Origin of the sequence: Mesorhizobium sp. M7A.F.Ca.MR.245.00.0.0 (genome assembly GCF_003997415.1) — a bacterium.
Taxonomy (GTDB): Bacteria; Pseudomonadota; Alphaproteobacteria; order Rhizobiales; family Rhizobiaceae; genus Mesorhizobium.
Genome location: NZ_RZTE01000029.1, coordinates 37,185 through 79,279, shown reverse-complemented (window position 1 = coordinate 79,279; position 42,095 = coordinate 37,185). Strand labels below are relative to the sequence as shown.

The 42,095-nt window shown below is 62.7% G+C and carries 40 protein-coding genes and 1 pseudogene; 15 read left to right on the top strand and 26 right to left on the bottom strand.

Annotation, left to right across the window (positions count from 1 at the left end):
* The 5 genes from EOB80_RS24675 to EOB80_RS24655 all read right to left on the bottom strand — a co-directional run.
* Positions 1 to 230: FAD-binding oxidoreductase (locus tag EOB80_RS24675; RefSeq protein ID WP_164762706.1), on the bottom strand; the 230-nt coding region annotated here is incomplete at its 3' end.
* Positions 227 to 1,408 carry a pyridoxal phosphate-dependent aminotransferase gene (locus EOB80_RS24670; protein WP_127330349.1) on the bottom strand — a complete coding sequence of 394 codons (1,182 nt, stop codon included), beginning with the start codon at positions 1,406 to 1,408 and terminating at the stop codon, positions 227 to 229. The genes EOB80_RS24670 and EOB80_RS24675, both read right to left, overlap by 4 nt.
* The gene (locus tag EOB80_RS24665; RefSeq protein WP_127330347.1) at positions 1,401 to 2,306 is read right to left on the bottom strand and encodes a homocysteine S-methyltransferase family protein; all 906 of its coding nucleotides are present in this window, start codon (positions 2,304 to 2,306) and stop codon (positions 1,401 to 1,403) included. The genes EOB80_RS24670 and EOB80_RS24665 overlap by 8 nt, the downstream gene beginning before the upstream one ends.
* Positions 2,303 to 4,756, bottom strand: coding sequence for an FAD-dependent oxidoreductase (locus tag EOB80_RS24660; RefSeq protein ID WP_127330345.1), 2,454 nt, complete (start codon positions 4,754 to 4,756; stop codon positions 2,303 to 2,305). Before EOB80_RS24660 ends, EOB80_RS24665 begins: the two co-directional genes overlap by 4 nt.
* Before the next feature lie 20 nt (positions 4,757 to 4,776).
* On the bottom strand, positions 4,777 to 5,340 hold the full coding sequence (locus EOB80_RS24655) for an XRE family transcriptional regulator (RefSeq protein WP_127269323.1): 564 nt from the start codon (positions 5,338 to 5,340) through the stop codon (positions 4,777 to 4,779).
* Between the two features lie 204 nt (positions 5,341 to 5,544).
* Here EOB80_RS24655 and EOB80_RS24650 point away from each other — a divergent pair, with 204 nt between their 5' ends.
* Complete coding sequence (locus EOB80_RS24650; protein WP_164762705.1) at positions 5,545 to 6,249, top strand: nitroreductase; 705 nt, start codon at positions 5,545 to 5,547, stop codon at positions 6,247 to 6,249.
* 11 nt (positions 6,250 to 6,260) lie between these two features.
* Here the strand turns inward: EOB80_RS24650 and EOB80_RS24645 are convergent, their stop codons facing one another.
* The 5 genes from EOB80_RS24645 to EOB80_RS24625 all read right to left on the bottom strand — a co-directional run bounded on the left by EOB80_RS24645 (position 6,261) and on the right by EOB80_RS24625 (position 13,055).
* Positions 6,261 to 7,703, bottom strand: a complete 1,443-nt coding sequence (locus EOB80_RS24645; protein ID WP_127330341.1) for an MFS transporter — start codon at positions 7,701 to 7,703, stop codon at positions 6,261 to 6,263.
* Between the two features lie 175 nt (positions 7,704 to 7,878).
* The gene (locus EOB80_RS24640) at positions 7,879 to 8,481 is read right to left on the bottom strand and encodes a sarcosine oxidase subunit gamma (RefSeq protein WP_127330339.1); all 603 of its coding nucleotides are present in this window, start codon (positions 8,479 to 8,481) and stop codon (positions 7,879 to 7,881) included.
* Positions 8,474 to 11,467, bottom strand: a complete 2,994-nt coding sequence (locus EOB80_RS24635; protein WP_127330337.1) for a sarcosine oxidase subunit alpha — start codon at positions 11,465 to 11,467, stop codon at positions 8,474 to 8,476. Before EOB80_RS24635 ends, EOB80_RS24640 begins: the two co-directional genes overlap by 8 nt.
* Positions 11,464 to 11,778 carry a sarcosine oxidase subunit delta gene (locus EOB80_RS24630; protein WP_127330335.1) on the bottom strand — a complete coding sequence of 105 codons (315 nt, stop codon included), beginning with the start codon at positions 11,776 to 11,778 and terminating at the stop codon, positions 11,464 to 11,466. The genes EOB80_RS24635 and EOB80_RS24630 overlap by 4 nt, the downstream gene beginning before the upstream one ends.
* A 17-nt stretch (positions 11,779 to 11,795) precedes the next feature.
* On the bottom strand, positions 11,796 to 13,055 hold the full coding sequence (locus tag EOB80_RS24625) for a sarcosine oxidase subunit beta (protein ID WP_127330333.1): 1,260 nt from the start codon (positions 13,053 to 13,055) through the stop codon (positions 11,796 to 11,798).
* 239 nt (positions 13,056 to 13,294) lie between these two features.
* On the opposite strand from EOB80_RS24625, the gene EOB80_RS24620 reads away from it, so the two are divergent.
* From EOB80_RS24620 to EOB80_RS24565, 12 genes are all read left to right on the top strand, one after another.
* The gene (locus tag EOB80_RS24620) at positions 13,295 to 15,781 is read left to right on the top strand and encodes a mechanosensitive ion channel family protein (RefSeq protein ID WP_127330331.1); all 2,487 of its coding nucleotides are present in this window, start codon (positions 13,295 to 13,297) and stop codon (positions 15,779 to 15,781) included.
* Between the two features lie 156 nt (positions 15,782 to 15,937).
* Positions 15,938 to 16,201, top strand: coding sequence for a hypothetical protein (locus EOB80_RS24615; protein ID WP_164748978.1), 264 nt, complete (start codon positions 15,938 to 15,940; stop codon positions 16,199 to 16,201).
* Positions 16,202 to 16,408: 207 nt separating this feature from the next.
* Entirely contained in the window at positions 16,409 to 17,842 is a 1,434-nt protein-coding gene (locus tag EOB80_RS24610; protein ID WP_127330329.1) for a UbiA family prenyltransferase, read from the top strand.
* Between the two features lie 2 nt (positions 17,843 to 17,844).
* Positions 17,845 to 19,197 carry an FAD-binding oxidoreductase gene (locus EOB80_RS24605; protein WP_127330327.1) on the top strand — a complete coding sequence of 451 codons (1,353 nt, stop codon included), beginning with the start codon at positions 17,845 to 17,847 and terminating at the stop codon, positions 19,195 to 19,197.
* Positions 19,198 to 19,321: 124 nt separating this feature from the next.
* Positions 19,322 to 19,771, top strand: coding sequence for an EamA family transporter (locus tag EOB80_RS24600; RefSeq protein ID WP_127330325.1), 450 nt, complete (start codon positions 19,322 to 19,324; stop codon positions 19,769 to 19,771).
* Positions 19,768 to 20,775 (top strand): NAD(P)-dependent oxidoreductase, encoded by a 1,008-nt coding sequence (locus tag EOB80_RS24595; protein WP_127330323.1) that lies wholly within the window; start codon positions 19,768 to 19,770, stop codon positions 20,773 to 20,775. Before EOB80_RS24600 ends, EOB80_RS24595 begins: the two co-directional genes overlap by 4 nt.
* Positions 20,776 to 20,879: 104 nt before the next feature.
* Entirely contained in the window at positions 20,880 to 22,310 is a 1,431-nt protein-coding gene (locus EOB80_RS24590) for an aspartate aminotransferase family protein (RefSeq protein ID WP_245466432.1), read from the top strand.
* A gap of 24 nt (positions 22,311 to 22,334) precedes the next feature.
* Positions 22,335 to 23,567, top strand: a complete 1,233-nt coding sequence (locus tag EOB80_RS24585; protein WP_127330319.1) for a glycosyltransferase 87 family protein — start codon at positions 22,335 to 22,337, stop codon at positions 23,565 to 23,567.
* On the top strand, positions 23,564 to 24,322 hold the full coding sequence (locus EOB80_RS24580; RefSeq protein ID WP_127330317.1) for an FkbM family methyltransferase: 759 nt from the start codon (positions 23,564 to 23,566) through the stop codon (positions 24,320 to 24,322). The genes EOB80_RS24585 and EOB80_RS24580 overlap by 4 nt, the downstream gene beginning before the upstream one ends.
* Positions 24,323 to 24,481: 159 nt before the next feature.
* The gene (locus EOB80_RS24575) at positions 24,482 to 27,043 is read left to right on the top strand and encodes an FAD-dependent oxidoreductase (protein ID WP_127330315.1); all 2,562 of its coding nucleotides are present in this window, start codon (positions 24,482 to 24,484) and stop codon (positions 27,041 to 27,043) included.
* A 93-nt stretch (positions 27,044 to 27,136) separates the two neighbouring features.
* Positions 27,137 to 27,985: a DUF1194 domain-containing protein gene (locus tag EOB80_RS24570; protein WP_127330313.1), complete on the top strand. Its 849-nt coding sequence runs from the start codon at positions 27,137 to 27,139 to the stop codon at positions 27,983 to 27,985.
* 167 nt (positions 27,986 to 28,152) lie between these two features.
* On the top strand, positions 28,153 to 28,494 hold the full coding sequence (locus EOB80_RS24565) for a peptidase inhibitor family I36 protein (protein WP_023812325.1): 342 nt from the start codon (positions 28,153 to 28,155) through the stop codon (positions 28,492 to 28,494).
* Between the two features lie 37 nt (positions 28,495 to 28,531).
* Here EOB80_RS24565 and EOB80_RS24560 read toward each other — a convergent pair whose 3' ends face one another.
* From EOB80_RS24560 to EOB80_RS24535, 5 genes are all read right to left on the bottom strand, one after another.
* Positions 28,532 to 29,023, bottom strand: coding sequence for a GNAT family N-acetyltransferase (locus EOB80_RS24560; protein WP_127330311.1), 492 nt, complete (start codon positions 29,021 to 29,023; stop codon positions 28,532 to 28,534).
* Positions 29,020 to 29,310 carry a DUF1778 domain-containing protein gene (locus EOB80_RS24555; protein WP_127330309.1) on the bottom strand — a complete coding sequence of 97 codons (291 nt, stop codon included), beginning with the start codon at positions 29,308 to 29,310 and terminating at the stop codon, positions 29,020 to 29,022. The genes EOB80_RS24560 and EOB80_RS24555 overlap by 4 nt, the downstream gene beginning before the upstream one ends.
* Before the next feature lie 72 nt (positions 29,311 to 29,382).
* Entirely contained in the window at positions 29,383 to 30,321 is a 939-nt protein-coding gene (locus tag EOB80_RS24550) for a GlxA family transcriptional regulator (protein ID WP_348625597.1), read from the bottom strand.
* Positions 30,322 to 30,666: 345 nt separating this feature from the next.
* A complete protein-coding gene (locus EOB80_RS35895; protein ID WP_013531161.1) occupies positions 30,667 to 30,801 on the bottom strand; it encodes a hypothetical protein in 135 nt (44 codons plus the stop codon).
* 338 nt (positions 30,802 to 31,139) lie between these two features.
* The gene (locus EOB80_RS24535; RefSeq protein WP_032930657.1) at positions 31,140 to 31,325 is read right to left on the bottom strand and encodes a hypothetical protein; all 186 of its coding nucleotides are present in this window, start codon (positions 31,323 to 31,325) and stop codon (positions 31,140 to 31,142) included.
* A 218-nt stretch (positions 31,326 to 31,543) separates the two neighbouring features.
* Here EOB80_RS24535 and EOB80_RS24530 point away from each other — a divergent pair, with 218 nt between their 5' ends.
* The gene (locus tag EOB80_RS24530) at positions 31,544 to 32,443 is read left to right on the top strand and encodes a LysR substrate-binding domain-containing protein (RefSeq protein WP_013531163.1); all 900 of its coding nucleotides are present in this window, start codon (positions 31,544 to 31,546) and stop codon (positions 32,441 to 32,443) included.
* A gap of 26 nt (positions 32,444 to 32,469) precedes the next feature.
* Here EOB80_RS24530 and EOB80_RS24525 read toward each other — a convergent pair whose 3' ends face one another.
* From EOB80_RS24525 to EOB80_RS24480, 10 genes are all read right to left on the bottom strand, one after another.
* Positions 32,470 to 33,417, bottom strand: coding sequence for an alpha/beta hydrolase (locus tag EOB80_RS24525; RefSeq protein ID WP_127317949.1), 948 nt, complete (start codon positions 33,415 to 33,417; stop codon positions 32,470 to 32,472).
* Between the two features lie 231 nt (positions 33,418 to 33,648).
* A complete protein-coding gene (locus EOB80_RS24520; RefSeq protein WP_127271300.1) occupies positions 33,649 to 33,834 on the bottom strand; it encodes a hypothetical protein in 186 nt (61 codons plus the stop codon).
* 188 nt (positions 33,835 to 34,022) lie between these two features.
* Positions 34,023 to 36,173 (bottom strand): ASKHA domain-containing protein, encoded by a 2,151-nt coding sequence (locus EOB80_RS24515; protein WP_127330307.1) that lies wholly within the window; start codon positions 36,171 to 36,173, stop codon positions 34,023 to 34,025.
* Entirely contained in the window at positions 36,124 to 37,098 is a 975-nt protein-coding gene (locus EOB80_RS24510; protein WP_127330305.1) for a methyltetrahydrofolate cobalamin methyltransferase, read from the bottom strand. The genes EOB80_RS24515 and EOB80_RS24510 overlap by 50 nt, the downstream gene beginning before the upstream one ends.
* Before the next feature lie 81 nt (positions 37,099 to 37,179).
* Positions 37,180 to 38,271: a methylenetetrahydrofolate reductase gene (locus EOB80_RS24505; RefSeq protein WP_127330303.1), complete on the bottom strand. Its 1,092-nt coding sequence runs from the start codon at positions 38,269 to 38,271 to the stop codon at positions 37,180 to 37,182.
* Positions 38,268 to 38,900, bottom strand: a complete 633-nt coding sequence (locus tag EOB80_RS24500) for a methylenetetrahydrofolate reductase C-terminal domain-containing protein (protein WP_127330301.1) — start codon at positions 38,898 to 38,900, stop codon at positions 38,268 to 38,270. The genes EOB80_RS24505 and EOB80_RS24500 overlap by 4 nt, the downstream gene beginning before the upstream one ends.
* Positions 38,893 to 39,195, bottom strand: a complete 303-nt coding sequence (locus EOB80_RS24495; RefSeq protein WP_023812316.1) for a virulence factor — start codon at positions 39,193 to 39,195, stop codon at positions 38,893 to 38,895. Before EOB80_RS24495 ends, EOB80_RS24500 begins: the two co-directional genes overlap by 8 nt.
* A 203-nt stretch (positions 39,196 to 39,398) precedes the next feature.
* The gene (locus EOB80_RS24490) at positions 39,399 to 40,178 is read right to left on the bottom strand and encodes a formyl transferase (protein WP_127271185.1); all 780 of its coding nucleotides are present in this window, start codon (positions 40,176 to 40,178) and stop codon (positions 39,399 to 39,401) included.
* Between the two features lie 93 nt (positions 40,179 to 40,271).
* Complete coding sequence (locus EOB80_RS24485) at positions 40,272 to 40,847, bottom strand: DUF4893 domain-containing protein (protein WP_127317921.1); 576 nt, start codon at positions 40,845 to 40,847, stop codon at positions 40,272 to 40,274.
* Between the two features lie 115 nt (positions 40,848 to 40,962).
* Complete coding sequence (locus tag EOB80_RS24480; RefSeq protein WP_127330299.1) at positions 40,963 to 41,592, bottom strand: DUF1638 domain-containing protein; 630 nt, start codon at positions 41,590 to 41,592, stop codon at positions 40,963 to 40,965.
* Between the two features lie 64 nt (positions 41,593 to 41,656).
* Here EOB80_RS24480 and EOB80_RS24475 point away from each other — a divergent pair, with 64 nt between their 5' ends.
* Positions 41,657 to 41,797: an entericidin A/B family lipoprotein gene (locus tag EOB80_RS24475; protein ID WP_023812312.1), complete on the top strand. Its 141-nt coding sequence runs from the start codon at positions 41,657 to 41,659 to the stop codon at positions 41,795 to 41,797.
* 84 nt (positions 41,798 to 41,881) lie between these two features.
* On the opposite strand, the pseudogene EOB80_RS35500 reads toward EOB80_RS24475, so the two are convergent.
* A pseudogene (locus EOB80_RS35500) lies at positions 41,882 to 42,095 on the bottom strand (cobalamin-binding protein); the annotation flags it as partial.

Here is a 42,095-nt window from a genome sequence, read left to right as displayed (position 1 = left end):
ACGTAGAGGTCGGCGGAATATTTCGCCAGCCGGGTCATGTTCTGCGAGCCGCGCAGCTGGCCGATCAGGCCGGCGGCGTGCCATGTCGTGCCCGACGTCAGCTGTTTGCGTTCGAGAAGCACGATATCGGTCCAGCCGAGCTTGGCCAGGTGATAGGCGACCGAACAGCCGGAAACGCCGCCGCCGATGATGACCGCTCTTGCTTTAGCGGGAACTGCCTTGGCGGTCATGCTGCCTCGCGACGGTAGCTGGAAGCAAAGCGGCGCAGACGAAGTGCAGCTTCCTGCAGCACGGGCTCGGGCTGGCAGAGGCTGATGCGAATATGGCCGGCGGCCGCCTCGCCGAAGCTGGAGCCGGGCATCACGCCAACCTTTTCGTTGTCGAGCAGGGCCCAGGCGAATTTCTCGTCGTCCGGTTCGACGGCCGAGATGTCGAGCATGACATACATGCCGCCCTCCGAACCGCGCACGGTGACGTCGTTCATGCCCCGCACGGCGTCGAGCAAGACGGTGCGGCGTGCCGCGTAACGTTCGGCGATCTCCTTGACGCCGTAACGGTTCTCCAGCGCCTCGGAACAGGCGATCGAGATGAAGGCCGGCAGGCCGTAGGTCGTCACCAGATTGAGATTGATCATGAGCGTGATCATCTCCTCCGGTCCCGTCAGCCAGCCCATGCGCCAGCCGGTCATGCCGTGGCTCTTGGACATCGAATTGATGACCAGCGTGCGCTCGGCCATCCCTGGCAGCGAGCGCGGCGAGACGTGCTCGCCGCCGCCGAGCGTCCAGTAGACTTCGTCCGACAGCAGCCAGAGGTCGTGCTCCCGGCAGACTTCTGCCAGTTGCTCCAGCCGCTCGCGCGAGTAGACCGCACCGGTCGGATTGTTCGGCGTGTTGATCAGGATGGCGCGCGTGTTCGGCTGGATTGCCGCGCGGATCATGTCGGCACGTGGCTGGAAGCCATCCTCGGCCGGTGTCTCGACGACTGTGAAGTCAGCGCCCGCGGCGCTGAACGTGTTGGGATAGGTGGCGTAGTAGGGCGCCACGACGATGGCGTGGTCGCCCTGGTCGAGCACGCCCTGCACAGCCGCGTAGAGTGCGGCCTGTCCGCCCGGCGTGGCGATCACCTGATCCGGCGACGTCTCGACGCCGGTGCAGGCGCTCGAGGCCGCCGCCATCGCCTTGCGCAGGCGCGGCAGGCCGGGAAGCGGGGTGTAGTGGTGATTGCTGCCGCGAACCGCGGTCACACAGGCTTCGATCGTCTGCGAAGGCGTGTCGAAATCATGGTCGCCGACCGACAGCATGATGATGTCTTCGCCGGCCTCCTTGCGCGTCCAGGCGGCGAAATGGACTTCCCAGCCGTCCTTGCCCGAAGGCACGATGCCGGAAATGCGCGATGATGGTCTAGGCATGCAAAACTCCCGAAATTTCGTAGCCGGCCTGTTCGAACCGGTCGCGCAGAGCGGCGATGTGCGGAGGTCCGACTTCGCAGCAGCCGCCAACGATGCTTGCCCCAGCCTCGACCCAGCCGATCGCCTGGTCGGCATATGCATCCGGGCCAAGGTCGTGACGGGCGTGCAGCACATCGACGGTGCCGCCGTGCTTGAGCGCTTCGGTTGACGTGAAGCCATTGGCGTAGGCGCCGACCGGGCCGCCGAGGGCGATCAGTTCAGGCAAAGCCGCGGCGATCGCTTCCGGCCGGCAGCAATTGACCAGCCGCGCGGCGACTGCCAGGCCGTCGAGCGCGCTTGCCGCGGTGGCTATTGCTTCGCCGCTACGCAGCCGCGGCTTGCCGTGGTCGGCCAGTGTCCACGACACCCATACCGGCTTGCCGCTTTCCGATGCCGCGGTGACCGCCGCGCGGGCTTCGTCCGCCGACGCCATGGTTTCACACAGGAACAGGTCGACGCCATCGGCCTGCTCGGCAACGATGCGGCGGTAAATATCGAGCGTGTCCTCGAAGGAAATGGTCAGTGCCGGTGCATAGCTGCCGAAAAGCGGCGATAGGCAGCCGGCGATGGCTGCATCGCCGGCCTCGTCGCGGGCCTGCCTGGCCAATTCGATGCCGCGCTTCTGCAACGGCTTGAAGAGGTCTTCCGCGCCCTCGCGCGCCAGGCGTTCGGGTGTTGCCGAATAGGTGTTGATGGTGATGACACGGGCGCCGGCACGGATGAATTCCGCGTGCAGGTCGCGCACCAGATCCGGTTCGTCGATCAGCACCCGGGCTGACCATAGCGGCGTCGGCTCGGATTTGCTGCGGCGGACCAGTTCCTGGCCCATGCCGCCATCGGTGAGGATGATTTTCTTCACGCGCGCAGCCTCTCGTTCTTCGGATCCCACAGCGGCTCGTCCTTCTGCACGATTGCCTGAAACCGGTCGCCGAAGATCTCGACTTCGACTGATGTGCCTGGCTCGGCCAGATCGGCGCGCAGCATGCCGAGCGCGATCGACTTGTCGACCCGGTAGCCCCAACCGCCGGACGTCGTCTCGCCGACGATCTTGCCGTCATGCCAGAGCGTCGACACCGAAGGGGCGTCGCAGTCGCCCGGGTTCTCTATAACCAGCGTGACGAAGCGCTTCTTCACGCCTTGCTGCTTTTCGTTCTGGAGTGCAGCCTTGCCACGGAAATCGGGCTTGTCCCATTTGACGAAGCGCTCCAACCCGCCCTGCAGGATCGAATAGTCGGTCGACAGGTCGCCCTTCCAGGTGCGGTAGCCTTTTTCAAGCCTGAGTGAATCCAACGCATACATGCCGAACGGCTTCAATCCATGCTGCTGGCCTGCCGCGCAGATGGCATCAAAGATCGCGGCGGTGTCGTCCACCCTTGTGTGGATTTCCCAGCCGAGCTCCCCGGCGAAGGAGACGCGCACAAGCTTCGCCCAGCGGCCGGCGATCTTGGTTTCCTGATGCGTCAGCCATGGCAAAGTGAGGTCGGCTTCGCAGACATCGGCGAGGATTTTCCGCGAGTTGGGGCCGGCCAGGATCTGGGTCGAGAATTCCTCGGTCCGGTCGATCAGCCTGAACGGCGCATCCTTGGGCATGCGCGACTTCAGCCATTCGAAATCATGCCACTGCGCGACCGCCGCGGTGATCAGCGTCATCAGGTTCTCGTCGTGACGCACCACGGACATTTCGGTGACGATGCGGCCTTTGTCGTCGGCGAAATAGACGAGACCGATGCGGCCTGGCTTCGGCACCAGCCCGGTGACCTGCAGGCTCAGCCATTCGGCGGCACCCGGACCGTCGAGGTTGAAGCGCGAGAAGCCCGGCAGGTCCAAAATGCCGGCGGCATCGCGCACGGCCAGGCACTCCTCGCGCACACGATGATGCCACGGTCCGTCGCGGCGGAAGGTCAGCGTGGCTTCCTCGAAAATTTCATCGCCGTCTTGTGCGTACCAGGTGGCCCGCTCCCAGCCATTATAGGCGTCGAAGCGGCCGCCGAGCGCCTTGATGCGATCATGGATCGGCGACAGCTTGCGGTCGCGCCCTTCCGGCCAGGCATGGCGCGGGAACTGGATGGCATACTCGTTGCCGTAGATCTCCATGCCCTTGGCGACGCAATAGTCCGGCGCCGAGGCAAAGGAGGTGAAGCGGCGCGGGTCGCACGACCACATATCCCATTCGGTCTGGCCCTCTGTCACCCATTCGGCCAGCACCTTGCCGGCGCCGCCACCCTGGGCAATGCCGAAGGTGAAGACGCAGGCCTCGAAGGCATTGGGAACGCCGGGCATCGGGCCGATCAGCGGATTGCCGTCCGGCGTGTAGGGGATCGGCCCGTTGATGACCTTGGACAGGCCGGCGGTGCCAAGGATCGGCACGCGGGCGACGGCATCGGCCAGATAATGTTCCAGCCGGTCGAGGTCGTCGGGGAACAATTGAAAGGAAAAATCCTCCGGCATCGGGTCGTTGTGGCTGGCCCAATGCGCGCGGCAATTGCGCTCATAGGGGCCGAGATTCATGCCGTTCTTCTCCTGGCGCAGATAGTAGGAGGTGTCGACGTCGCGCAGCAGCGGCAGTTTCTTGCCCTGTTCCTTCGACCATGCCGCCAGTTCGGGAATCTCCTCGAACAATATGTACTGATGGCTCATCACCATCATCGGCACGTCGCGGCCGAACATCCGGCCGACTTCGGCGGCGCGGTAGCCGGCGGCATTGACGACGATCTCGCAGCGGATCTCACCTTGCGCCGTCTCGACCACCCACTCGTCGTTCTCGCGGCGCACGCCTGTGACCGGGCAGAAGCGGATGATCTTCGCGCCCATGTCGCGCGCGCCCTTGGCCAGCGCCTGGGTGAGCTGCGCCGGATCGATGTCGCCGTCGCTTGGGTCGTAGAGCGCGCCTTTCAAATCATGCGTCTCGATGAAGGGATAGCGGCGCTGGATCTCGTCGACGCCGACGATCTCGATGTCCATACCCTGGTAGCGGCCCATGCCCTTGGCGCGCTGAAATTCCTGCATGCGCTCTTTCGTGTGGGCAAGGCGCAGCGAGCCGGTGACGTGATAGTTCATGGGATAGTCGACCGCGTCGGCCAGCCCGCGATAAAGCTCGGTCGAATAGCGCTGCATGTTCATCAGCGACCAGGACGAGGAGAAAGTCGGCACGTTGCCGGCGGCATGCCAGGTCGAGCCCGAAGTCAGCTCGTTCTTTTCCAAGAGCACGCAGTCGGTCCAGCCCGCCTTGGCGAGATGGTAGAGCGCGGAGGTGCCGACGGCACCGCCTCCGATGATCACCACGCGCGCCGTGCTCGGCAAACCCGCCATGTTTTTCTCCAAACTTGAACTCAATAGACGGGTGGTGAAACCACCCAGATGACAATTGCAGGCTCCGCGCCCGGATTGCGCCAGCGGTAAGGCTTGCCTTCGAAGCGAAAGGAGTCGCCTTCGCCAAGCCGATGCCAGACACCTCCGATCTCGATGTCGAACAGCCCGGAGGCGACGTATCCAGCTTCCTCGGTCGGCCGCTGCGCCTCGGCCTTCAGTTCCGCGCCCGGCGCGAAGACCGAACGCACCATCTCGAAGCTACCGCCGAGATCGGGCGACAGAAGCTCCTCCACCAGGCCGGATTCGCTTGTGCCAAGCGTGCGGCGCCTGCCAGCGCGCACGACCACGCCGCGCTCGCTTTCGACAGGCACGTCATGGCTGAAGAACAGGCTGATCGGCACGCCGAACAGTTCGGCGAAGGCTCGGAGGTCACCGAGCGATGGCGTCGACAGACCGCGCTCGACCTGGCTGACCCAACCGACGGAACGGCCAAGCTTCGAGCCGATCTCGGCGAGTGTCAGCCCGCGCGCCTTGCGCAGGGCCCTGATATCGCCGGCCAGCACGCGTTCGTCAGGTACCTGCAATGTTCTAGCGGTAGTCGAAGGCAAAGCGCTCACTTTATGAAAAAATCTGGCCAAATTTCATGAGAAGTCAAGCTCATGAAAAAATCAAGTAGATTTTCACGGATGCACAAGATTTGCTTGCGCGATTTTGACGGTTCATGCAAAGGCTCCGCCGAGAGCGGCGAGTGGGGACGTCCGATCGAGACAAAGGGTAAGGGACGGCCCATGCTGGAAAATAATCCCCGAATCGCGGGCGATGCCGAGATTGTCGACGAGGCGATCCTGTCGCGCCGTTCGGTGCGCGCATTCCTGCCCGACATGGTCGACGACGACACCATCCGCGCCATTCTGGCGGTTGCGGCGCGTGCCCCATCCGGCACCAACATGCAGCCATGGAAGGTCTATGTCACCAAGGGCGAGAGCAAGCAGCGGATATCAGACGCCATTCTCAATTCCGGCATTCGCGCCGAAAAAGCTGATTGGGACGAGTACCGGTATTATCCCACACAGTTCTTCGAGCCGTATCTGACCCGCCGCCGCGCCAACGGTTTCGGCCTCTATGGCGCGCTCGGCATCGGTCGCCGCGAGGTCGACAAGATGCGCGCCCAGCACGACCGCAACTTCGTCTTCTTCGACGCCCCGGTCGGCATGATCTTCACCATCGACCGCCGCCTCAACCAGGGTTCATGGATCGACTACGGCATGTTCCTGCAGAACATCATGGTCGCAGCTAGGGGCAGGGGTCTGCACACCTGTCCGCAGGCGGCCTTCGCGCCCTATCACCGGCAGATCAGGCCGGTGCTCGACATTCCGGACGAAGAGATCGTCGTCTGCGGCATGGCGCTTGGTTATGAAGATACGTCAAAACCTGAAAACGCCTTCCGCACCGACCGCGTGCCGCTGGAAGAGTGGGTCACGTTCAGCGAATAAGCCAGCCAGCCTCATTCGGTATTCATCTGTGCGCCGTGGCCGCTGACATGGGCACCGTCCTGTGGCGTCAGCTTGAGGTAGGCAAGCAGCGCGCAGAGCGTGATGATGCCCTCGATGACGAACAGGATGCGGAAATCGTCGGCGACGGCTGGACCGCCGCCGGCCAGAAATGACAATACCGCCGCAGCCAGGCCGACGCTGATCGCCACCGCCAGCTGCCATAATATGTAATAGAGCGCGCTGAAGCGGGCGAGCTGCTCGGGCGCGATGTCGGAATAGGCGAGATTGCCGGTCGAGGCCCATTGCGCGGAGCGGAAGACGCCGAAGACGAAGATGTAGGTCAGCACGATCCACACCGGCGTGGTCGCCTGCATCAAGGCGAAGCCGGCGACCATGGCGGCAACGATCGGGGTGTTGTAGACCAGCACGCGGCGAAAGCCGAAACGGTTGAGGACGCGCGGCATGAAGAAGCGCATGGCCACGGAGCCGACCGCGGCCACGAAGGTCAGCGATCCCGCCTGCACCGCGCTCATGCCGAAGCCGAGCTGGAACATCAAGGGCAGCAGGAACACCACCGAGCTGAGGCCGATCGTGTCCAGCCCGCCGCCGGTGAGGAACGAAATGCGGAAGGTACGGATGCGCAACAGCTTGAGATCGAGCAGCGGATTGCGCACGCGCAGGCAGTAGAACGAGGCGATGGTCAGGATGACCAGCGCCAGCGCCAGTTCGGCGGCGATGATGCCGCCCGCGGCATCCTTGGCAGCAAGCGAATCCATGCCGAAGACGAGCAGGACCATGCCGCTGCCGACCAGCAGGAAGCCCGGAAAATCGAACGGCGTGCGCACCGGCTTGGTCATCGTCGGAAACAAAGAGGCGGCAAGAATTGCCGCCGCCAGCGCGAACGGCACGTTGATGAAGAAGATCCAGCGCCAGGAAATGTAGGTGGTCAGCGCGCCCCCGACGAGCGGACCGACCAACGGTCCGGACTGGCCGGCCAGCGAGATGTACATGTTGATCTTCAGCGTTCGGCTGCGCGGAAAGGTCGACAGGATGACGACCTGGCCGAGTGTGCCCATCAAGGCGCCGCCAAAGCCTTGCAGCGCACGCGCACCAACCAGCGTCCAGATGTTGTCGGACAGTCCGCAGAGCGCCGACGAGGCGGCGAACACCAGCAAGGCAAAACAGTAGACATTGCGCAGTCCGAAGCGGTCGGCGGCCCAGCCGCCAAGCGGCATCGAGATGATCAGGCTGGCGACATAGACGGTAATCAAGAGGCCGAGCTGGCTGGGCGGACGGCCGAGGCTTTCGCTGATGCCCGGCAGCGCGGTCACCACGACATTCTGGTCGAGGCTGGTCATGAACACGCCGCAGGCAACCGTCAGCGGCAGCAGGAGCAGGGCTCTGGCCGGCACATCGGCGCGATCCGTGGCGCCGGCGGATAGTTCTGCGGTCATGGAGATGTTCGAACCAAACGAATGTGCCGACTCTTGAAGAAGGGATTTCATATCCCTCGGGCCGGTTGGGCGGCCACGTTTTCGCACCATGGGCGCCGGCGGCCCGATTCTCTAGCGGCAGAAGCGGCTGGCGTTGATGCCAGATGTGGGCAACGCGGCCATCCGGCCGCGCCGCCTACTGCACCTCGTAGCCGACTTCCTCGCTGGCGTGGCAGAGCGCCTTCCAGAACGAGCGTGCAAACGAGCGGAAGACATAGATGTCGAACTGGTCGGCGCTGGTGCGCTGGATCTGGGCGAAGATGTCGTGATGGGTGGTCGAACGGCCGGCGCCGACCGGAAAGGCCGGCAGCGCGAAGTCGATGGCGAAGAATTTCGCCAGCACCCATTCGGCCTTCGGCCCGGCAATGCGGATGGCGGTGCGGCCGTGCGAGAGGTCGGTCACGGTGCCAATGGAGGGGGTCACCACTTTGGCAAAGGCCGCGGCCAGGCCTTCGGCTTCATCGGCAACGGTGAACTTTCCCGGCGCGAAGCCGAACACCGATTTCACGCCGTCGCTCAAGCCGCCGCCGGCGCCATCGGGCAGGGCAAGCCCGGTGACGGTGCGGATGGCTGCTATCAGCTTCTTCTCCTCGCCGGGCCACGCGGCGAGCTGCACGATCGAGCCCGGCCTTGTCTCGGTCAGGATGATCTCGACGCCGTGCTCGAAATTGCCGTGCGAGCCGACATGGAATTCAGGCTCAAGCGGCGACAAGGGTTCGGGTGATTGGCGCTCAACCATGCATGCGGCTCCCGTCCGGATCGAAGAAGTGGTTGGAGACGATCTCGACCGGTCCGAACCGGTTGCGCAAGGGATCGGAGACATGAGCGCGCGTGCCCTGCCGTGCCTTGCCGCCCTTGACCAGCGCCAGCGCGATATGCCTGCCGAGCGCCGGTGAATAGCAGCAGGCGGTGATGTGACCGATCGAGCCGTGCGGATTGGCCTCGTCAACCTCCTCGACGATGTGCGCGCCGCCATTGAACGGCCGGTTGTCGAGGGCGATCAGGCCGACCAGTTCCAGGCGGTCCGACGCGATCAGGCCTTCGCGGTCCATCATCGCCGAGCCGATGAACGGCTTCTTCTTCGACAGCATCCAGTCGAGATGCAGGTCGCGCGCCGTGGTGCGGCCATCGATCTCGGCGCCGGTGACATGGCCTTTTTCGATGCGCATGGTGCCCAGCGCCTCGAGCCCGTAGGTGACCAGCCCGAACGGTTTGCCGGCCTCGACAAGCGCTTCCCAGACATGGGTGCCGTGGCCGGCGCCGGAATAGACTTCGAACGCCATTTCGCCGGAGAAGGACAGCCGGCAAATCATCACCGGCACGCCTGCTATCTCGCCGCGCACGAGGCCCATGAAGGGCAAGGTGGTATTGTCGACTGCGGTGCCGGTGACACAAGAGGCGAGGATCTGCCTGGCCTTCGGCCCGCCGATCGCGGCCCCCGCCCATTCGTCGGTCACCGAGGTGACGTGGACTTTCAGCTCCGGCCAGATCACGTCGAGGAAATATTCCAGATGCTGCATCACCTTGCCGGCATTGGCGGTGGTGGTGGTCATCAGGAAGTCCTGCTCGCCGAGCCGCCAGGTGGTGCCGTCGTCGAAGGCCAGGCCGTCCTCGCGCAGCATCAGACCGTAGCGGGCCTTGCCGACGGCCAGCGTCGAAAACATGTTGGTGTAGACGCGGTCGAGGAATGCGGCGGCGTCGGGGCCTTGCACGGCAATCTTGCCCAGTGTCGAGACATCGACGATCCCTGCGCTTTCGCGCGTCGCCTTGGCTTCGCGCACATAGGCCTGTTCGACCGTCTCTCCGGCATGGCCGTAGATCATCGGGCGATACCAGAGGCCGGCGGAATACATCGTCGCGCCATTGGCCAGATGCCAATCATGCATCGGGGTCAATCGTTCGGGCTTGAGATCGCCAAAACGTTCCGCCGCCAGCGAGCCGATCGACACCGGCGCAAAGGGCGGCCGGAAGCGCGTCGTGCCGACTTCGGGGATGGGCTTGCCCAGGGCTTCGGCCATGATGGCAAGGCCGGGCACGTTGGAGCTCTTGCCCTGGTCGGTCGCCATGCCGAGCGTGGTGTAGCGTTTCAGATGCTCGACCGAGACAAAGCCTTCCCGGTGCGCCAGCCGCACGTCCTCTGCCGTCACGTCGTGCTGGAAGTCGACAAAGCTCTTGCCCTTGGCCCTGATCTCGAACACCGGTGCCGGATCAGGATCGCCGGGCACGGCTTCCACCACCGGCAATACAGAAGGCGCGCTGGGGCCACCGGCTGCGGCAAGGCCCGCGGCGCGGCCTTCGGCGATGGCTTCGACGGTGGAGAAACTGCCGGTGAAGGCGCCGGCGCCGATCCAGCTCTGTGTTGGCTTCGGCGGCAGGAAGGCCTGCCGCACGGCATTCCATTCCGCCTTGGCGCCGGCCTGGCTGGCCAGATGGATGGTCGGCGACCAGCCGCCGGACATCAGCAGGCAATCGGCGTGGATACTGCGGGCATCACCTATGAGTGCGCCATTGGCCATATCGAAGCGTTGCAGTTTGAGGCCGGACAGCGCCTTTCCGCCTTCGGTGGCGACGACGGCATGGCCAGCGAAGATCTCGGCCTCGGCTTCCGCGGCCAGCTTGCGCATCTCCGGCGAAAGTTCCGGCCGGACATCGGCGATGGCGACGACCGCGGCGCCGGCCTTCTTCAAGGCGACGGCGGCGCGGTAAGCGCTGTCATTGTTGGTGAACAGCGCGATCCGCTCGCCCGGCAGCACGCCGAATTCGTTGGCATAGCGCTCGGCTGCATGCGCCAGCATCACGCCTGGCCGGTCATTGCCGGGGAACACGAGCGGCCGCTCGAACGCACCGGTGGCCAGGACCACGGATTTGGCACGGATCGCCCAATAGCGATGGCGCGGCTCGCCCTTGCCTGGCTGATCCTTGTGGTCGCTGACCCGTTCGAGCGCGGCAAGCGTGTTGTTGTCGTAATAACCCCACACCGTGGTGCGCGGTAGAAGCCGGACATTGTCGCGGCCTGCGAGCTGGGCGACCGCGCGCCGCGCCCAGTCGGCGGCAGGCGCGCCATCGATGCTTTCCCCGGACCAGTTGGCCGAACCGCCGAAAAGCGGCTCGAGATCGGCCAGCATGACGCGCGCTCCCTGATCGGCGGCGGTCCTGGCGGCCATCAGGCCGGCCGGCCCCGAGCCGACCACCAGCACGTCGCAAAAGGCGTTCATGCGCTCGTAGCGGGCCGGGTCCTTCGCCGTTCCGGCGCTGCCGAGACCGGCGGCGCGGCGGATGAAGTGTTCGCAGAACATCCAGAAGCGTGTGCCTTTGAGCGGCCCAAACACCGGTCCCATGAAGGTCTTGTAGTAGAAGCCGGCCGACAGGATGTTGCCGCCGAGCTGGTTGACGGCGTTGATGTCCCAGGCAAGCGAGGGAAAGCGGTTCTGGCTGATGGCAACCAGGCCGTCATGGATCTCGACCATGGTCGCCGGAATGTTGGGTTCACGAACCCCGCCCTTCAGCACCGTCACCAGCGCGTTGGGTTCCTCGACGCCGGCTGTGAGCAGGCCGCGCGGGCGGTGGTATTTGAACGAACGTCCGTAAAGCGTGACGCCCTTGGCCAGCAGGGCCGACGCCAGCGTGTCGCCGGCATGGCCGGTGTAGGCCGTGCCGTCGAAGGTGAAGCGGATGGTTTTCAGCCGGTCGATGCGGCCGCCGGTATCGGCGCGGCGCGGGCTCATGCCTTGTCCTCCGCCTTGCGGCGCGCGGCGGAGCCATGATCGCCGCGCCCTTGATGATCACCGCGCACGAAGGCAACGCTGGAAATCTCATGCGTCAGCGTGTTGCGCACGACGCGCAGATGCGCGCGGCAGCCGCCGGAATGCTGCCAAATCTCGTTGTGATCCCCGGCCGGGTTCAGCCTGTCATAGACATAGGCATTCCACGCCTCGAAATTCTGAGAGGCAGGATCGGGACGCTCGCGGTTGCCGTCACCCTGATAGGTGAACTCGATGACGTCGCGCGGACCGCAATAGGGGCAAGTGATCACCATTGAACTCTACCTAATGCCTAATGCAGCCGGGGGTTTGCACCCTGGCCCTTGTCGTCGATCACCAGGCCGCGGTGGAAGCGGTCGAGGGTGAAGGGGGCGTTGAGATCGTGCGGCTGGTCCTTGGCGATGGTCCAGGCGAAGCACCAGCCGGAAGCCGGCGTCGCCTTGAAGCCGCCATAGCACCAGCCGCAGTTGAGATACATGCCGGGCAGGGGGCCGGTGGTGATGATCGGCGAGCCGTCCATCGACATGTCGCAGACGCCGCCCCAGGAGCGCAGCATGCGCACGCGCGCAAGGCCCGGAAACAGCGCCAGCATTTCGCTCATCACCTCGTCGACGACAGGCAGATTGCCGCGCTGGGCGTAGCTGTTGTAGCCGTCGATGTCGCCGCCATAGATGAGGCCGCCCTTGTCCGACTGCGACATGTAGAAATGGCCCATGCCGAAGGTGACGACGGTGTCGATGAAGGGTTTCAGCGATTCCGTCACGAAGGCCTGCAGCACATGGCTCTCGATCGGCATCGTCTCGATGCCGGCCATCTGCATGACCCGCCCGGTGCTGCCGGCGACCGCCACGGCCACCTTCCTGGCGCGGATGTCGCCGCGCGACGTGGTGACGCCTGATATACGGTCGCCATCGCGCAGAAAGCCGGTGACCTCGCAATTCTCGATGATGTCGACGCCGCGCCGGTCGGCGCCGCGCGCGTAGCCCCAGGCCACCGCATCGTGGCGGGCGGTGCCGGCGCGGCGCTGCATCAAGCCGCCGACCACCGGGAAGCGCGCGCTGTTGGAGACATCGAGCGCCGGGATCAGACGTTTGATCTCAGCCTTCGTCATCAGTTCGGCGTCGACGCCGAGATGGCGCATGGCGTTGCCGCGCCTTGCATAGTCGTCGAACTGGGCCGGCGTGTGCGCCAGGTTCAGGCAGCCGCGCTGCGAGAACATGACGTTGTAATTGAGCTCATGCGAGAGGTTCTCCCACAGCTTCATCGAGTGTTCGTAGAAGCGGGTGTTGGCCGGCAGCAGATAATTCGAGCGCACGGCCGTGGTGTTGCGGCCGACATTGCCGGAACCGAGCCAGCCCTTTTCCACAACGGCGACATTGGTGATGCCGTGTTCCTTGGCAAGATAATAGGCCGTCGCCAGCCCGTGACCGCCGCCACCGATGATGACGACGTCATAGGACGCCTTCGGGTCAGGCTTGCGCCATGCCGGCTTCCAATCCTTGTTTCCCTTGAGCGCGTTCGCGAGCAGCGAAAAGGCCGAGTACTCTGCCATTGATGTCATCCGGTTCGGGCGATGCGGCAGACTATAGAGCAGGCCGCATCCGCAAAGCCAGTATTGCGCCATCGCCTTTCGACTGGCCGACGCTTGAGATGGATCGATGGGGGTGAGTGATCGGTGGCGCCAATGATCGGATGGGCTCGCGATACGACGGCTTGCCCCATGATAGGGCCGTCTTTATCAAGGACAGGCTTTTCAAATTGCCTTTGCCGCCGATGAGTCGCCAACAAATCATGCTTTTCCGATTGCTTCGTCTCATTTTGATCCTCACGCTTGTCGTCTCGGCGCCGCTGTCGTTCGATGCGATGGCACAGGGGCTTGGCCAGGCGCCTGCCGGACTCGTCGCCGATCAGCAGAAGATCCTGCAGGACCTGACGACCAAGACCGACAATCTGGAAAAGAAGATCCAACAGGACGCCGAGGAGGATAGCAGCCTCGTCGATATCCGCCTGCAGCTCGAGGAGTTGTCGCGGCAATCGCTGAACAGCGCACTGGCCTTCCGCACGCGTCTTGGCGAGATCAACAGCCGTCTTGAGCAGCTTGGCGCGGCACCTGCGGCGGGTCAGCCGCCGGAGCCCGACATCGTCAGCGGCGAACGCCAGGCGCTGGTGTCGGAAAAGGCCGAGATCAATGCGGTCATCTCGCAGGCCCAGGCCCTGTCGATCCGCATCAGCGGGCTGATCGATAAGATCGGCAATATGCGCAGCGAGTTGTTCCGCAACCTTTTGACCAAACGCTACGTGCTGTCGGATGCGCTGAGCCCGCAGGTTTTCTCCGACGCCCAGGACGAATACACCAATCTGTACAAGGCGGTGTCTTCCTGGCTGAGCTTCGCTTTCAAGTTCAAGTTCCAGGCCATCCTCGCAGCGACCTTCGTGGCGCTCGGGCTGGCGCTGGTGCTGCTGGTCGGCGGCAGGCGGCTGTTCGGGAGGGTGTTCGAAGCCGATCCCTCCAATGAAGACCCGTCCTATCTCAGCCGCTTATCGGTGGCTTTCTGGTCAACCTTGCTGCCAACGCTGGCGGTTGCCGCCTTTCTGGGATCGACGATTTTCTTCTTCAATTATTACAATGTGTTGCGTGGTGATATTGGCCTGTTCCTCAATGCATTGGCGACCGCCATCGGCGTGGTGTTCTGCGTCAACCGGCTGACCAATGCGGCGCTGGAGCCGCGGCTGCCGAACTGGCGCCTTATCCCGGTCGAAACGGGGCCGGCGCGCTGGCTGGTGCGCCTGACCACCGCCATGGCCGTGGTCATCAGCGTCAACACCTTCCTGTCGGTGATCAACGACAAAATGGGCTCGCCGCTGTCATTGACCATTGCCCGCAGTTTCGGCGCAACCATCATCGTCGGCGTCATCCTGATCCTGATGGCGATGCTGAGGCCATTCAAGGCGCGTGATGGAAGTTGGCGGCCGTGGCCGGCATGGCTGCGCTATACGGCGCTTGCACTCGGTCTTTTCACCATCGTCGCGGCGCTGCTTGGTTACATCGGCCTCGCTCTGTTCGTTTCGCTGCAGGTCGTCGTTACCGGCACCGCGCTGATCACCGCCTATATCGGTTTCCTGTCGGCACGGGCGATCGGCGAGGAGGGTGCTTTCGCCAACACGACCGTCGGGCGCTGGCTGTCGGCCAAATCCAGCTACGAGGATACGGCCCTCGACCAGCTAGGCCTTGTCGTCAGTGTTGCCATCAATGTGATGATCGTGCTGGTGTTCCTGCCGCTGATCCTGCTGATGTGGGGTTTCCAGCTGGGCGATATCCAGGCTTGGGCCTACAAGCTCGCAACCGGGATCAACATCGGGTCGGTGACCATTTCGGTGACCGGCATCCTCTCCGGCATCGTCGTCTTCATCATAGGCTATTTCCTGACGCGCTGGTTCCAGGGCTGGCTCGACGGTTCGGTGATGGCGCGTGGCAAGGTCGATACCGGCGTGCGCAACTCGATCAGGCTGGCGGTCGGCTATGCCGGCGTCGCGCTCGCGGCACTGGTCGGCATCTCGGCGGCGGGCATCGACCTGTCCAGCCTGGCGCTGGTCGCCGGCGCTCTTTCCCTCGGTATCGGCTTTGGCCTGCAGAACGTGGTGTCCAATTTCGTTTCCGGCCTGATCCTGTTGGCCGAGCGGCCATTCAAGGTGGGCGACTGGATCGTTGCCGGCGATGTCAGCGGCACAGTCAAGAAGATCAGCGTGCGCGCCACCGAGATCGAGACCTTCCAGCGGCAATCGGTGATCCTGCCCAATTCAAACCTGATCAACAACGCCGTCGGCAACTGGACTCACCGCAACAAGCTCGGCCGCATCGACATCAAGGTCGGCGTCGCTTACGGCAGCGACGTCAAGCAGGTTCATGCCGTCCTGCTGGAGATCGCCCGCAGCCACCCGATGGTGCTGAAGAACCCCGAACCCTTCGTGCTGTTTTCCAATTTCGGCCCTGCCGCCCTGGAATTCGAGATCCGCGTGTTCCTGGCCGATGTGATGAATGGCAACATCGCGCAGAACGACATCCGTTTTGCCGTCCTCGAAAAATTCAGCAGCGAACACATCGAGATGCCCTCGACGCCGCGCGCCGTGGTCGAGGCCCATAAGCCCAAGGCGTGGCCGACAGACGACGACAAGATCGAGGCCGACTTCGCCGAACAGGAGCAGATAAAGGCCGGAGCCGAGGCGGAGAAGAAGCGGCTGGTCAAGTCCCGCAAAACCAAGAAGCCAGATCCGGACTAAGCTGGGACTCCGTCGACCTTGATCCTGCCGGAACCGATTGCGGCATGAATGCGGCATTCAGTTGCGGTTCAGCTTCCATCTCCTATAAGCTCCCATGCACAGGCGAAATTGCCTTGCGAAATGCAACAGAGGCGGTGGGAACACCGATATTGCACCATGTGGAAGTCTCTCGTCGCTGCCGTCGCCCTGGTCGCCGCCATCGGCTCGGTCCATGCCGCAAGCGCGGTCAACAAGGACGCCGAGACCCGCACGCTGGTCGTGACCGAGGGCGGCAGCAAGACCGACCTCGCGCTGGCTGGTGGCGAAACGGTTGAGTTCTGCCCGAATGGCTGTTTCGTCACCTTGCCGAACGGCGACCTCGAAGCTCTGACCGGTTCGGAAACCATCGAAATTTCGGGCGGCGTCGCCCGAATCAAGTAATTCCGATTGGCATATCTTGAGAGGCCGGGCATTTGCTCGGCCTTTTATCGTTTCCGGTAGCAGTTGCTTAACAATGACGCGGGAAATACCGTCACGGCAGCCGTCTGCAACCGGGCGTTTTAACGTTCGCTACGCCACCGCCCGCTATACCAGCCTCAAGACGCCGGAAAGCGGCGCGCAACTCTACGCGGGCAGGGCAGGACGGACATGGATGCGCGGTCGGACAGGAACGCAATACCGCTTGCGGTCGATCTCGACGGCACGCTGATCGCGACCGACCTGTTGTGGGAAGGGCTGTTCATCCTTCTCAAGAAGAACCCGCTCTATATCTTCCTGGTACCGTTCTGGATCGCCGGCGGGCCGGCGCGGCTGAAGCAGGCAATCGCGCAACGCATCGACATCGATCCGGCATCGCTGCCCTATCGCGAGGTGCTGCTTTGCCGCCTCCGGACCGAACACGCCGAGGGCCGCAAGATCGTGCTGGCGACCGGTACGCCGCGCAAGTTCGCCGACGCCATCGCGGCCCATCTCGGCATTTTCGACCAGGTGCTGGCCACCGATGGTCTCGCCAATCTCACCTCGGGCAGGAAGCGCGCCTCGCTGATCGCAGCCTATGGCGATGGCGGTTTCGACTATGCCGGCAACAGCCGTCACGATCTCCAGGTCTTCGATGCAGCGCGCAACGCGATCGTCGTCGCGCCCGACCGCCATGCCGCGCGCTGGCAGGCGGCACATGGCGCCGAGACGATGCCGGCGCCGAAGCCGACTTTGCGGACCATCGTCAAGATGCTGCGTGTCCATCAGTGGCTGAAGAATTCGCTGATCGCAGTGCCGATGGTGCTCTCGCATGAATATTTCAACACCGACATGATCTGGCAATGCCTGCTGGCATTCGTCTCGTTCAGTGCGGTGGCGTCGGCCATCTATATCCTCAACGATTTCTTCGACCTCGCGCTCGATCGCAAACACCTCACCAAGCGCAACAGGCCGTTCGCCAGCGGTGCGCTGTCGATCCCGTTCGGACTTGGCGCGATCGCGGTGCTTCTGGCGATCGGCATCGGCACCGGGCTGTTCCTGTCGCCCGAATTCATGGCTGTGCTCGGCGGCTATATGGTCGTCACGACGGCCTATTCGCTGTCGTTCAAGCGCATGCTGCTGGTCGATGTGCTGACACTCGCCGGCCTCTACACGATCCGCGTCCTGGCCGGTGCGGCGGCGACCGGCGTCGACGTCTCGTTCTGGCTGCTGGCCTTCTCTATCTTCTTCTTCCTGTCGCTGGCGCTGGTGAAGCGCTTCGTCGAACTGCGCACCACCGCCATTCCGCCTGGCGAGCGCATTGCCGGCCGCGGCTATCGCACCGAAGACCAGGAGATCGTCGCCCAGGCCGGCATGGCTTCGGCCTTCTCCTCGGCGCTGGTGCTGGCGCTCTACATGGACAGTGTCGCGGTGCGCGAGCTCTATCCGCATCCATGGCTGATCTGGCCGCTGGCACCGATCGTGCTTTATCTCACCATGCGTGTCTGGATCCTGGCGCGCCGCAACGAGATGCATGACGATCCGGTCGTCTTCATCATCCGCGACTGGCGCAGCCAGATCGTTGTGCTGATCGGTGCGGTGATGCTGGTCATCGGGGGCTGGTAGGCATGGCCACTGAGCGGTTCCCGAGCTTTGGCCTTGCTACGCCGCCGGCGCCGCGCGCCATCGGTGCCGACGAGGCTATCTCGCTGCTGAAGGGCGGTCAGGCCAAGCCAGCGTCACTGCTTGCCTATGGCAATGGCCGCTCCTACGGCGATTCCTGCCAGAACGCGGCCGGCGCGGTCGTCGACATGCGCTCGCTGAACCGGATTCGTGCCTTCAACGCCGAAACCGGTGTTCTCGAGGCGGATGCCGGCGTGCTGTTGTCCGACATCATCGCCCACGCTGCCCCACACGGCTTCTTCCCGGCGGTTGTGCCCGGCACCCAATTCGTCACGCTGGGTGGCGCCATCGCAAACGACGTGCATGGCAAGAACCATCATCGGCGCGGGACATTCGGCTGCCATGTCGAGAGCTTCACGCTGCTCAGGTCCGACGGAAAGACCCACCGCTGCTCGGCATCGGACAATGCGCGGCTGTTTGCGGCAACGATCGGCGGCATGGGGCTGACCGGCCTCATCCTGTCGGCCTCGATCCGGCTGATGCGGGTGCATTCGCTCGACATCGTCGAAAAGGCGACCCCGTTTCGCGATCTCTACGAATTCTTCGGTTTGGCCGAGGCGGCCGATCAAGCCAATGAATATGCGGTCGCCTGGATCGACCAGTTGGCCGATGGCCGCAACAGCGGTCGCGGCCTGCTGTTCACTGGTAATCACGCCGAGCACGGCTCGCATGCCGCCTCGCGCGTCGGCGGCAATTTCTCGGTGCCGGTCCAGCCGCCATTCAATGTGCTCAACTGGCCGTTCCTGACCGCCTTCAACGCTGCCTACAGGTGGAGGAAGAGCCGGGCAACGGTGCCGCGCCAGGCCGGATATCAGGGCTTCTTCTTCCCGCTCGACGGCGTGCGCGACTGGAACCGGCTTTATGGGCCGAAAGGGCTTTTCCAGCACCAGAGCGTGGTGCCGGAAGAGACGGCGCGCGAGGCCGTGCCGGCATTGCTGGCGGCGGCAAGGCAAGCCGGGCAGGGCTCCTTCCTCACCGTGCTGAAGCGCTTTGGCTCCATCCGCTCGCCGGCGCTGCTGTCGTTCCCGCGTTCCGGCTACACGCTGACACTGGATTTCCCCAACAGAGGTGCCGCGACGCTGACATTGCTGCGGGAACTCGACCGTATCACGGTCGAGGCCGGCGGCGCGGTCAATCCATATAAGGACGCCCGCATGGGGGCCGAGATATTCGCCTCGTCCTTTCCCGAATGGCAGCGGCTGGAAGCGCTCCGCGACCACGCCTTCATGTCTGACTTCTGGGCGCGCACCGCGAAGAGATTGGATGCGCGACGAGGCTCGGTCGAGGCGGCCGAATAGATAAAACTCGAATAATTCCTAGTTAATTGATGCTTAATAACGAGATTTACTCAAAATATTGTTGGGACTTCACCAAATGTTTGCGGGTTTGTAGTAGTGAGCGCGAAGGGGTGGCTTGGAACACATGAAATACATCGTCTTCATTCTCTTTACAGTCATGACCAATGCCGCCGCGCAGCTGATGCTGAAGCAAGGCATGATGTCGCTCGGGCCGATCTCGTTCGAGGGCGTCAATCCGCTCGTCAAGCTGTTGCAGATCGTTTTCAGCCCCTGGGTGTTCCTTGGCCTGTGTACCTTCGTCATCTCGATGGCATCGCATCTCTATGTGCTGTCCAAGGTCGAGCTCTCCTTCGCCTATCCGTTCCTCAGCCTCGCCTATGTTGCCGTCGCCATCTTCGCTTATTTCGTCTTCCGCGAGGACCTTAATGGCTGGCGCATCGCCGGCATCGCCTTCATCTGCGTCGGCACGGTGCTGATCGCGCAAAGTGGCCGAGATTTGGGTGGTCGAGGCCATGAGGACCAGACCGCTTCCATCACGCCCGACAAGATTCACGCAAACGAGATCGTTCGATGAGACATGTGATTTTCGGCGGCGACGGTTTCGTCGGCCGCCATCTTGCCCCGAAACTTGTGGCCGATGGTGAAGAGGTCGTCGTCGCCGACATCGTCAAAAGCGACCTGCCGCATTACCGCAATGTCCGCTTTATCCAGTGCGACGTCACCGATCCGGCATCGGTCGCAGCGGTTGGGCTGAAGGCCGACAACATGGTCTACAATCTGTCGGCCAAGATGCTGTCGCCGATCCAGGTGCGCGCCAAGCGGCACGATTTCTTTTTCCCGGTGAATTTCCACGGCACCGAGCACATCATGCAGGCCATGGACAGAGCCGGTGCGTCAAAACTCGTCCACTACACGACCGACATGATCTACGGCCACACGGTCACGCAGCCGATGACCGAGGAGCACCCGGTGGCGCCGCTGGGCGAATATGGCTGGTCGAAGCAGAAGACAGAGGAGTTGGCGGCCGAATGGCGCAAGCGCGGCATGTCGATCTCGCTGTTTCGCCCGCGCCTGATCATCGGCCCAGGCCGGCTCGGCATCCTGGAAAAGCTGTTCAAGCTGATCGACTGGAATTTTCCGGTGCCGATGATCGGTTCGGGCAGGAACCCCTATCAGTTCATCTCGGTGTTCGACTGCGCCGAGGCCGCGCGCGCGGCCTGGAAGGCCGGCGTGCCTAATGAGGCCTATAATCTGGGTTCGCTCAACCCGCCGCCGGTCAAGAAATTGCTCGGCGATTTGATCCGGCATGCCGGCTCGAAATCGATCCTGATCCCGACACCGGGCTGGGCGGTCAAGCGCACGCTGGACCTGCTCGACCTCTTGAACATGCCAATCATGGACCCGGAACAGTATCTGATCGCCGACGAGGACTGCGTGCTCGACGTGTCCAAGGCCGGGCGTCAGCTCGGCTGGGTGCCGCAATATCGCGACGAGGACATGCTGATCGCCGCCTACAGCGAGTACCGCGCCAAGAAAGCCGGTCACGCCGTCGCCACCAAACATGTGCCCGCCGAATAGCGGCTCGCAAAACAGCTTTCGTTGCGCTCGATCCTGGTCGTGCGTGCAGACAGGAGATTGAAATGACCGTCATGGCCAAGCCCGAACAGACCAATTTGCGCACCATGGTCAGCGCGCCGTCGCTGTCGCCCGCCACCATCGCCAAGCCCGATTTGATCGGTGTCGAGCAGGCCAAGGCGATGGACGTTGCCCGCATGACCGACCTGTTCAAGGCGCATCTCAACCCCGGCCAGCTGCACTTCATGAAGCTGCTCGGCTTCCACAAGATCAAGATCGAGCGTGCCGAAGGCATGTTCTACATCGACCAGAACGGCCGCAAGATCCTCGACTTCTTCGGCGGCTTCGGTTCGCTGGCCTTCGGCCACAATCATCCGCGCATTCTGGAAGCACGCAAGAAATTCCAGGAGGAGAAGCGCCAGGAAATCGCCATCGCCTTCATGTCGCAATATGCGGCAGCGCTTGCGCACAACATCGCCAAATGCTCGCCCGGCGATCTCGACATGGTATTTTTGGGCTCGTCCGGTTCGGAAGCGATGGAAGCGGCGGTGAAGCTCGCCGAGCGCGCGGCCGGTCCGAAGCGGCCGAAGATCGTCTATGCCGAGAATTCCTTCCACGGCAAGACCAAAGGCGTGCTGGGCATCACCGACGGGCAGCTTTACCGCGCGGACTTCAAGGTGGCCGAAAACACGGTCCGCATCCCGTTTGCCGACATCGAGGCGGTCGAGCGCCTGTTCCGCTCCGATCCGGAGGTCGGGGTCATCGTGCTTGAAACCATCCAGGGCGGTGGCGGCATCATTCAGGCGCCGGCCGAATATTGGCAGAAGCTGCGCGCACTGTGCGACCAGTATGGCGTGTTGTGGGTCGCCGACGAAGTGCAGTGCGGCTATGGCCGGTCAGGCCGCTTCTATGCTTTCGAGCATTACGGCGTCATTCCCGATGTGACGGCGCTGGCCAAATCGCTTGGCGCCGGCAAGGCCGCGGTCGGCGCGATGATCGCGCGGCGCGAGGTTTATATGAAGGCCTATGGCACGCCGAAAACGGCGATGATCCATGCCATGGCGACCTTCGGCGGCATGGGCGAGGCCTGCGTCACCTCGATCGAGGGGCTCAACGTGCTCTACGACGAGGGGCTGATCGACAATGCCGCCGTCACCGGCGACTATTTGCTGCAGCGCCTGCAGGCGCTCAGGGAAAAGTACCCGAAGATCATCAAGGAGGTGCGCGGCAAGGGTTTTATGATCGGCCTGGAGTTCCACGACTTCTCGCAGACCTTGCCGATGGTGTTGCGGCCGATCGTCAGCGTGCTCGACGACAAGCTGAAGGGTTCGCTGTCGGGCTTCATCGGGGCGCTGCTGCTGCGCGACTACGATGTGCTGGTCGCCTTCACCGAATACAACCGCAACGTCATCCGGCTCGAGCCGCCGCTGATCTGCCAGCGCGAGCATGTCGACCGCTTCGTCGATGCCTTCGACAGCCTGCTGTCGCGCGGCATCGTGTCGATCGTGAAGGACTTCGTCAAAAGCCAGGTCCGTTAGAAACGAAGTACGCCGAGTTCGACAATGCTGACCAGGTCGCCCGCACCAGACAACCCGCTCGACCGGCTCATCGGAGCCGGTCTGGCGTGGGGCGAGGGGACTTATGCGCGGCTGGCAACACCGATCGGCGCGGCGGCCTTCGCGCTCTACATTCTTTTTACAGCGTTCACCGCCTGGGTGATGCCCGACGCCAACTGGGACATGCTGCCCTATCTCGCTATATCGGAGGAAGGCACCTATCCCGATGCGCAGGCGCTGCATGACTATGCCTACAGCACTGTCAAATCGGGCGTGTCCGCAGGCGACTATAAGGCGCTGACCGACGATGGCGGCGGCTTCCGCAGTCACATGGCGGAGAATGCCGCCGACTTCCATTCACTGCTCGGCATGTACCGGATCAAATTTCTCTACGCCGAGATACTGTCGACGATGAGCGCGGTGATGTCGCCGGTCGAGGCGATGTGCCTGGTCTCAGTGTTCTCGGTTCTGCTGTTCGGCGCGATCGCCCTGATGTGGCTGCGCTCCGAGGGGGCACTGGCCTTGGCGCCTGTGGTCGGCGCGGTGCTGATCATGGCCGATTTCGGCGATGCGGCGCGCGCCTCGACGCCGGATCTGCTCACGTCGGCGCTGTTGCTGGGTGGACTTTACGCCTATGTCCGCGGCCGCGAGGTGGCGACCGCGATCCTGCTCTTCCTCGCCTTCATGGTGCGCCCGGACAATATTGTTTTCCTTGCTGTTTTTGCCGTGCTGCTGGTCGCCTTCCGGCAGAAATCGTGGGGCGCGCTGGCCGGTTTTGCGGCTTCTTTCGTCGCCTATTTCGCCATATCGCACTGGGCCCATCATCCCGGCTGGTGGCCGCATCTGTGGTTCTCCAGCATTGAGCAGCATTACAATATGGACGGGTTCGAGCCGCCATTCTCGGTCACCGCCTATCTCAGGGCGTTTGCCGCCTCGCTGCTGCGCGCCGTCAGCTTGAACAGCTGGGTCGGCGTGTCGGTGCTGGCACTGGCCGGCTGGTTTGCCGCCGCCCGCGCCGGCTTCCGCCTCGACCGCCGCGCCGGCATCCTGTTTGCGGCACTGGTGCTCGGCGCGCTGGCGAAGTTCACCGTCTTTCCGATCCACGACACGCGCATCTATTTCCCGCATCTGATCCCGCCATTCCTGCTGCTGGCGACGCCGTTCATGGCGCTGTGGGCAGCCGCGGCTCGCGGCCAGAATCGCGCGCCCTTGCCAATCATTCCCGGAGACAAGCCATGAGTTCGCTATCCAGCCTGGCGCGCGTTGCCCTGTCGCTTGGTCTACCAAGTGGTGTTCTCGATCGCGGGCCGTCGCTGCGCGGCACGAAGTTCCTGGCCAGGGCGGCGCTGAAGGCGCGATTTGGTGGGGCAGGGCGACCGTTCCAGATGGTCAATGTCGGTGCCTGCGACGGTGCGCTGTTCGACGATGTGACGCCGTGGCTGCACCGCATAGCTGGCGCACGCGCGATGCTGGTCGAGCCGATCCCGTACAATCAGAAACGACTGCGCGCCAACTACCCCGACACCAGCCGGTTCATCATCGAGCCGGTGGCGGTGACGAAGACAAAGGGCACGATCACCGTCCACACTTTCGATGCCGCCGCGCTCGAGGCCGGCGCGCTGCCGATCGAGTTCATCGGCTGCTCGTCGGTCACCGACACCAATCTGATGTCGGGCAAGAATGCCTGGGGCGAGGCCGACACCAACTTCAACAAGTTCGCGCCGCATCTCAGGGACATCGAGGTGCCATCCGAGACCTTGCAGACGCTGCTCGACCGCAATGGCATCACCCATATCGACGCCTTTCTCGTCGATTGCGAGGGCGCCGACTGGATCGTCTTCGAACAGCTCGACCTCAAGCGCTACCGTCCCGGCATGATCAAGGTCGAGGTCGGCGCGCTGCCGGCTGCCGAGATCGGCCAGGTTGTGGTCAAGCTGAAGACAGCAGGTTATCAGGTCGGCTTCCAGGCCGAAGACGTCTGGGCGTTTGCTTGAGTTAGCGTCCACCTCGAAAAGCGAACCGTCCAAGGCGCCCGACAGGAAGCATTCTGCCGTCTGGTCGCTCGGCTTTTTGCCAATGTCGCAAACAGGCTTCAATCGTGCTGCTGCTCCGCCTTATAGTCCGCGCGCTTTATCACTTTGGAGTCGCGGGCAATGGCAGAGTTTCCGAAAAAGGCGAAGGTCGTCATCGTCGGCCTGGGCGGTATCGTCGGCGCATCGATCGCCCATCACCTGATCGAACGCGGCTGGGATGACATTGTCGGCATCGACAAATCGGGCATCCCGACCGACATCGGCTCGACGGCGCACGCCTCCGACTTCTGCTACACGACCAGCCACGATTTCCTGTCGTGCTGGACGACGCTCTACTCCATCGATTTCTACGAGAAGATGGGCCACTACGCCCGCATCGGCGGCCTTGAGGTCGCGCGCGTCGGCGATGACAGCCGCATGGAAGAGATCAAGCGCAAGATCGCCTCCGCAAAGGCGTTTGGCACGCGCGCCCGTCTGATCGAACCGGCCGAGATCAAGGAGAAATTTCCACTCATCGAAGAAGCGATTGTCCAGGGTGGCCTTTGGGATCCCGATGCCGGTCTGGTCATCCCGCGCTCGCAGACGGTCGCCGGCAAGCTGGTCGATCAGGCGGAAGCGTCCGGCAAGCTCAAATCCTTCGCCAACACGTCGGCTCGGTCGCTTGTCGTCAAGGACGGCCGCATATCAGGCGTGGTGACGGACCGCGGCACCATCGAGGCCGACTATGTCATCGTCTGCGCCGGGATCTGGGGCCGGCTGATCGCGGAAATGGTCGGCGAGGACCTGCCGGTCATGCCGATCGACCATCCGCTGACCTTCTTCGGCCCCTACAACGAGTTCGCCGGCACGGGCAAGGAGATCGGCTGGCCGCTGCTGCGCGACCAGGGCAACTCGGCCTATATGCGCGACACCGGCGATCCAAAGACCGCCGAGGGCGGGCAGATCGAGTGGGGTTACTACGAAGAGACCAATCCGCGCCTTTGCCATCCGCGCGACCTGCTGGAGAAGGACCAGGCGCGGCTTTCGCCGTCACAGCGCGACCTCGACATGGAGCAGATCCTGGCACCGCTCGAACGCGCCATGGAACTGACGCCGATCCTCGGCGAACTCGGCTATAACGAGAGCCATTCCTTCAACGGGCTTCTCCAGGTGACGGCTGATGGCGGCCCGTCCATGGGCGAAAGCCAGAAGGTGCGGGGCCTTTGGTATGCCGTCGCCATCTGGGTCAAGGATGGTCCCGGCATGGGCAAGCTGATCGCCGACTGGATGACCGACGGCCGCACCGCGATCGATCACCATGCCATCGACTATGCACGGTTCTATCCGCACCAGACCAAGGAGCAATTCATCTGGGATCGCTGCACCGAGACGGCGATGAAGGTCTACAATCCGGCGGTGCATCCGCGCGAGCCGTTCTCCAAGGGCCGCAACATCAGGCGCTCGCCGTTCTGGGAACGCGAGAAGGAGCTCGGCGGCTATTTCATGGAGCTCGGCGGCTGGGAGCGCGCCCACGGCTACGCCGCCAACGAGCATCTTCTGGAAAAATACGGCAACCGCGTGCCGGTGCGCGAGAACGAGTGGGACAACCGCCATTTCTGGCGCGTCTCCAATGCCGAGCATCTCGCCATGAGCGAGGATTGCGGCATCGTCAACCTGTCGCATTTCGCCATGTACGACATCGAAGGTCCCGACCATGTCGCGCTGCTAGAATGGCTGTGCGCGGCCAAGATCGGCGGCGACAACAACATCGGCAAGGGCATCTACACCCACTTCCTCGATGAGGAAGGCATGGTACGCGCCGACTTTACCGTCATCCGCATGGCCGACCGCTGTCGTTTGATCGACGGCGCGGACGCCGGTCCGCGCGACTTCCAGTACACGCGCCGCACGGCACAGGACAAAGGCTTCGACGTCACTATCACCGACGTGACCGAGAAATACGTCACTATCGGCATCTGGGGGCCGAACGCCCGGGCGACCTTGCAGAAGGTGGTCGAAAATCCGGACGGGCTCTCTGTTGAGAACTTCCCATTCGCGGCAATCAAGCCGGTCCGGATCGGCGGCAAGGATGTCACCGCTTTCCGCATCTCCTATGTCGGCGAGCAGGGCTGGGAGCTGCACATGCGCTACGAGGACGGCCTGGCCGTCTGGGACGCCTTGCGCTCGACCGGCGTGATGCCCTTCGGCGTTGAGACCTATGCCAACACGCGCCGCATGGAAAAAAGCCTGCGGCTGCAGAACGCCGACCTTTTGACCGAGTACAATCTGCTCGAAGCCGATCTTGCGCGTCCGAAGGTCAAGGAGAACGATTTCTGCGGCAAGGCCAAGCATGTCGAATATCGCGCCCGCGAGCACCAGCCGGCCATGCTGTGCACGCTGGTGATGACCGAGAATGTCGATGCGAAGGGCGTGGCCCGCTATCCGGTCGGCACGATGCCGGTGATGGACCCGAAGACCGGCGAAACGCTGGTCGACGAACTCGGCCGCCGGTCCTTCACCACCTCGATGGCGTACGGGCCGACCGTCGGCAAGAATATCGGTCTTGCCTATTTGCCGTGGGCGTACGCCCAGGAAGGCCGCAAGCTCACGATCGAGTATTTCGGCGAGACCTATCAAGTCGAAGTCGCCGCCGTCGGCTACAAGCCGCTCTACGATCCGGAGAATTTGAAGCCGCGCAGCTGATTGCTGGCAGGCGCAAGGGCATAAAGGCAAAAGCCTGGCCATCGGCCGGGCTTTTCTCTTTTTAAGCCGGCGGTTTTCGCTTACCCTCGCGGAATGTCTGCTTTTGCCTGTGCTAGACATATGCTTTCGGGCTGTGCCGCGTTCGCGCTGACGCTTTGGTTGGCGCCGGCGTCCCTTGCTGACGAGCCCGTCGATGTCGAGCTGGTGCTGGCCGTCGATGTCTCGCTGTCGATGTCACCGGACGAACTCGAGATCCAGCGTCATGGCTACGCAGCGGCGCTGACGCACGACAATGTGCTGCAAGCCATTGCCGATGGGGCTTATGGCAAGATCGCCGTTACCTATGTCGAATGGGCCGGCACCACCTGGCAGCGCGTCATCGTGCCGTGGACGGTGATCGCCAGCCGCACCGACGCCGAGCGCGTGGTCGCGCAGTTGTCGGCGCAGCCGCCCAATAGCGCGCGGCGCACCTCGATCTCCGGAGCGCTGGAGTTCGGCAACGACCTGTTTGCCGAAAGCGGCTACCGGGGCACGAAGCGGGTCATCGACATTTCGGGCGACGGCCCCAACAACCAGGGTGCGCCGGTCAATCTGACCCGCGACGGGCTGATCAAGCAAGGCATCGTTATCAACGGCTTGCCGCTGATGACGCGAGGCGGCTTCACCGGTGCCTACGACGTCAGCAATCTCGATCGCTACTACAGCGACTGCGTCATTGGCGGTCCCGGAGCCTTCATGATCCCGGTCAATGACTGGACGCAGTTTCCCGAAGCCATCCGTCGCAAACTGGTGCTGGAACTCGCCGGTCCGGCCTCGCCGCAATGGGCGGCGGAAGAGGCCGCGCATCCGCCGGTGATATTGGCGCAGGAGAGGTCCACCACCGACTGTCTGGTCGGTGAGAAAATGTGGCGAAACCGCAGTTGGATGTTCGACAGCCGCTAAAGCTCTTCTCCGTTGAGCGTGATCTTTGGCCGAACCGGCTCCCATTCTTGCCCCGCTGCCTACCTGTTCGGGCTTACGCTCCAGGCTTGCCTCCGCTACCGAAGCAGTGGCAAACTGGGCGGGCCGCGTGATCCAGCCAGGAGCGCGGCCAAACCGAGGAAACACCGATGAGACGTCTTGCCATCCTGACCGCAGTCGCGTCTGTGCTTTATGCCGACGTCGCCAGCGCCCAATACAACCAGGCTGCCTGCATCATGTTCGAGAACGGGAATTTTCGCGGGCGGTCCATCGGCATGGGTGCCGAGGATTCCGTAAATTTTCGTGGCGGCCAGTTCTGGAATGACCGTGTGTCGTCGGTGATCGTTCGCCGCGGCTGCACGCTCGTGGCCTATGAGGATTCTCGGATGGGCGGCCGCTCGATCGAGATCACGCGCAGGATCCGCAATTTGGGCGGTAGTGACTGGAACGACCGTATCTCCTCGGCGGAATGCACCTGCGACGACTACTGAGGTTCAGGCGGCGGAGCGCAGACCGGTTACGCGTGCCTCAAAGGTTCCGTAAATCCTTTACAAGCACATAGAGGTGTAGCGGGTCGGTTGGGGATTGAATGAAACCATAACGCTCGTAAAAGGCGCGGGCGTTGTGATCCTTGGCATGTACGGTCACCGCGCGGATGCCTGCAATGTCAGCCGCCTGTAGGCTGCGCAGGATGGCATCGCGCAGCATTCCGCCGCCAACGCCTTTGCCCTGCCAGTTCAGGCTGACCGCGAGACGCGCCAGCAGCATTATCGGAACCGGATGGCGCGCAAGGCCTTTCGTCAACCGCTCGGGCGCACCATCATAGGCGACTTCACCAACCACGAGCGTATAGAAGCCAACCACATCTTCGCCCCAGAGACCAATATAGGTTTGCGAGGCATTTGCTTGCTGGTTTTGAAATGCGTACCTGGCGAGAAACCTGTTGAGCGGCTGCTCGCCGCAATCGAACACATCCACCAGATGCGTGTGAGCCAGTTTCTCGATACGAAACCGGCTCACGCTGGATCGCGGCCGGAAAAGATGCTCGGTTCACTCAGCAGGCGCTTCAGGCGCGGAAGATCTCGCGTGGGGGCATCCAGCGCCGCCATGAACGCAGCCCATTTTTCGGCGTCGAGGGAGAAGCGGTGTCGGTCCGCCAGTGTTTCCTCGGCGCGCCCAAGTGCACTTTCAAGGACAAAATCACTCAGCGAACGGCGTTCAACGGCGGCTGCGGTCGCGAGCGTCCGCTTTGCTTCGACGGTAAGACGCAAGTCCAGTTTTTCGGATCGAGTCGTTCTCGTGGTCATGTGACACCTTTCGACATAAGGATATCACATTTTGCCAGACAATGTCATGACAATTCTCTAAGGGATATCGGATCAGGCCGCCAGCAGCTGCTTGCGGTCGACGCGCTCCTGCTGCGGCGAGCGGGCGTAGAGTTCTCGGTAGCATTTGGAGAAATGCGAGGCCGAGACGAAGCCGCAGGCGACCGCCACCTCGACCACCGGCATCGACGACTGGATCAGCAGATGTCGGGCGCGGTCGAGCCGGATTTCGAGATAGTAGCGGGCAGGGGAGCGCCCCATCTCGGTGCGGAACAGCCGTTCGATCTGGCGGCGCGACAGGTCGACATGGTCGGCGATCTCGATCAGTGACAGCGGCTCCGACAGATTGCCCTCCATCAGTTCGATGATGGTCAGCACTTTCGAGTTCTGGACGCCGAGGCGGGCGCGTAGTGGCAGGCGCTGGCGGTCGGTGGGGCTGCGCACGCGGTCGGTCAGCACCTGCTCGCAGACGCGGTTGACGAGGTTCTCGTCAAAGTCGTCGCCGATCAGCTTCAGCATCATGTCGAGCGCGGCGGTGCCGCCGGCGCAGGTGTAGATGTTCTGGTCGATCTCGAAGAGGTCGGCAAAGACATTGGCCTTCGGGAACGCTTCGGAAAAGCCCGGCAGGTTCTCCCAGTGGATGGCGCAGCGCTTGTTGGACAGCAGGCCGGCGGCGGCGAGGATATGCGCGCCGGTGCACAGGCCGCCGACGGCGACGCCGCGATTGTATTCCTCGCGCAGCCAGGCGAAGGCGGACTTGTTCTGGTAGCGCTCGACATTGATGCCGCTGCAGACGATGGCCATGTTCGGCCGGTCGGGACCTGCCATCTTCTTGCGTTCATCCTCGAGCGACGTGTTGACCGCGCATTCGACCCCGTTCGAGGCGCGCACCGGCTTGCCGTCGATGCTGGCGAGGCGCCAGCGATAGGCCTCGTAGCCGAGCATGCGATTGGCCGAACGCAACGGGTCGAGCGCGGTCGCAAAAGCGATCATGGTGAAATCGGGAATAAGGAAGAATACAAACGATCGCTTGATCGGATGCTTTACGGCGTTCAAGGGAACCTCACACAGCCATGGCGCGAACAGGATGTCGCGAATAGCATAGCGACATCAGGAAAAACCATGTCTGTCAATCGGCTACGCCGCTACGACAAGATTAAATTTGCGACATGGGTCGCAAATGGGCAATCGGCGTGCAGCGAGCCCTGGAAGTGGCACGAACTGTTCAAGGGACGGGCAACGTACTGCCTGCGCGCAAAACAAAAACGCCGCTTGGCTGGAGCCAGGCGGCGTTACAGTTTTAAAGCAGCGGCAGGGATGCGCTGCCCCTAAAAATCTTCAGGCGACGAAGCCGAGGCGCGCCGCATTCATGGCGCCGGTCTGGCCGGGCATAGTGTTGGCGAGACGCTGACGCTCGAGAGCGGTGGTCAGGTTCATTTCGCGGCGGGCAAAGAGGCGTGCAAAAAGCTTCATAATCATCTCCATTTGTTGCTCAGACGGGTCGCCTTCGCTTGATGGAGTGGGGCAGCTCGTTTGCTGGCGCCGATATAGGCTTGTGTAAGCAGAAACTAAATCGCAAAAGCGAAGCGCTTGATATGAAATGCGACATCGGTTGCGACAGATTTGGGCAAGGTGCCCAAAATTTACGATTATTTACAAGGGATTAATTGAAAAGAGGGCTGCTATGCGGCTTTCTCATATGCGTCATGCGCTGGAAACATGGCTCTAAAAATTCATTTGAGTGCAAATAAAATAGAGAAGGCCTGCCGGGCGGTTTGCGCGGCAGGCCTTCAGCACATGGTACACACGATCTACTTTGCTCCAGCCCAGGATCCGACGCCGTTGCGAGTACCGGTCTTGGTATCGGAAGCTTCAGGCCAGCCGATGTCCTTCTGCAGTTCGATCGGCAGGGAGCGGATAGCGCGTTCAGTCTGGTAGCGGGCGCGCGCCGCGCTGAATTCGGTCGCGATGCGACCAAGGGACGACAGGATAGACATCTCTTTCTCCTTTAGGTTGGCTAGTGCCAGACAGCGAGTTGGCTACTGCGGGTTTGTTTCAACTTCATTTCGTGTCGAATGCAGGTCTGTGTCGAGGTCGTTTCATGGCTGCTTGTGGCAGCTACTGCTTCGATGGAGTTGACTATCCTCCCAATCTGATGTTCAATCAAACGAAATGGAATGATGTTTTGTATCAGAAAAATTGAAGGTCGGTTGCCATGAACGCCCCGCTCAATCATCCGCTGCCGCTGCTCGATCTCGATGTTTTGCGCACGTTCGTGGCGATTGCCGAGACCGGCAGCTTCACCACCGCCGCCAATGCCGTGTTCCGCACGCCGTCAGCCGTTTCCATGCAGATCAAGAAGCTCGAGGACATTCTCGGCCGCTCCGTGTTCGCGCGCGACGCTCGCTCGGTGTCGCTGACGACGGACGGCGAGATGCTGCTCGGCTATGCCCGCCGGCTGCTGTCCATCAATCGCGAGGTGGTGTCGAAGTTCATCATTCCCGAGATTGTCGGTGTGGTGCGGCTTGGCTCGCCGGATGATTACGGTGAGCGCGTGCTGCCGCATGTGTTGAAGCGTTTCGCGCAGTCGCATCCGTCGATCGCCGTCGACGTCACCATCGACCAGAGCAGCAATCTGCGCCGGCGCATGGACGACCGGGCGCTCGACATCACGCTGTTGACCAATTCCTACAAGACCAGCGCGCTCGGCGCCGAGGTGCTGCTGACCGAGCCGATCGTCTGGGCCGGTGCCAAGGGCGGCTGCGCGCATTTGCGCGAGCCGCTGCCGGTATCGCTGTGGGAAGAGGGCTGCGCCTGGCGTGCCGGCGCGCTCGACGCGCTTGGCCGCGAGGGCCGCAACTACCGCATCGCCTATATGAGCGCACACACGGCCGGCCAGCGCGCCGCGATCATGTCCGATCTCGCCGTGGCGCCATTGCCGAAGTCGTTCCTCGGCAATGACATGGTCGAACTCTGCCCGAAGGACGGCATGCCCGACATCGGGACCTACAATCTGGCAATGGTGGTGGCGCCGGATGCCAGTGCCCCGGTCAAGGCCGTTGCCGACCACATCCGCGCGACTTTCGAAGTCTTCCGGGAAACCGGCAAGTTCTGACCGGCTGGTAGGACGATAGTATAAAGCTACTCCGCCGCTTCGGCGGGGCGCTGTTCAGGCCTTACTCTCGTATCGTGCACGATCCGGCTCTCCCCGAGAAAGGCGACGATGCGCTCGCGGGCGCGCCGGGCTTCCGGCATGTCAATCAACGGCCAGACGTGGAACATGCCTTCCTCATAGACAAGATCGATTTCAACGCCGGCTGCGCGGGCTTTTTCGGCGAAGATCAGATTGTCGGGAGTCAAAAGATCGCGCGAGCCGGTCAAAAGCAGCGTTCTTGGCAGCACGGACAGATCTCCATAGACCGGGCTGATGTGCCAGTCGCTGGGATCGATGCCGGCACTGTACAGGCGAATCGCCTCCCTTCCGCCAGCTATGCCCAGCCAAGGGTCGTTGCGTTCCGCCTCGAACACTGCGGGGTTGGTGAGCGACACGTCGAGACCCGGCGAAATGAGCACATGCCGCGACGGCAGGGGCAGTCCTTCTTCGGCGACCATCATGGTCAGCACCACAGCCATATTGCCGCCGGCGGAATCGCCCATGAAGACGATGTCTTCGGCTTCCGTCTCGGCGAGCATCTGCCGGTAGACATCGCCAACCATTCCGAACATGGCATGGAAATCGTGTTCGGGAGCGATTGGATAGATCGGCACCGTGATCCCGTAGCCCAGCCGATCCGCCATCTCGGCGATCAGGTGCCAATGATAGGGTGTGATTTCAAAGACATAGGCACCGCCGTGCAAGTAGAGAATCCGCTTCTGCTCGCCGGTCCTGGGTGCGATTTCGTAGACGGGGAAGCCATCGACCGTATGCATCTCGATGTCGAGACGCTGATGCAGCGAGGCGGGCGGGCGGTGGTTCTCGGTCTTGCGCGCGGCCGCGATCCAGCGCTGCAAATTTTCCGGACTGGCAAATGCCTGCTTGCGGCTGTGCCGCAGGACGAAAGACACGACATGGCTTTTCAAACTTGGCATGCGAATACACGAACTTCGGCAAAGCCGACTAAGAGAACCCCACTATCTTCGAAGATCGTGCCGTGGCCGAAAATGTCAAGATTTGCGCCGTATCTACACGGTGGTGTGATCCGCGCCGCGGTGCTCAGCGACGTGGTAGAAGTGCGGCACGCAGCCGGTTGCTGGTGGTCGCCGGGGACATGCGAGATCCCCGACGCATGCCGAGCAATTTGCATTTGTCGGCGAAGGTCATCAGCGCGCGGCGCTCCAGATCGTGTTGATAAGTGCGGCCTTTTCGCTGGATCGCGGCGATACCGGCCAGCCGATATCCTTCTGGATTTCGGGCGGCAGGCTGTTCAATAGGCGTCGCGCCTTGCTGCGGTCGTGAGCATTCTTGATGGCCGTGCCATAGCGGCCGAGGTTTTCGAGCATTGACATCGTTGTCTCCTCTGGAGCGTTGCGGCGGCTGGAAAGATATCTCCAGCCTGCCATTCGATGCCGGTTGAATGCGCCTGCCATGTATCTGGCGAATTTCACGAAAACAGCTTTTTGGTTTCCGGATCAGGCGATCCGGAAACATTTGCATGCAAATGAGTTTGGAAAGGCCGTGACCTGGGCGCGGCCGCTTATTCCCGTCCACGCCTGGCGGCGTGGCCTTCGCGCGAACGCCGTCGCGGAGCGGCGTCGCCGGCAATGCCGTCCTCGCTGACCGTCTTGCGCGGCGGCAGTTTCACCGCTGCCGACAGCTTCGGGAACGGATCGACCTTGTTGGGCAGCGCCATGGCGTAGACGAAATGCTCCTGGAATTTCGGTTCCAGGGCCGTCTCGATCTTCTCGATCTTGCTGACCGTGTCCTCGATCTCGCGGCGGTAGCCGCGATTGAGCAGCGCCATGCGCGCGCCGGCACCGGCGGCGTTGCCGACGGCCGAGACCTTGTCGAGGTCGCAATCCGGGATCAGCCCGAGCACCATGGCGTATTTCGGATCGATGAAAGAGCCGAAGGCGCCGGCGAAATGGATGCGGTCGACATGCTCGGTGTTCTGCTTTTCCATCAACAGCTTGGTGCCGGCATAAAGCGCTGCCTTGGCAAGCTGAATGGCGCGCACATCGGTCTGGGTGATGGTGATCTTCGGCCCATCTTCCGTCAATGCGGCAGAGCCTTCCTTCAGCACATAGGAGAAGGTGCGGCCGTTGGCGGTGACGCGCGGCGAACGGGCCGAAAGCCCGCCGTCGATGACGCCGTCCTCGGAAATGATGCCGGCGAGATACATCTCCGCCACCACTTCGATGATGCCGGAACCGCAGATGCCGGTGACGCCGGTTGCCTGGACGCTTTCCAGGAAGCCCGGCTCGTCGGACCACAGTTCAGAGCCGATGACGCGGTATTTTGGTTCCAGTGTATCGGGATCGATGCGCACACGCTCGATGGCGCCCGGTGCTGCGCGCTGGCCGCCGGAGATTTCGGCACCCTCGAAGGCAGGGCCTGTGGGCGAGGAGGCCGCAACCACACGCTGGCGATTGCCGAGTACGATCTCGGCATTGGTACCGACATCGACGATCAGCATCATCTCGTCCTGGCGATGCGGCCCTTCCGACAGCGTCACCGCCGCCGCGTCCGCCCCGACATGGCCGGCGATGCAAGGCAGCATGTAGAGCCTGGCGCCCTGGTTGAGCTTCAGGCCGATGTCGGATGCCTTGATGTGCACAGCGCCCGAAACGGCCAGCGCAAAGGGCGCGCCGCCAAGCTCGGTCGGATCGATGCCGAGGAACAGATGGTGCATGATCGGATTGCCGACGAAGACGCTGTCCAGGATGTCGTTGCGCTGGACATTGCCTTCGGCGCAGACCTTGTCGACCAGCCCGGAGATTGCCTCGCGCACGGCGACCGTCATGCCTTCGCGGCCGTCAGGATTCATCATCACATAGGAGACGCGGCTCATCAGATCCTCGCCGAAGCGGATCTGCGGGTTCGAGGTGCCGGACGAGGCGGCGACGCGGCCCGACAGCAGCGACACCAGATGCATGGCGATGGTGGTCGAGCCGATGTCGCAGGCGAGACCGTAGGCCTCGTTCTTGAGGCCGGGCCACAGCGCCACGACGCGCGCTGTCTCCGAATCGGTATCCTTGTAGATGGCGGCGGTCGCGGTCCAGTTGCCCTTGCGCAGGATGCCTTGCACCTGCGGCAGCAGATGAAAATCGAAATCGAGGCTTTTCAGGCCCCAGTCGTGCATCAGCGCGATCTTCAGCCGGTCGAGATCGCCAAGCGGCTTGTGCATGTCGGGTTCTTCGATCTCGACATAGCACATGCGGATCGCTGAATCGCGGGCGATCACCCTGGTGTCGGCATCCTTGCGGATGGTCTGCGCGTTGATGACCGTGTCCTGCGGCACGTCGATGACGAGGTCGCCGAGAATCTGCGCCGAGCAGGAGAGGCGGCGCCGTTCGGGCAGGCCACGGACGCGCTCATAGCGCTCTTCCTTGGCGCCCTTGGGCGTGATGTGGTCGTTGGAGGAGGTGATCTTGTGCTTGGCGAAATTGCCTTCCTGCACTTCGATCTGGCAGCGTCCGCAAGTGGCGCGTCCGCCGCAGACGCTTTCGACATAGACGCCTAGCTGGCGCGCGGCATCGAGCACCGGCGTGCCGACAGGAAAACGCCCGCGCTTGCCGGACGGCATGAACAGCACGAGCGGGTCGGTGATGTTGGCAGGTGAGTTCACGATTGCGCGCTTACCCTCGGCCCATCCGGGCTTCACGGCCGCCACGGCGGCGGCCGCCATTGCTGGCGCCGTCGCCCGGCGCATTGACCTGCGTCGGGGCGGCGACCGCCTGGCCGCCTTCGGCGGGCTTGTAATCCTTGTAGGTGCGGATCCAGTTTGTGCAGTTCTCGTCGGTGCCGTTCAGCACATTGGCGCCGCGTACGGCTTCCATTTCCTGCGGCCGCACCGGGTTCATGATCGCCGAGGTCATGCCGGCGCCGATCACCATCGGGATGAAGGCGGCGTTGATGCCGTGGCGGTGCGGCAGGCCGAACGAGATGTTGGACAGGCCGCAGGTGGTGTTGACCTTGAGCTCTTCACGCAGGCGGCGCAGCAGCGCGAAGACCTGGCGGCCGGCGTCGCCGAGCGCGCCGATCGGCATGACCAGCGGGTCGACGACGACGTCATGCGCCGGGATGCCGAAATCGGCGCAGCGCTCGACGATCTTCTTGGCGACGGCGAAACGCACGTCCGGATCCATTGAGATACCGGTCTCGTCGTTGGAGATGGCGACGACCGGCACGTTGTACTTCTTGACCAGCGGCAGGATGGCTTCGAGCTTTTCTTCCTCGCCGGTGACGGAGTTGACCAGCGGGCGGCCCTTGGCGACCTTGAGTGCTGCTTCGATCGCGGCGGTGACGGAACTGTCGATCGACAGCGGCAGGTCGACCAGCCCTTGCACGATCTCCAGCGTCTGCACCAAAAGGCCGGGTTCGGTCTCGTTCGGATTGACCGAGGTAACGCCGGCATTGACGTCGAGCATGGTGGCGCCACAGGCTGCCTGCTCCAATGCATCCCTGATGACGGTCTCGAAATTGCCCGCGATCATCTCGGCGGCCAGCTTCTTGCGGCCGGTCGGATTGATGCGTTCACCGATCACGCAGAACGGCTGGTCGAAGCCGATGATGATTTCTCGTGTCGCCGAAGCGACGATGGTACGGGTCATGAATTCTCTCCGCCGTGATATAAAGATTTCTTTATATCGTTATCTGGTTTCGTTCAAGCGAATGGGTGGCCGTCCGCGCCGTCAGTGCGCGGTCTTCACCATGTCCACCTGCGTTTCGGTAATGTCGTCGTGCAAGATGCTGTCGAGCCGGTCGGCGACAAGCTGATCGTCGCGGCGGATCTCACGTTTCCATGGCTGGCGGCCCTTCAGCACGCCCGATTCATCGACGATCTCGGCAACATATTCTTCCTGCCGGTAGGCCATCACGTGAACGCCGGAAACGCCGGATATTTCCTTCACCTCGTTGATGATGTCGATGCAGAGCTGCTTGCCTTCCTTTTTCTGGTCCTGGGCGCCTTCCAGCCGCTTGATGACAGAATCGGGAATATGGATGCCCGGCACGTTCGAGCGGATCCACTTGGCCGTTTTGGCCGAGGCCAGCGGCCCGACGCCAACCAGGATGAAGCATTTTTCGGTGCAGCCGAGGTCGCGCACCTTTTGCATGTAGGTGCGGAACATCGGCACGTCGAAGCAATACTGGCTCTGTACGAATTGCGCGCCGGCGGCGATCTTCTTGCCCAGCCGATGCGGCCGGAAGTCGATCGGTGGCGCGAACGGATTGATCGCAGCACCCAGGAAAAGCTGCGGCGGCGTCGTCAGCTTGCGGCCGGACAGGAACTTGCCATTGTCGCGCATGATGCGGCAGGTTTCCAACAGTGACATGCAGTCGAGGTCGAACACCGGCTTGGCGCCGGGCTGGTCGCCGGCCTGCACACCGTCGCCGGTGAGGCACAGCATGTTGGCGACGCCCATGGCGGCACCACCCAGCACGTCACCCTGGATGGCGATGCGGTTCTTGTCGCGGCAGGCGATCTGCATGATCGGTGCATAGCCCATGCGGGTCAAAAGCGCGCAGATACCGACCGACGACATGTGGCAATTGGCGCCCGAGGCGTCGACGGCGTTGATGGCATCGACCCAGCCGTCGAAGATTTTCGCCCTGTTATAGACGTCTTCCGGATCGGCGCTGTCGGGCGGGTTGAGCTCCGTCGTCACGGCGAACTCGCCGCGCCGCAGTACGCGCTCCAGCCGGCCGCGCGAAGTGTGGCCGGGCAGGGGCTCGAGCGGCAGATGGATGCCGGCCGGGTTCTCGTCGATCTGGCGTCCGATCATGCCGGTGCCCCGGTGTTTGCCTTCTTGGCGGCAGCGGCCGCTTCGCGCGCGGCGGCCGCCTGCGCGGTCACCCGCAGCCAGGCCGAGGTTTCGCGCAGCGACTGGTCGACCGGCTTCTGCACGGTCAGGATCCTGTCGCCGTGCACCATGTTCTGCGAGCCTTCCCAGGCCTTGACCCAGACGCAGGGCATATCGGGCTCGACCTCGCAATTGCCGTTGGCGCGAACGCCACCGCAAGGACCGTTGCGCAATTGCTTGGGGCAGTTCATCGGGCAGGACATGCCGGTCGAGGACAATATGCACTGGCCGCACATGCGGCAGTCGAACATGAAGCCCTTGACGCGCTTCTCGACGAATTTGATCGGCCCTTCGACGCGGCCGTAGCCGATGCCTTTCCACAGCGGATGGAGGAGCAGGAACAGGTCGGCGAATTTGGCGTAGAACCATTCGAGTAATCGCGAGTGCCGCACAGACCATAATCTGACCGCAAAGGAACGCTGCACGCGCCGCTGCGGCGATACATCGGCCGGCTTGTAGTCGGATTTCGGCGCTGCCTTCTTGACCAGAGTGGCCTGGGTAACCGGCTGAACAACCCTTTGGCCATCCTTGGCAGGAAAGGTTTCAGACATTTTCTTTGCCGCCTGCCTTGACCAGGGCGACCAGCCGCTCGCGGTCGTATTTCGTGTCGATGTCGTTGAATGCCTTCTCGACCTCGGCTTCGAGGTCATCGCCGACCGGGACGGGATCGGCCTTGCGCCATTCGGCCAGATAATCGTCGGTGCCGCCGGCGCCAGTGCGCATCGCGCACATGTCGATCGCTTCGGTAAAGCGCAGCGGCAGTTCGCGCTTGGCGTTCTGCCGGCCCTTCTTGACGATGATTTGGGCTGGGATGTCGCGCCAGTAGACGACGATCAGATCGGCCATGAATTCTCACTCCTCGTTCTGCGAGCATTGCCGGAAGCGCAGTGGGGCCGCTTGTTATGGGACGACGCGCGCGCATTCAAAAGCGACGCATTTGGATGTCGTAAAATGAAAGGTGTGATTATTCGTTTCCGGCGTCTGCCGGCGCCCGGTTCGAGGCTTCGGAAAAGCCGGCGCACGGCATGCGGATCCTGACGAGGAACGCGTTACCAGATGCCGGTTCTCAGGCCAGTCCAGAGATAGAACCAGATCGTCGGATGATACCATTGCTGCGATGGCAGGCCGGGGTCGACGGTGGTGATTTTTCCGGCCAGAACATCGCTGACCGCCTCGACGCAGATGTCGCGCGAGAACGCTGCCTGGCGCAACGCGTAGCTGGAGATGGTGTCGCCGCGTTTCGGTTGACCGCGCACCTGTTTCAGCACGGCGCCCGTATCGACGCCGGCATCGACCAGATGCACGGTGGTGCCGAAATTCTGCGGGTCGCCTGACGTCAACGCCCAGTAGCCACCGTTCATGCCGCGGTATTTCGGCGTGATGCCGGCGTGATAGTTGAGCACCGGGCAAGGCATCCGGGCAAGCATGTCCTTCGACAACAGCCTGCAGCCATTAAGCAGGACAACGCCTGGCTGGATCTTCTTGATCGCTTCGAGGCATTCCGGCCCGTTGGCTGAGGCGACATGGATGATTTCCTGATCCCGCCGCGGCTCGACCTCGAGCTTTTCCTCGGCAATCAGCCGGGCGGCATGGCTGGCGAGAAGCCGTTTGCCCAGTCTGCTGAGCACCATCGTGCCAAGTTGGCCGATGGCGGAGATCCAGCCCTGGCGGCGAGCCCGGCCGCGAAGCAATTGCTTTTTGGATTCAGGCGTTTCGAGGATGACGCTGACAGGGCCGACGCGGTCGGTGATCGCGTTGACGATAGCCCAGACATGCTGGCCGCCTCCGGTGACGACCACGATCCGCGTACTGGATTCTGATGCTGCCATGGATCTTGCCCCCTCCAAGCAACCCGTTCTTGATAATGGTCGGGATGCTAGGGCGTCCGGGTTAATCCTTGGTGATCAGCCTTCGATACACAGTCAGCGCTTGAATTCGATGATATCGAGCTTCGATTCGTAGTAGGGCGCCGGAAATTCGATGCGCCATTCCTTGGCGCTGTTGCGGAAGGCATAGCCGACCTGGTCGGTTTGCGGGCCGCTGCCATAGGGCTTTGCCGGATCATCGTTGACATAGAAGGAGCCGAGATAGATCGCGCGTTTCTCGCCATCATCGAAGAAGCGGCCCTTGGTGCGCTGCGAGCCGCTGATCTTTTCCAGCCGCCAGCCGGAACCGTCGTCGGTGACCTTGCACTTGAACCAGCCATAGATGACGAGCGGCAAAGACCCGCCGGCCTTGATGGTGCGGCACCGCCAACTGCCGGTCAGGTCCTTGTCGGAAAAGGCCACCAGCGGTTTTGCCAGCAAGGCGTCGAGTTGCTTGACCTCGGCCGCATCTCCAGCTTTCGCCTCGGCAAGCGCCGCCTTGCGCGTCTCGCCATAATTGTCGAGCCGCTTCTTGTCGGCCGGGGTGATGAGTTTCTGTACGTCGCCATCGGCATGAGCGGGCAGGGCGAAACAGAGGAGACCGAGTGCGGCTATCAAGAGGCGAGGGGTCATCGGTGCGTTTCCACGTTCGAATGGCCTGGAGGGCCTGTTGCCTTATGGCGCACAACTTACCCGTTCTCGGCGGCCTGTCACCCAGGGTTGGAGCATAGCGGGGTCAGGAATTGCTTCAGGCGTGTGCAGCCGCCTGCGCCATTCCGGCCGTCAGGTCGCCATAGCCGGTTGCGCGGCGTTCATAGACGAGACCAAGCATTCTGGCTGCCTTTTCGGCGACCTTGTCGAGTTCCGGATCATTGGTCTGGGCCAGATAGATCAGCTTCTCGTAGTTGCCGAAATAGTCCTTGATCAACTCCGGGTGCTTGTCGAGGCCGAGCGGTTTCATGAAGAAGGCGTCGAACTGCCGGCAGAGGAAGTCGGTCATGTAGAAGGACATCATGTCGTCGTCGGCGACTTTCGCATAGGCCTCCATGCCTTGATAGAAGGCAAAGCAGTGCGGGCCCGCCATGCGCTCGACGCCGTGCTTCTCGCAGATGCGGTCGAGCAGGCCGCCGGTGCCGCAGTCGGCATAGCCGACGAAGATGTTGCTGTAGCCTTCGGCCTTGGCCTTTTCGATTGCCTTGTCCATGGCCGGGGCGATGCGGTCCGGATAGAAATGGAATTCTGCCGGCAGGCAGGTCAGGTCGAGGTGATCCAGTCCGAGCTGTTCCTTGACGGCCAGAATTTCGCGCGCAATCATCCCACAGGCGATAACGAGCAGCCTGGCGTCTTGATTCGGTTTCGTTTTTTGCGTCTTGGCCATGGAACCCGTCGAGCCGGCCTTCGTTGCTGTAGCGCTAATTTATCTATTGAGGGAGACACCGTCCATGAAACTGCTACGCATCACGCCAATTGCCATCTTGACCTGCGCCCTGGCCCTCACGGCTTGTGCGAACACCGTCCGAGGCGTCGGCAAGGACGTCAAATCAACCGCCAATGCGGTCGAGGACACCGTCAACAATCCCTGATCCGCACCCGGCCTTCTTCATCTGGGAACAAAAAAGCCGCGCTGCAAGGCGCGGCTTTTCCTGTTGTCCGGCCGAAATGGCCAATCAGGCCGAAGCGCGCACATTGTGCTTGCGCTTCATGAAGTCCTTGGCGGTTTCGACCGCCACGGCCGCATCACGGCAATAGGCATCGGCGCCGACGGCCTTGCCGAATTCCTCGTTCAGCGGCGCGCCGCCGACCAGCACGACATAATCGTCGCGGATGCCCTTTTCCTTCATCGTGTCGATGACGACCTTCATATAGGGCATGGTCGTGGTC

Bases quoted from the DNA above. Each gene is read 5' to 3' on its own strand.
- EOB80_RS24670 (WP_127330349.1), bottom strand. From the start codon at position 1,408: ATGCCTAGACCATCATCGCGCATTTCCGGCATCGTGCCTTCGGGCAAG.
- EOB80_RS24660 (WP_127330345.1), bottom strand. From the start codon at position 4,756: ATGGCGGGTTTGCCGAGCACGGCGCGCGTGGTGATCATCGGAGGCGGT.
- EOB80_RS24650 (WP_164762705.1), top strand. From the start codon at position 5,545: ATGCTGGAAAATAATCCCCGAATCGCGGGCGATGCCGAGATTGTCGAC.
- EOB80_RS24645 (WP_127330341.1), bottom strand. From the start codon at position 7,703: ATGACCGCAGAACTATCCGCCGGCGCCACGGATCGCGCCGATGTGCCG.
- EOB80_RS24640 (WP_127330339.1), bottom strand. From the start codon at position 8,481: ATGGTTGAGCGCCAATCACCCGAACCCTTGTCGCCGCTTGAGCCTGAA.
- EOB80_RS24635 (WP_127330337.1), bottom strand. From the start codon at position 11,467: ATGAGCCCGCGCCGCGCCGATACCGGCGGCCGCATCGACCGGCTGAAA.
- EOB80_RS24630 (WP_127330335.1), bottom strand. From the start codon at position 11,778: ATGGTGATCACTTGCCCCTATTGCGGTCCGCGCGACGTCATCGAGTTC.
- EOB80_RS24625 (WP_127330333.1), bottom strand. From the start codon at position 13,055: ATGGCAGAGTACTCGGCCTTTTCGCTGCTCGCGAACGCGCTCAAGGGA.
- EOB80_RS24620 (WP_127330331.1), top strand. From the start codon at position 13,295: ATGCTTTTCCGATTGCTTCGTCTCATTTTGATCCTCACGCTTGTCGTC.
- EOB80_RS24615 (WP_164748978.1), top strand. From the start codon at position 15,938: ATGTGGAAGTCTCTCGTCGCTGCCGTCGCCCTGGTCGCCGCCATCGGC.
- EOB80_RS24610 (WP_127330329.1), top strand. From the start codon at position 16,409: ATGGATGCGCGGTCGGACAGGAACGCAATACCGCTTGCGGTCGATCTC.
- EOB80_RS24605 (WP_127330327.1), top strand. From the start codon at position 17,845: ATGGCCACTGAGCGGTTCCCGAGCTTTGGCCTTGCTACGCCGCCGGCG.
- EOB80_RS24600 (WP_127330325.1), top strand. From the start codon at position 19,322: ATGAAATACATCGTCTTCATTCTCTTTACAGTCATGACCAATGCCGCC.
- EOB80_RS24595 (WP_127330323.1), top strand. From the start codon at position 19,768: ATGAGACATGTGATTTTCGGCGGCGACGGTTTCGTCGGCCGCCATCTT.
- EOB80_RS24590 (WP_245466432.1), top strand. From the start codon at position 20,880: ATGGTCAGCGCGCCGTCGCTGTCGCCCGCCACCATCGCCAAGCCCGAT.
- EOB80_RS24585 (WP_127330319.1), top strand. From the start codon at position 22,335: ATGCTGACCAGGTCGCCCGCACCAGACAACCCGCTCGACCGGCTCATC.
- EOB80_RS24580 (WP_127330317.1), top strand. From the start codon at position 23,564: ATGAGTTCGCTATCCAGCCTGGCGCGCGTTGCCCTGTCGCTTGGTCTA.
- EOB80_RS24575 (WP_127330315.1), top strand. From the start codon at position 24,482: ATGGCAGAGTTTCCGAAAAAGGCGAAGGTCGTCATCGTCGGCCTGGGC.
- EOB80_RS24570 (WP_127330313.1), top strand. From the start codon at position 27,137: ATGTCTGCTTTTGCCTGTGCTAGACATATGCTTTCGGGCTGTGCCGCG.
- EOB80_RS24565 (WP_023812325.1), top strand. From the start codon at position 28,153: ATGAGACGTCTTGCCATCCTGACCGCAGTCGCGTCTGTGCTTTATGCC.
- EOB80_RS24555 (WP_127330309.1), bottom strand. From the start codon at position 29,310: ATGACCACGAGAACGACTCGATCCGAAAAACTGGACTTGCGTCTTACC.
- EOB80_RS24550 (WP_348625597.1), bottom strand. From the start codon at position 30,321: ATGATCGCTTTTGCGACCGCGCTCGACCCGTTGCGTTCGGCCAATCGC.
- EOB80_RS35895 (WP_013531161.1), bottom strand. From the start codon at position 30,801: ATGAAGCTTTTTGCACGCCTCTTTGCCCGCCGCGAAATGAACCTGACC.
- EOB80_RS24535 (WP_032930657.1), bottom strand. From the start codon at position 31,325: ATGTCTATCCTGTCGTCCCTTGGTCGCATCGCGACCGAATTCAGCGCG.
- EOB80_RS24530 (WP_013531163.1), top strand. From the start codon at position 31,544: ATGAACGCCCCGCTCAATCATCCGCTGCCGCTGCTCGATCTCGATGTT.
- EOB80_RS24525 (WP_127317949.1), bottom strand. From the start codon at position 33,417: ATGCCAAGTTTGAAAAGCCATGTCGTGTCTTTCGTCCTGCGGCACAGC.
- EOB80_RS24520 (WP_127271300.1), bottom strand. From the start codon at position 33,834: ATGTCAATGCTCGAAAACCTCGGCCGCTATGGCACGGCCATCAAGAAT.
- EOB80_RS24515 (WP_127330307.1), bottom strand. From the start codon at position 36,173: ATGGCGGCCGCCGCCGTGGCGGCCGTGAAGCCCGGATGGGCCGAGGGT.
- EOB80_RS24510 (WP_127330305.1), bottom strand. From the start codon at position 37,098: ATGACCCGTACCATCGTCGCTTCGGCGACACGAGAAATCATCATCGGC.
- EOB80_RS24505 (WP_127330303.1), bottom strand. From the start codon at position 38,271: ATGATCGGACGCCAGATCGACGAGAACCCGGCCGGCATCCATCTGCCG.
- EOB80_RS24500 (WP_127330301.1), bottom strand. From the start codon at position 38,900: ATGTCTGAAACCTTTCCTGCCAAGGATGGCCAAAGGGTTGTTCAGCCG.
- EOB80_RS24495 (WP_023812316.1), bottom strand. From the start codon at position 39,195: ATGGCCGATCTGATCGTCGTCTACTGGCGCGACATCCCAGCCCAAATC.
- EOB80_RS24490 (WP_127271185.1), bottom strand. From the start codon at position 40,178: ATGGCAGCATCAGAATCCAGTACGCGGATCGTGGTCGTCACCGGAGGC.
- EOB80_RS24485 (WP_127317921.1), bottom strand. From the start codon at position 40,847: ATGACCCCTCGCCTCTTGATAGCCGCACTCGGTCTCCTCTGTTTCGCC.
- EOB80_RS24480 (WP_127330299.1), bottom strand. From the start codon at position 41,592: ATGGCCAAGACGCAAAAAACGAAACCGAATCAAGACGCCAGGCTGCTC.
- EOB80_RS24475 (WP_023812312.1), top strand. From the start codon at position 41,657: ATGAAACTGCTACGCATCACGCCAATTGCCATCTTGACCTGCGCCCTG.